The sequence below is a fragment of the Micromonospora zhanjiangensis genome (assembly GCF_042650605.1).
In the GTDB taxonomy this organism is placed as follows: Bacteria; Actinomycetota; Actinomycetes; order Mycobacteriales; family Micromonosporaceae; genus Micromonospora_J; species Micromonospora_J zhanjiangensis.
In genome coordinates this window covers 173,015-229,846 of record NZ_JBHSBN010000006.1, presented here as the reverse complement: position 1 = coordinate 229,846, position 56,832 = coordinate 173,015, and the positions used below count along the sequence as shown (strand labels likewise).

57 protein-coding genes (1 of these 57 running past the window's edge) are annotated in these 56,832 nt (G+C 72.6%); 44 read left to right on the top strand and 13 right to left on the bottom strand.

Features of this window, described 5'->3' with window-relative positions; genetic code table 11:
- Positions 1-32: 32 nt before the first annotated feature.
- From ACFOX0_RS11800 to ACFOX0_RS11705, 20 genes are all read left to right on the top strand, one after another.
- Positions 33-2,231, top strand: coding sequence for a carboxypeptidase regulatory-like domain-containing protein (locus tag ACFOX0_RS11800; RefSeq protein ID WP_377544705.1), 2,199 nt, complete (start codon positions 33-35; stop codon positions 2,229-2,231).
- Between the two features lie 139 nt (positions 2,232-2,370).
- Positions 2,371-3,069, top strand: a complete 699-nt coding sequence (locus ACFOX0_RS11795; protein WP_377544703.1) for a response regulator transcription factor — start codon at positions 2,371-2,373, stop codon at positions 3,067-3,069.
- Complete coding sequence (locus ACFOX0_RS11790) at positions 3,066-4,136, top strand: sensor histidine kinase (RefSeq protein WP_377544701.1); 1,071 nt, start codon at positions 3,066-3,068, stop codon at positions 4,134-4,136. The genes ACFOX0_RS11795 and ACFOX0_RS11790 overlap by 4 nt, the downstream gene beginning before the upstream one ends.
- A 443-nt stretch (positions 4,137-4,579) precedes the next feature.
- A complete protein-coding gene (locus ACFOX0_RS11785; protein WP_377544699.1) occupies positions 4,580-6,346 on the top strand; it encodes a DUF4153 domain-containing protein in 1,767 nt (588 codons plus the stop codon).
- Positions 6,347-6,384: 38 nt separating this feature from the next.
- Positions 6,385-6,801 (top strand): DUF485 domain-containing protein, encoded by a 417-nt coding sequence (locus ACFOX0_RS11780; RefSeq protein ID WP_377544696.1) that lies wholly within the window; start codon positions 6,385-6,387, stop codon positions 6,799-6,801.
- Positions 6,802-8,445 carry a sodium/solute symporter gene (locus tag ACFOX0_RS11775; protein WP_377544694.1) on the top strand — a complete coding sequence of 548 codons (1,644 nt, stop codon included), beginning with the start codon at positions 6,802-6,804 and terminating at the stop codon, positions 8,443-8,445.
- A 67-nt stretch (positions 8,446-8,512) separates the two neighbouring features.
- The gene (locus ACFOX0_RS11770; RefSeq protein WP_377544692.1) at positions 8,513-9,517 is read left to right on the top strand and encodes a DUF5937 family protein; all 1,005 of its coding nucleotides are present in this window, start codon (positions 8,513-8,515) and stop codon (positions 9,515-9,517) included.
- A 113-nt stretch (positions 9,518-9,630) separates the two neighbouring features.
- Entirely contained in the window at positions 9,631-10,392 is a 762-nt protein-coding gene (locus tag ACFOX0_RS11765; RefSeq protein WP_377544690.1) for an ABC transporter ATP-binding protein, read from the top strand.
- A gap of 113 nt (positions 10,393-10,505) precedes the next feature.
- Entirely contained in the window at positions 10,506-12,146 is a 1,641-nt protein-coding gene (locus ACFOX0_RS11760) for an ABC transporter permease (RefSeq protein ID WP_377544894.1), read from the top strand.
- Between the two features lie 19 nt (positions 12,147-12,165).
- Entirely contained in the window at positions 12,166-12,699 is a 534-nt protein-coding gene (locus ACFOX0_RS11755) for a flavin reductase family protein (protein ID WP_377544688.1), read from the top strand.
- Positions 12,700-12,875: 176 nt separating this feature from the next.
- Positions 12,876-13,247 (top strand): DUF485 domain-containing protein, encoded by a 372-nt coding sequence (locus tag ACFOX0_RS11750; RefSeq protein ID WP_377544687.1) that lies wholly within the window; start codon positions 12,876-12,878, stop codon positions 13,245-13,247.
- Positions 13,225-14,898, top strand: a complete 1,674-nt coding sequence (locus ACFOX0_RS11745; protein WP_377544685.1) for a solute symporter family protein — start codon at positions 13,225-13,227, stop codon at positions 14,896-14,898. Before ACFOX0_RS11750 ends, ACFOX0_RS11745 begins: the two co-directional genes overlap by 23 nt.
- 129 nt (positions 14,899-15,027) lie before the next feature.
- Positions 15,028-16,005, top strand: coding sequence for a UDP-glucuronic acid decarboxylase family protein (locus tag ACFOX0_RS11740; RefSeq protein WP_377544683.1), 978 nt, complete (start codon positions 15,028-15,030; stop codon positions 16,003-16,005).
- Between the two features lie 80 nt (positions 16,006-16,085).
- Positions 16,086-17,351, top strand: a complete 1,266-nt coding sequence (locus ACFOX0_RS11735) for an LCP family protein (protein ID WP_377544681.1) — start codon at positions 16,086-16,088, stop codon at positions 17,349-17,351.
- A 319-nt stretch (positions 17,352-17,670) separates the two neighbouring features.
- On the top strand, positions 17,671-18,723 hold the full coding sequence (locus ACFOX0_RS11730) for an LCP family protein (protein ID WP_449288853.1): 1,053 nt from the start codon (positions 17,671-17,673) through the stop codon (positions 18,721-18,723).
- 244 nt (positions 18,724-18,967) lie between these two features.
- A complete protein-coding gene (locus ACFOX0_RS11725; protein ID WP_449288852.1) occupies positions 18,968-19,843 on the top strand; it encodes an LCP family protein in 876 nt (291 codons plus the stop codon).
- 70 nt (positions 19,844-19,913) lie between these two features.
- A complete protein-coding gene (locus ACFOX0_RS11720; RefSeq protein ID WP_377544677.1) occupies positions 19,914-20,249 on the top strand; it encodes a rhodanese-like domain-containing protein in 336 nt (111 codons plus the stop codon).
- Between the two features lie 2 nt (positions 20,250-20,251).
- Positions 20,252-21,088, top strand: coding sequence for a glycerophosphodiester phosphodiesterase (locus tag ACFOX0_RS11715; RefSeq protein ID WP_377544675.1), 837 nt, complete (start codon positions 20,252-20,254; stop codon positions 21,086-21,088).
- Positions 21,089-21,137: 49 nt separating this feature from the next.
- Positions 21,138-22,598, top strand: a complete 1,461-nt coding sequence (locus tag ACFOX0_RS11710) for a sensor histidine kinase (protein ID WP_377544673.1) — start codon at positions 21,138-21,140, stop codon at positions 22,596-22,598.
- Between the two features lie 30 nt (positions 22,599-22,628).
- Complete coding sequence (locus ACFOX0_RS11705) at positions 22,629-23,099, top strand: ATP-binding protein (RefSeq protein ID WP_377544672.1); 471 nt, start codon at positions 22,629-22,631, stop codon at positions 23,097-23,099.
- A gap of 426 nt (positions 23,100-23,525) precedes the next feature.
- Here ACFOX0_RS11705 and ACFOX0_RS11700 read toward each other — a convergent pair whose 3' ends face one another.
- Positions 23,526-23,750, bottom strand: a complete 225-nt coding sequence (locus ACFOX0_RS11700; RefSeq protein WP_377544669.1) for a winged helix-turn-helix domain-containing protein — start codon at positions 23,748-23,750, stop codon at positions 23,526-23,528.
- Positions 23,751-24,097: 347 nt separating this feature from the next.
- Here ACFOX0_RS11700 and ACFOX0_RS11695 point away from each other — a divergent pair, with 347 nt between their 5' ends.
- Complete coding sequence (locus ACFOX0_RS11695; protein ID WP_377544667.1) at positions 24,098-24,343, top strand: hypothetical protein; 246 nt, start codon at positions 24,098-24,100, stop codon at positions 24,341-24,343.
- Positions 24,344-24,447: 104 nt separating this feature from the next.
- A complete protein-coding gene (locus ACFOX0_RS11690) occupies positions 24,448-25,335 on the top strand; it encodes a DUF5926 family protein (protein ID WP_377544665.1) in 888 nt (295 codons plus the stop codon).
- Between the two features lie 57 nt (positions 25,336-25,392).
- Here the strand turns inward: ACFOX0_RS11690 and ACFOX0_RS11685 are convergent, their stop codons facing one another.
- Both ACFOX0_RS11685 and ACFOX0_RS11680 read right to left on the bottom strand, forming a co-directional pair.
- Positions 25,393-27,225: a bifunctional metallophosphatase/5'-nucleotidase gene (locus ACFOX0_RS11685; protein WP_377544663.1), complete on the bottom strand. Its 1,833-nt coding sequence runs from the start codon at positions 27,223-27,225 to the stop codon at positions 25,393-25,395.
- A gap of 133 nt (positions 27,226-27,358) precedes the next feature.
- The gene (locus ACFOX0_RS11680) at positions 27,359-28,561 is read right to left on the bottom strand and encodes an arginine deiminase (protein WP_377544661.1); all 1,203 of its coding nucleotides are present in this window, start codon (positions 28,559-28,561) and stop codon (positions 27,359-27,361) included.
- 164 nt (positions 28,562-28,725) lie between these two features.
- Here ACFOX0_RS11680 and ACFOX0_RS11675 point away from each other — a divergent pair, with 164 nt between their 5' ends.
- From ACFOX0_RS11675 to pheA, 5 genes are all read left to right on the top strand, one after another.
- Positions 28,726-29,478, top strand: coding sequence for a hypothetical protein (locus ACFOX0_RS11675; protein ID WP_377544660.1), 753 nt, complete (start codon positions 28,726-28,728; stop codon positions 29,476-29,478).
- Between the two features lie 182 nt (positions 29,479-29,660).
- Complete coding sequence (locus ACFOX0_RS11670) at positions 29,661-30,113, top strand: hypothetical protein (RefSeq protein WP_377544658.1); 453 nt, start codon at positions 29,661-29,663, stop codon at positions 30,111-30,113.
- Positions 30,114-30,219: 106 nt separating this feature from the next.
- Complete coding sequence (locus tag ACFOX0_RS11665; RefSeq protein ID WP_377544656.1) at positions 30,220-30,609, top strand: ACT domain-containing protein; 390 nt, start codon at positions 30,220-30,222, stop codon at positions 30,607-30,609.
- 34 nt (positions 30,610-30,643) lie between these two features.
- Positions 30,644-31,198: a hypothetical protein gene (locus ACFOX0_RS11660; RefSeq protein ID WP_377544655.1), complete on the top strand. Its 555-nt coding sequence runs from the start codon at positions 30,644-30,646 to the stop codon at positions 31,196-31,198.
- Positions 31,199-31,207: 9 nt separating this feature from the next.
- Positions 31,208-32,164: a prephenate dehydratase gene (pheA, locus tag ACFOX0_RS11655; protein ID WP_377544652.1), complete on the top strand. Its 957-nt coding sequence runs from the start codon at positions 31,208-31,210 to the stop codon at positions 32,162-32,164.
- Positions 32,165-32,257: 93 nt separating this feature from the next.
- Here the strand turns inward: pheA and ACFOX0_RS11650 are convergent, their stop codons facing one another.
- The 3 genes from ACFOX0_RS11650 to ACFOX0_RS11640 form a co-directional block, all read right to left on the bottom strand.
- A complete protein-coding gene (locus ACFOX0_RS11650) occupies positions 32,258-32,983 on the bottom strand; it encodes an AIM24 family protein (protein WP_377544650.1) in 726 nt (241 codons plus the stop codon).
- A 103-nt stretch (positions 32,984-33,086) separates the two neighbouring features.
- On the bottom strand, positions 33,087-33,449 hold the full coding sequence (locus ACFOX0_RS11645) for a metallopeptidase family protein (protein ID WP_377544647.1): 363 nt from the start codon (positions 33,447-33,449) through the stop codon (positions 33,087-33,089).
- A 107-nt stretch (positions 33,450-33,556) separates the two neighbouring features.
- Positions 33,557-33,988: an OsmC family protein gene (locus tag ACFOX0_RS11640; RefSeq protein WP_377544644.1), complete on the bottom strand. Its 432-nt coding sequence runs from the start codon at positions 33,986-33,988 to the stop codon at positions 33,557-33,559.
- Between the two features lie 132 nt (positions 33,989-34,120).
- On the opposite strand from ACFOX0_RS11640, the gene ACFOX0_RS11635 reads away from it, so the two are divergent.
- The 4 genes from ACFOX0_RS11635 (at position 34,121) to ACFOX0_RS11620 (ending at position 38,034) form a co-directional block, all read left to right on the top strand.
- Entirely contained in the window at positions 34,121-34,855 is a 735-nt protein-coding gene (locus ACFOX0_RS11635) for a hypothetical protein (protein ID WP_377544641.1), read from the top strand.
- A gap of 112 nt (positions 34,856-34,967) precedes the next feature.
- Positions 34,968-36,257 (top strand): serine--tRNA ligase, encoded by a 1,290-nt coding sequence (gene serS, locus ACFOX0_RS11630; protein WP_377544638.1) that lies wholly within the window; start codon positions 34,968-34,970, stop codon positions 36,255-36,257.
- A 137-nt stretch (positions 36,258-36,394) separates the two neighbouring features.
- Complete coding sequence (locus ACFOX0_RS11625; protein WP_377544635.1) at positions 36,395-37,216, top strand: HAD family hydrolase; 822 nt, start codon at positions 36,395-36,397, stop codon at positions 37,214-37,216.
- Positions 37,216-38,034 carry an HAD family hydrolase gene (locus tag ACFOX0_RS11620; protein ID WP_377544632.1) on the top strand — a complete coding sequence of 273 codons (819 nt, stop codon included), beginning with the start codon at positions 37,216-37,218 and terminating at the stop codon, positions 38,032-38,034. Before ACFOX0_RS11625 ends, ACFOX0_RS11620 begins: the two co-directional genes overlap by 1 nt.
- A gap of 41 nt (positions 38,035-38,075) precedes the next feature.
- Here ACFOX0_RS11620 and ACFOX0_RS11615 read toward each other — a convergent pair whose 3' ends face one another.
- Positions 38,076-38,672 carry a bacterial proteasome activator family protein gene (locus ACFOX0_RS11615; RefSeq protein ID WP_377544629.1) on the bottom strand — a complete coding sequence of 199 codons (597 nt, stop codon included), beginning with the start codon at positions 38,670-38,672 and terminating at the stop codon, positions 38,076-38,078.
- A gap of 76 nt (positions 38,673-38,748) precedes the next feature.
- Between ACFOX0_RS11615 and ACFOX0_RS11610 the strand changes: the two genes are divergently transcribed.
- Positions 38,749-39,540 carry an alpha/beta hydrolase family protein gene (locus tag ACFOX0_RS11610; RefSeq protein WP_377544627.1) on the top strand — a complete coding sequence of 264 codons (792 nt, stop codon included), beginning with the start codon at positions 38,749-38,751 and terminating at the stop codon, positions 39,538-39,540.
- An 85-nt stretch (positions 39,541-39,625) separates the two neighbouring features.
- The gene (locus tag ACFOX0_RS11605) at positions 39,626-40,861 is read left to right on the top strand and encodes an ABC transporter substrate-binding protein (RefSeq protein ID WP_377544625.1); all 1,236 of its coding nucleotides are present in this window, start codon (positions 39,626-39,628) and stop codon (positions 40,859-40,861) included.
- Positions 40,862-40,966: 105 nt separating this feature from the next.
- On the opposite strand, the gene ddaH is transcribed toward ACFOX0_RS11605, so the two are convergent.
- A complete protein-coding gene (gene ddaH / locus ACFOX0_RS11600) occupies positions 40,967-41,800 on the bottom strand; it encodes a dimethylargininase (RefSeq protein ID WP_377544623.1) in 834 nt (277 codons plus the stop codon).
- Positions 41,801-41,859: 59 nt separating this feature from the next.
- On the opposite strand from ddaH, the gene ACFOX0_RS11595 reads away from it, so the two are divergent.
- The gene (locus ACFOX0_RS11595; protein ID WP_377544620.1) at positions 41,860-42,318 is read left to right on the top strand and encodes an Lrp/AsnC family transcriptional regulator; all 459 of its coding nucleotides are present in this window, start codon (positions 41,860-41,862) and stop codon (positions 42,316-42,318) included.
- Between the two features lie 79 nt (positions 42,319-42,397).
- The gene (locus ACFOX0_RS11590) at positions 42,398-44,470 is read left to right on the top strand and encodes a beta-propeller domain-containing protein (RefSeq protein ID WP_377544618.1); all 2,073 of its coding nucleotides are present in this window, start codon (positions 42,398-42,400) and stop codon (positions 44,468-44,470) included.
- Between the two features lie 76 nt (positions 44,471-44,546).
- Here the strand turns inward: ACFOX0_RS11590 and ACFOX0_RS11585 are convergent, their stop codons facing one another.
- Both ACFOX0_RS11585 and ACFOX0_RS11580 read right to left on the bottom strand, forming a co-directional pair.
- Positions 44,547-45,707 (bottom strand): T3SS (YopN, CesT) and YbjN peptide-binding chaperone 1, encoded by a 1,161-nt coding sequence (locus ACFOX0_RS11585; protein WP_377544617.1) that lies wholly within the window; start codon positions 45,705-45,707, stop codon positions 44,547-44,549.
- 220 nt (positions 45,708-45,927) lie between these two features.
- Positions 45,928-46,152, bottom strand: a complete 225-nt coding sequence (locus ACFOX0_RS11580) for a winged helix-turn-helix domain-containing protein (RefSeq protein ID WP_377544615.1) — start codon at positions 46,150-46,152, stop codon at positions 45,928-45,930.
- A gap of 386 nt (positions 46,153-46,538) precedes the next feature.
- Between ACFOX0_RS11580 and ACFOX0_RS11575 the strand changes: the two genes are divergently transcribed.
- The 3 genes from ACFOX0_RS11575 (at position 46,539) to ACFOX0_RS11565 (ending at position 47,674) form a co-directional block, all read left to right on the top strand.
- The gene (locus ACFOX0_RS11575) at positions 46,539-46,784 is read left to right on the top strand and encodes a hypothetical protein (RefSeq protein WP_377544613.1); all 246 of its coding nucleotides are present in this window, start codon (positions 46,539-46,541) and stop codon (positions 46,782-46,784) included.
- Positions 46,781-47,167, top strand: coding sequence for a hypothetical protein (locus ACFOX0_RS11570; RefSeq protein WP_377544611.1), 387 nt, complete (start codon positions 46,781-46,783; stop codon positions 47,165-47,167). Before ACFOX0_RS11575 ends, ACFOX0_RS11570 begins: the two co-directional genes overlap by 4 nt.
- Positions 47,168-47,266: 99 nt before the next feature.
- Positions 47,267-47,674 (top strand): hypothetical protein, encoded by a 408-nt coding sequence (locus ACFOX0_RS11565; protein ID WP_377544610.1) that lies wholly within the window; start codon positions 47,267-47,269, stop codon positions 47,672-47,674.
- A gap of 187 nt (positions 47,675-47,861) precedes the next feature.
- Here ACFOX0_RS11565 and ACFOX0_RS11560 read toward each other — a convergent pair whose 3' ends face one another.
- Entirely contained in the window at positions 47,862-48,152 is a 291-nt protein-coding gene (locus ACFOX0_RS11560; RefSeq protein ID WP_377544608.1) for a DUF6457 domain-containing protein, read from the bottom strand.
- Positions 48,149-48,748 carry a molybdenum cofactor guanylyltransferase gene (gene mobA, locus ACFOX0_RS11555; protein ID WP_377544606.1) on the bottom strand — a complete coding sequence of 200 codons (600 nt, stop codon included), beginning with the start codon at positions 48,746-48,748 and terminating at the stop codon, positions 48,149-48,151. The genes ACFOX0_RS11560 and mobA overlap by 4 nt, the downstream gene beginning before the upstream one ends.
- A 90-nt stretch (positions 48,749-48,838) precedes the next feature.
- On the opposite strand from mobA, the gene fdhD reads away from it, so the two are divergent.
- A complete protein-coding gene (fdhD, locus tag ACFOX0_RS11550) occupies positions 48,839-49,702 on the top strand; it encodes a formate dehydrogenase accessory sulfurtransferase FdhD (RefSeq protein WP_377544604.1) in 864 nt (287 codons plus the stop codon).
- A gap of 78 nt (positions 49,703-49,780) precedes the next feature.
- Here the strand turns inward: fdhD and ACFOX0_RS11545 are convergent, their stop codons facing one another.
- On the bottom strand, positions 49,781-50,842 hold the full coding sequence (locus tag ACFOX0_RS11545; protein WP_377544602.1) for a DUF4192 domain-containing protein: 1,062 nt from the start codon (positions 50,840-50,842) through the stop codon (positions 49,781-49,783).
- A gap of 180 nt (positions 50,843-51,022) precedes the next feature.
- On the opposite strand from ACFOX0_RS11545, the gene ACFOX0_RS11540 reads away from it, so the two are divergent.
- The 5 genes from ACFOX0_RS11540 to ACFOX0_RS11520 form a co-directional block, all read left to right on the top strand.
- Complete coding sequence (locus ACFOX0_RS11540) at positions 51,023-51,913, top strand: fructosamine kinase family protein (RefSeq protein ID WP_377544600.1); 891 nt, start codon at positions 51,023-51,025, stop codon at positions 51,911-51,913.
- A 17-nt stretch (positions 51,914-51,930) separates the two neighbouring features.
- Positions 51,931-52,962 carry a GTP 3',8-cyclase MoaA gene (gene moaA, locus ACFOX0_RS11535; protein ID WP_377544598.1) on the top strand — a complete coding sequence of 344 codons (1,032 nt, stop codon included), beginning with the start codon at positions 51,931-51,933 and terminating at the stop codon, positions 52,960-52,962.
- A gap of 2 nt (positions 52,963-52,964) precedes the next feature.
- Positions 52,965-53,213: a MoaD/ThiS family protein gene (locus tag ACFOX0_RS11530; RefSeq protein WP_377544596.1), complete on the top strand. Its 249-nt coding sequence runs from the start codon at positions 52,965-52,967 to the stop codon at positions 53,211-53,213.
- Positions 53,214-53,228: 15 nt separating this feature from the next.
- Positions 53,229-54,560 carry a metallophosphoesterase gene (locus ACFOX0_RS11525; protein ID WP_377544595.1) on the top strand — a complete coding sequence of 444 codons (1,332 nt, stop codon included), beginning with the start codon at positions 53,229-53,231 and terminating at the stop codon, positions 54,558-54,560.
- A gap of 61 nt (positions 54,561-54,621) precedes the next feature.
- Positions 54,622-56,832 carry the 5' portion of a UvrD-helicase domain-containing protein gene (locus tag ACFOX0_RS11520; protein WP_377544593.1) on the top strand. 1,065 nt of this gene lie beyond the right edge of the window, so the window shows 2,211 of its 3,276 coding nt (coding positions 1-2,211); it begins with the start codon at positions 54,622-54,624; its stop codon lies off the right edge, out of view.

The following is a 56,832-nucleotide window of genomic DNA, read 5'->3' as shown; positions in this document are numbered from 1 at the left end:
CCCTCCCACCCTCCCACCCTCAGAGGACCTGCATGGGCACTCCTTTTCTGCGCCGGGTGACGCTCGCCGGCGTACTCGTCGCGGTCGCCGCCGTGCCGGCGGCGCCGGCGCACGCCGCGGCCACCGGCTCGATCACCGGGCGACTGACCACCAGCACCGGGGCACCGGCCGCCGACGCCTGGGTCTCCATCGTGGACAGCGAGAGCTGGAACTACGTGGGCAACGCCACCACCGACGCGACCGGCGGCTACACGGTGGCCAACCTGGCCGCCGGCTCGTACCTGATCAGCTTCCAGGCACCGGACAATCCGGAGCAGTACTACCACCAGCGGTCACGCATCTCCGATGCCGACCCGGTGACCGTGGCGGCCGGCAAGGCCACCCGAGTCGACGAGCAACTCCGCCCGACCGGCGTCATCACCGGGCAGATCACCGACGCGGCGGGCGCTCCGGTTCCCGACCTCTCGATCACCGGTCGGGGGGTGGAGACCATGGAACTGTCCTGGGCCCTCACCGACGACCAGGGCCGCTACCGGATGCCGGTGATCCCGGGCCGGTACCACGTCGAGCTCCAGCCGATTCGCGACTCGTACCAGACCCAGTACGTCCCGGGCACGCTCGACGAGACCGCGGCGACCGCCTTCGAGGTCGGCGCGGGCCAGGAGGTCACCGCGGACGACCGGGTGCTGCCCACCGGTCACCTGGCCGGTCGCTTCACCACCGCCACCGGTCAGCCGGCCGCGAACGTCGATGTCGACGTCTTCACGCCGAGGTGGGGAACCGGCGCGTGGGCGCGGACGGACGCCGCCGGGAACTTTGACGTCACCCTCCTCGTCGGCTCGTACAAGATGAACTTCTCCGCCGGGGAGCGCCTCCAGTACTACCGGCAGAAGCTCACCTTCGAGGAGGCCGACACGGTCACCGTCGAGGCGGGCCGGACCACCTCGATCAACGAGAGCTGGCTGCCGACCGGCTCGGTGCGGGTCAAGGCGGTGGACTCCGGCACCGGCGCCGCCGTCGCCAACTTCTGCGTCTCGGACACCTGCAGCAAGGGCACCGGAGTCGCCACCGTGACCGGGCTGGCCCAGGGCCGGCACGAGATCTACGTGTACGCGCCGAACGGCGACTACTTCTCGGCCGACCAGACCGTCGACGTGGTGGGCAACCAGACCGTCGAGGTCACCGTCAAGCTCCGACCCGCCGCGCGGATCAGCACCACCGTGGTCGACCGGGCCACCGGTCGGGCGGTCGCCAACGTCTGCGTCGTGCCGTATCGCGCGGGCGCGCCCACGTACCGGGCCGACGGGTACGGCGACTGCACGGACGCCGCCGGAAAGGTGACCATCGGACTGCTGGAGGCCGGGTCGTACCAGCTGTACGCCGATCCGCGCCGGGAGAGCGGCTACGGCCTGCAGTGGGTCGGCGCGACCGGCGGCACCGGTGACCAGCGGCAGGCAGTCACCGTCACGGCCGGGCTGCGTACGCTCACCGCCGGTCCCGCGATCAAGCTGGACAAGGCCGGTGCCATCACCGGCCGGGTCACCGACGCCGGCACGAACGCGCCGCTGGTGGGTGCGAATGTGAACCTGCTGACCGTCCATCCCGGCGTCGGCGCGGGCGACGGGGCGGAAACCGACTCGACCGGTCGCTACCGGTTCGACGGGCTGGGCCCGTACGAGTGGCCGCTGGTCTTCGACGCTCACGGCTACCCCGCTATGTGGTCCGGCGGGGCGACCAACCGGTACGACGCGACCAGGGTCAAGGTGACCGCGGGCGGCACCGCCAGCCAGGACGCCGCCCTGCGGGTCGGCACCGAGGTGACGGGCGCCGTGAAGGACAAGTCGGGCACCCCGTTCGGCTCGGGCTACATTTTGGCGCACAACTCCGTCACCGGCGACATCGTGGGCTCGTGCTGGATGGACGACGGCCACTACAGCCTGCGTGCGCTGGCCGGGCAGTCCGTCTACCTGACGTACGACGTCTTCGACGCCAACGACCGGCAGTACTCCGGGCAGTGGCCGGCGGCGCCCAGCATGCGCGGCGGGGTGGCCAGCGACCCGGGCGCGACGGGCGCGGCCGGTCCGCGGGGCGCGGTGTCGCCGGCTCCGGCGAGGCCCGGCCCGAGGCCGGCGGGCGGCGGCGTGCCGAACCAGCCCTGGCAGTCGCCGGGTTCGTTCCCGGTGCCGGCGAACGGGCCACTAGTCATCGACATCACCATCCAGACCAACTGACCGGAGACCAGGGTGCGCGGGGCCGGCGGCGAAAACCGCCGGCCCCGCGCCGTAGTTATCCACAGGGGTGACGGGTTCTCCACAGGTTGTTCACAATGCCACCCACCGCCCTCCACGCCGGGTGCCTAGAGTCCTCGGCATGAGCGAGCGCAGTGCCGCCCCGAGCGAGCGTCGGGTTCTGGTCGTCGAGGACGAGCACACCATCGCCGAGTCCGTCGCGGCCCGGCTGCGGGCCGAGGGATACACCGTCGACGTGGTCGGTGACGGGCCCGCCGCGGTGCACGCGGTCCGGACGCTCCGGCCCGACCTCGTCGTCCTGGACGTGATGCTGCCCGGGTTCGACGGGCTGGAGGTGTGCCGGCGGATCCAGGCCGACCGACCGGTGCCGGTGCTGATGCTCACCGCCCGGGACGACGAGACGGACCTGCTGGTGGGGTTGGCGGTGGGCGCGGACGACTACCTGACCAAGCCGTTCTCGCTGCGCGAGTTGGCCGCGCGGGTGCACGCCCTGCTGCGCCGGGTCGACCGGGCGGCCACCGCCGCGCGGCACACGCTGCGGCTCGGCGACCTGGAGATCAACCAGGCCGAACGCCGGGTCAGCCGGCAGGGCGTCGAGGCGCATCTGACCCCGACGGAGTTCGAGCTGCTGGTCCATCTGGCCGGGCATCCGCGCACGGTGCTGCCCCGCGAGCGGCTGCTGGCCGACGTGTGGGGTTGGGCCGACGCCTCCGGCACCCGGACGGTCGACAGCCACATCAAGGCGCTGCGACGCAAGCTCGGCGCCGATCTGATCCGTACCGTGCACGGGGTCGGCTACGCCCTGGAGGTACGGGCATGACGGCGCTGCGCACGACGGCGGTCCGCGCCTTCGACCTGCTGCCGCGACCGCTCGACCCGGTCCGGTCGATCAAGGTGAAGCTCGGCATCCTGCTGGTCGCCTCCGGTGCCGCCGGGATGTCCTACTTCTGGTACGCCATCGAGTGGCTACCCCCGGCCACCTCGCTGATCTCGATCTTCGTCGCGCTGACCACCTCGCAGGTGCTGGCGCACGGGATGACCTCGCCGCTGCGGGAGATGACCGCCGCGGCCCGGTCGATGGCCCGGGGCGACTACACCCGCCGGGTCCGGGCCACCTCCCGGGACGAGGTCGGCGAACTGGCCCGGGCGTTCAACCAGATGGCCGCCGACCTCGCCGTCGCCGACCAACGCCGGCGGGAGCTGATCGCGAACGTGTCGCACGAGTTGCGTACGCCGATCACCGCGCTGCAGGGCGTGCTGGAGAACATCGTGGACGGGGTGGCCGAGCCGGAGCCCGGCACGCTGCGGGTCGCGCTCGCCCAGACCGAACGGCTCGGGCACCTCGTCGCCGACCTGCTCGACCTGTCCCGGCTGGACGCCGGCGTGGTGCCGCTGCGCCGGCTCGACCTGGACGTGGCCGACTTCCTCGACCAGGTGGTGGAGCAGGCCGCGGTGACCGCGTCCGGCGCCGGACGCGAGGTCCACTTCCAGGTACGCCACCCGGTGGCTGCGCTGCGCATCGAGGCCGACCCCGGCCGGCTGCACCAGGTCTTCGCGAACCTGCTGGACAACGCGGCCCGGCACAGCCCGCCCGGCGGCACCGTACGGCTGCGCGCCGAGCGGCACGGCGACCGGGTCTGGTTCGAGGTGAGCGACGAGGGCGAGGGCATCCCGGTCGAGGCCCGGTCCCGGGTCTTCGAGCGCTTCACCCGGGGCGACCGGGCCATCGGCGGCGGCACCGGCCTCGGCCTCGCCATCGCGCACTGGGTGGTCGAACTGCACGGCGGGCGGATCGCGGTCTGCGACCGGCCCACGGTCGGCTGCCTGATCCGCGTCGAGCTGCCGCTGCGCCGGCCCGCCCCGGCGCCGGTCACGTCCTCCTCCTGATCCGCCTTCGCTGATCCGTCTTCTCCGATCTGCTCCCTGACCAGCCTGCCCTGATCCCCCGCGCCCGAGCGGCGGCGCACCGATCCACCTACCGATCCGCGTCGGTCCGGCCGTACCGGGCCGGATCCGTCGTGCCCCGATCCGCCCGCCGACCCGTCCCCGCCAACCGTCCGGCAGCGCCGCCGGTCGACCGGCCCTCACCTTCCGGAGTCACCATGAGCGAGCACGAGCATCCCCCCACCGGATCCACCGCCGACCGACCCGGCACCCCGACATGGACCGGCGGCCCGACAGCCGGGCCGGGTGCCGCGCCGCCCGGACCGGCGGGACCTCCCGGACCAACGGCACCGACCGGACCGGCGCCCGCGCCCAGACCGACGCCCGCGCCCAGACCGGCGCCCGCGCCCGGACCGGCGCCCGCGTCCAGACCGCTGCCGGGTGCGGTGCCGCCGACGGCACGATCGCTGCCACCGGCGGGTGCGGGCGGCTACCCGGTCCTCGCGGGGCCCGCGCCGTCGCTGTTCGCCCAGCGGTGGCCCGGCCCGGCCGTCGGTGCCCGGCCCGCCGTGGTCGGCGGTCTGGTCGCCGCAGCGGTGGTGGGTGCCGTGAGCATCCCGATCGACCGGCCGGGACTCGGCTGGCTGGTGGCCGCCGTCGCCGCCGTGGCGGCGCTGGCGGCGGTCGCCGTCGCGCACCGGACGCCGGGTCCGAACACGTCGCCGCGGTCCGGCAACACGGGGGAGCCGGACCGCGGCGACGCGGGCGACGACACCCGACCGCCTAGCACCCAGCCACGGGACGTCGAGCCACCCGACACCCGGGCACCCGCCACCCAGCCTCGGGACACCCGGGCACGCGACACCCGGGCACGCCACACCCGGGCACGCGAGGCCGGACCAGGTGACGCCCGGCCGCGCGACGGCCGCCCGGCCGGACGTACCGTCGAGCGGCTGGCCTGGGCGGTGGCCACGGTGACCCTGGTCGGCGTCGGCGTCGTCCGCGCGGCCGACTGGCTGTACGTGTTCTGCCTGCTCACCGCGGTCATGACCGGCTGGCTGGCGGTGACCGACGGGCGTACCGTGCGGGGCCTGCTGCTCGCCGCCCTGACCCCGCCCGTGGCGGTGATCCGCGGCGTGCCCTGGCTGGCCAGGGGCACCCGCCGGGCCGCCGGCTCGGCACCGGTACGGACCCTGGCCACCGGGGTGGTCTCGATCGTCCTGCTGGTGGTCTTCGGCGCGCTGTTCGCCTCGGCCGACGCGGCCTTCGCCGGCCTGGTCGACGACCTGCTGCCGGACCTGTCGATCGACACGGTGGCCGAGTGGGTCTTCCTGTTCGCGGTGCTCTCCGTCGTGCTGACCGGCGCGGCGTACCTGCTGGCGGCGCCGGTGGACCTGCGCGGCATCGCCGGTGGCGGGCGGCGGCGGGTACGCCGGCTGGAGTGGGCGGTGCCGGTCGGCCTGCTCGACCTGCTGTTCGCGGCCTTCGTCCTGGTGCAGGTCACGGTGTTGTTCGGCGGCTCGGAGCATGTGCTGCGGACCGCGGACCTGACCTTCGCCGAGTACGCCCGCGGTGGCTTCTGGCAGCTGCTGGTGGTGACCACCGGCAGCCTGCTGGTGATCGCCGGGGCGGGCCGCTGGGCGCCCCGGCGGACCCGGCCGGACCGGCTGCTGGTCCGGCTGCTGCTCGGCACCCTGGCCGGGCTGAGCCTGGTCGTGGTGGCCTCGGCGGTGCACCGGATGAACCTCTACACCACCGCGTTCGGCGCCACCCGGCTGCGGTTGCTGGTCACCGCCTGCGAGCTGTGGCTCGGGCTGATCTTCGTGCTGGTGCTGGCCGCCGGGATCCGGCTGCGGGCCGGCTGGCTGCCCCGGGTGGTGCTCGGCGCGGCGGTGGCGGCGCTGCTCGGGCTGGTCGTGGTGAACCCGGACCGGCTGATCGCCGACCGGAACATCGACCGGTACGCCCGGACCGGGCGGCTGGACGTGGCGTACCTGGCCACGCTCTCCGCCGACGCGGTGCCGGCGATCAACCGGCTGACCGACCGGCAGCGGGACTGCGCGCTGTACCCGATCGCCACGGACCTGACCGAACACCCGGACGACTGGCGGGGAACCAATCTGGCCCGGGCCCGGGCCCGCGATCTGCTCGGTCCGGACGCGCGCCGGGCGCCGAGGCCGGACTGCCCGGTGTACGTCTGGCCTTCCCCGTGACCTCTTGACAATCCGCGCTGGGCGGTGAGACTGCCGGGGTGGCCGACCCCGTTGCCGAACCACCGCCCAGCGCGGCGACCCCGGGCGTACCCCGGCGGTCGCGGATCGTGCTGGCCGACCTGTCCCGGCACGGTCCGGTCCGGGACCGCACCCGGACCGAGCTGACCCAGCAGACCCGGGTCGGCGAGGCCCTGGTCCGCGGCCTGGTCCGGGCCCAGCTCGCGTTGGCGTTCCGGCTGTCCCTGGTGGTGGTCGTCGGGCTGGGTGGGCTGCCGCTGCTGTTCGCCATCGCTCCCTCGGTCGGCGGCGTGACCGTGTTCGGGGTGAACCTGCCCTGGCTGCTGCTCGGCGTCGCCGCGTTCCCGTTCCTGGTCGCCGTGGGTTGGCTGTACGTGCACTGGTCGGAACGGAACGAGCAGGAGTTCACCGAGCTGGTCCAGCGGCCGGAGCGGTAGATGCACAACCCGTACGTGGTACCGGCCATCGTGGCGGTCACCCTGGTCACCGTCATGATCGGCTTCTACGGGCTGAAACTGGCCCGGACCACCTCGGACTTCCTGGTCGCCTCCCGGATGGTGAGCCCGACCTGGAACGCCGCCGCGATCGGCGGCGAGTATCTGTCCGCCGCGTCGTTCCTCGGCACCGCCGGACTGATCCTCAAGTACGGCGTGGACGTGCTCTGGTACCCGGTCGGGTTCGCCGCCGGCTACCTCGCCCTGCTGCTCTTCGTGGCCGCGCCGCTGCGCCGCTCGGGCGCCTTCACCCTGCCCGACTTCTGCGAGCTGCGGTTGGGTTCCCGGGGGCTGCGCAAGCTGGCCACCCTCTTCGTCATCTTCATCGGCTGGTTGTACCTGGTGCCGCAGTTGCAGGGTGCCGGGCTGACCCTGACCACGGTGACCGGCGCGCCGTACGCGGTCGGCGCGCTGTTGGTCGGGGTGGTGGTGACCGCCAACGTGGCGCTCGGCGGGATGCGGGCGATCACCTTCGTGCAGGCCTTCCAGTACTGGCTCAAGCTCACCGCGCTGGCCGTACCGGCGATCTTCCTGGTGCTGCACTGGCAGGCCGACGGGCGGCCGGCGGTCACGCCACCGGCCGGCACCGCCTTCCCCGCCGCGACCACCGTCGTGGTCGAGCGGGACGCCACCGTCACCCTCGCCGACGGATCCGTCCTGCGGGTACGCCCCGGCGACCGGCTCGACTTCGCGGCCGGCGAACCGGTGCCCGAGGTGTCGACGGTGGACGCGAACAACGGACTGGACTGGTTGCTGCCGGACGCCGCCGGCAAGGACGACCGGGGGTTGTTCGCCACCTACTCGCTCATCCTGGCCACGTTCCTCGGCACGATGGGGCTGCCGCACGTACTGGTGCGCTTCTACACCAACTCCGACGGCGCCGCCGCCCGCCGGACGACGCTGGTGGTGCTGGCCCTGGTCGGCGCCTTCTACCTGTTGCCCACCCTGTACGGCGTGCTGGGCCGGATCTACACGCCGCAACTGCTGGTGACCGGCCGGACCGACGCGGTGGTGGTGCTGCTGCCCGGCGCGGCGCTGGGTGACGGCCTGACCGGGCAACTGCTCGCCGCGCTGGTCTCGGCCGGCGCGTTCGCGGCCTTCTTGTCCACCTCGTCCGGCCTGCTGACCAGCGTCGCCGGGGTGATCTCGGCGGACGTGCTGGGCCGGGGCTCGGTCCGCGACTTCCGGCTGGCCGCCGTGGTGGCCGGTACCGTGCCGGTGGTCCTCGCGCTCAACCTGGCCGGCCTGGACGTGTCCCAGGTGGTCGGGCTGGCCTTCGCGGTGGCCGCCTCCAGCTTCTGCCCGCTGCTGGTGCTGGGGATCTGGTGGCGCGGCCTGACCGACGTGGGCGCCGCCGCCGGCATCCTGGTCGGTGGCGGCGCGGCGGTGCTGTCCGTGCTGATCACCGTGCTGGCCCCGCCGGCCGGCGGCTGGCCGGCCGAGGTGATCGCCCAGCCCGCGGCCTGGACCGTGCCGCTGGCCTTCGCGGTGATGGTGATCGGGTCGATGGTCACCCGGCGACGCGCGCCGCGGGACGTCGGCAACCTGATGCTGCGGCTGCACGCCCCGGAGTCGCTGCGGCTCTGAACCCGCCGCGGGACGGTCACACCCGCCGGGCATACTGCGACCCGACGACCGGACGTGGAGGCAAGGGATGCTGTCGATCGGGTTCTCGGTGCACGACATGGCCCGCATCCGGTTCGCCCTGTCCTGCCTCTGGGAGGTGGTGGCGAGCCTGCGGGTGCTGGCCGATCCGGCCGGGCACGCCGTACATCTGCCGTGGGTCGCCCGGGTCCGACCGGCGCTGGCCGCCGCGGGGTTCCGCCCCGGCTCGCCGGACCGGTGGCTGACCCGTCTGGTGCCGCCCGTCGGGCGCATTCCCGACTTCCTCAACCCGCCGCCGGCCACCCTGACCGCCGATCTGGCGGCCGAGCTGGCCGCGCTGCGGGCCACCCCCGCCGAGGTCGTCCGCGGTGATCTCGCGGTGCTCGACGCCGCCGACCGCCGGGCACTGCGCGACCTGTACGACGACCCGGCGACCGGGCTCGACCGGCTGGCCGACGAGGTCGAGGAGTACTGGCGGCTGGCCGTCGCACCGTACTGGCCCCGGATCCGCACCCTGCTGGAGGCGGAGGTGTTCCAGCGGGCCCGGCGACTGACCGAGGACGGCGCCGAGGGCCTGCTCAACGACCTGCACCAGCGGGTCCGCTGGGAGGACGACACCCTCTCCATCACCCACCGGTTCTGCTCGGCCGACACCACCGGGCACGGCACGGGTCTCCTGTTGATCCCGTCGGTCTTCGTCTGGCCCTCGGTGCTGAGCGTCACCTGCGGCGGCTCGGGGGACCGGGCGGTGGCACAGCCCCAGCTGGCGTACCCGGCGCGGGGCATCGCCACCCTCTGGGAGAGCGGCGGCGGCGGGTCGGCCGCCCTCACGGCGGTGCTCGGGCGGACCCGGGCCGCCCTGCTGGCCGCGCTGGAGTCGCCGCTGTCCACCACCGAGCTGGCCCGGCACGCCGGGCTGTCCCCCGGTGGCATCTCCCAGCAACTGGGGATGCTCCGGGCGGCGGGGCTGGTGACCACCCACCGGGCCGGGCACGCGGTCCTGAACACCCGTACCCCGGTCGCCGAGGCGCTGCTGTCCGCGGCCGGGAGCTGACGGTTCCGCGGCCGGTCGGCGGACCGGCGGCGGCGGGAATCCGGCGCGGGGCGGACCTTCGGATCAACCTGCGGTCGGACTCCGTCCTGGCCACCGATGGTTACGGTGGAGGCATGATCGGTGAGGGGCACGCCGCGCTCGCGTTGCGCGGTCTGGTCAAGCGGTTCGACGCCAAGGTGGCCGTGGGCGGGGTGGACCTGGACGTCCCGGCCGGCTCGTTCTACGGGTTGCTCGGCCCGAACGGCGCAGGCAAGACGACCACCCTGTCGATGGCGGTGGGGCTGCTCCGACCGGATGCCGGCGGCGCCTGGGTGCTGGGCCACGACGTGTGGGCCGACCCGGTACGCGCCAAGCAACTGCTCGGCGTCATGCCCGACGGGGTACGGCTGTTCGACCGGCTGTCCGGGGCCGAGCTGCTGGCGTACCACGGGTTGCTGCGCGGGATGGACCCGACGGTGGTCGACCAGCGGGCCGGCGAGCTGCTCGACGTGCTGGCGTTGGCCGACGCCGGCCGGACCCTGGTGGTCGACTATTCGGCCGGGATGAAGAAGAAGATCGGCCTGGCCTGCGCGTTGCTGCACGCGCCCCGGCTGCTGGTGCTCGACGAGCCGTTCGAGGCGGTCGACCCGGTCTCGGCCGCGCTGATCCGGGACATCCTGCTCCGGTACGTCTCCGGCGGCGGCACGGTGATCTTCTCCAGTCACGTGATGGAGGTCGTGGAGCGGCTCTGCAGCCACGTGGCGATCCTCGCCGACGGCGTGATCAAGCGGGTCGGCACGCTCGCCGAGGTCCGCGGGGAGCGTTCGCTGGAGGACGTCTTCGTCGAGGTGGTCGGCGGACGCACCGCCACCGGCGAGGAGCTGGCGTGGCTCTGAACGCGGGACGCCCCGGCGGGCCGGACACGGCCGACCGACCCGACCCCACGGCGGCCCCCGGCACCGGCCGGACCGGGTCCCGGCCGGAACGGGTCGAGGCCGGGGTCCGGCCGGTGCGGGCGTGGCACTTCGTGCGGCTCAAGCTGCGGGTGCTCGGCAACAACTTCCGGGGTCAGGCCTGGCGGGTGGTGCTGTTCGTCCTCGGGTTGGTCTTCGGGCTCGGCTTCGGCATCGCCGGTTTCCTGCTCTCGGCCGCACCCGGCATGACCGGCAGCCAACGGTTCGCCGTGCTGGTGGCGGCGTTCGGCGGTGGTCTGCTGGCGCTCGGCTGGCTGTTCCTGCCGCTGGTCTTCTTCGGCGTGGACGAGACGATCGACCCGGCCCGGTTCGCGCTGCTGCCGCTGCGGCGGCGCACCCTGGTCGGCGGGATGTTCGCCGCCGCGCTGGTCGGCACGCCGGCGCTGGCCACCCTGCTGGCCACCGGCGGGGTGGTGCTGTCGGCGGGCGCCCTGGGCGGGTGGCCGGCCGCGGTGACCGCGTTCGTCGGCGTGCTCGCCGGGATGTCCCTCTGCGTGGCCGCCAGCCGGGCGGTGACCAGCGCGTTCGCCAACATGCTGCGGTCGCGCCGGGTACGCGACCTGGCGATCGTCCTGCTCGCCCTGTTCGCCGCGCTGCTCGGTCCGCTGCAACTCGCTGCGGTCAACGCGGCCACGCACACCGACTGGGGCCGGTTGACCGGGGTGGCCGAGGTCGTCGGCTGGACCCCGCTCGGCGCGCCGTACACGATGGGGCTCGACGTGGCCGCGGGACGGGCCTGGGCGGCGCCGGCCAAGCTGCTGATCACGCTGGCCGCCGTGGCGTTGCTGCTGTGGTGGTGGTCCCGGTCGATCGAGGCGGCGATGGTCGGCGCGACGAGCGGCGGCGCGGCCCCGGCCAGGGGCCGGTCGGCGGCGCCCGGCGGCGCGGTCGGGCAACTCTTCCCGTCCGCCGTGCGCTGGCTGCACCGGGACCGGTTCGGCGCGCTGGTGGCCCGGGACGCCCGGTACTGGTGGCGGGACATGCGTCGGCGGGCCGGCCTGATCACGTTCGCCGTGGTCGGGCTCTTCCTCCCGGTCATGGTCAACCTCGGCAGCGGCGACCTGATCGAGGGCCGGGCGATCACCGCCGCGGCGCCGGTGCCGCTGAGCCTGTCGATGCTCTTCGTCGGGGTGCTCGGCGCGACCACGGTGGCGAACCAGTTCGGCTACGACGGCAGCGCGTACGCCGCGAACGTGGTCGCCGGGGTGCCCGGCCGGCTCGAACTGCGGGCCCGGGCGCTGGCCTTCTCGCTGTACATCGTGCCGGTGCTGACGGTCATCGCGATCGGCGTGCCGCTGTTCCTGGGCCGACCGGCCTGGATCGGGCTGGTGGCCGGCGTGATCTTCGCCGCCTACGGCAGCGGCCTGGCGGTCAACCAGTACGTGTCGGTGCTCGGCGGGTACGCGTTGCCCGAGACGACCAACCCGTTCGCCATGAACACCGGTGGCGGCGCGGCGAAGAGCCTGTTCGGCCTCCTCGGGATGATCGCCGCGGCCGCCGTCGCGACGCCGGTGACGGTGGCCGGCATCCTGCTCGGCGGGGCCTGGCTGTGGGTCGGGTTCCCGGTCGGGCTGGCGTACGGGCTGGCCGCGGCGGCGCTGGGCACGTACCTCGCCGGCGACGTGCTGGACCGCCGACAGCCCGAACTGCTTCAGGCGGTCACTCCCCGGCGGTGAGCGGGCCGGGGGCGGCACAATGTTTCACGTGAATCCAGAACCCGGCGGACAGATCCACCACACCGATCCGTTCGCCACCCCGGCCGGGCAGCGGTCCCCCGTACGCCGGTTCCGGGGTCGCCTGCCGGCGGCGGTGACGCTCTGGACGGCGCCCGGCCCGGCCGGTCTGACGGTCTCCTCGACGCTGGTCGCCGACGGCGACCCGGCCCGGCTGCTCGGGTTGATCGACGAGGATTCCGACCTGTGGGCGGCGGCGTCGGCGGCCGGGCGGTTCGCCGTCACGCCGCTCGGACCCGGGCACCGCCAGTTGGCCGACCGGTTCGCCGGCCTGTTCCCCGCGCCCGGCGGCCTGTTCGCCGCCGGCGCCTGGACCGAGACCGGGTACGGCCCGGTGCCGGCCGACGGCGCCGGCTGGGCGGGCTGCCGGCTGGACGACAGCCGGGAGTACGGCTGGGGCCGGTTGGTCGAGGCGACCGTCGAGACCGTCGAGTTCACCGGCGACGCCGGCCCGCTGGTGCACTACCGCGGTCGATACCGCGAACTCACCGACTGACCGCCCGCCCGGCACCGGCCACCGCGCCGCTCGTCGGCGTGAGCGAGGTCACTCGGCGCAGCCAACGGCCCGTTCGGCGCAGTGCGCGACCGCGACCCGACCGATGCCTTTCCCGGCACGGCGCGGCTACCTACCGTGCGCGTAATCCCGCACACCTGTGAAGGGTGGTGAGTCGCATGTCTACAGATACCCCCGCCGACACCCCGGCCCCGGCGTCCGCATCGGAGCGGTACGTCACGGTCCAGAACTCGGCGGAGTTCGCCGGGCTGCGCAAGGCGTTGCGCGGCTTCGTCTTCCCGATGACCGTGGCGTTCTTCCTCTGGTACGCGCTCTACGTGATCCTCTCGGCCTACGCCCGCGATTTCATGGGCACCAAGCTCGTGGGCAACATCAACGTGGCGTTGCTGTTCGGGCTGTTGCAGTTCGTCTCGACGTTCGTGATCGCCTGGCTCTACTCCCGGTACGCCGACCGCCGGATCGACCCGGTGGCCGACTCGATCCGGGCCGACCTGGGGGAGGTGAAGCATGAGGACGTTCCTCGCGGCTGAGGCGACCAACAGCACCGCCCGCACGATCACCATCGTGCTGTTCCTGTTGCTGGTGGCGGTGACCCTCGGCATCACGGTCTGGGCGAGCCGGCAGACCAAGACGGCCACCGACTTCTACGCCGGCGGTCGGTCGTTCTCCGGCTTCCAGAACGGCATGGCCATCGGCGGTGACTACATGTCGGCCGCCTCGTTCCTCGGCATCGCCGGCCTGATCGCCCTCTACGGCTACGACGGGTTCCTCTACTCGATCGGCTTCCTGGTCGCCTGGCTGGTGGCGTTGCTGCTGGTGGCGGAGCTGCTGCGCAACTCGGGCCGGTACACGATGGCCGACGTGCTGGCGTTCCGGATGCGGCAGCGGCCGGTCCGGACCGCGGCGGCGGTCTCCACCATCACCGTGTCGATCTTCTACCTGCTGGCCCAGATGGTCGGCGCGGGCGCACTGGTGGCGCTGCTGCTCGGGATCAAGCCGGGCACCACGTTCCTGGGCATGGACGCCGACGCCGCCAAGGTCGCCACCATCATCCTGGTCGGCGCACTGATGATCATTTACGTCACGGTGGGCGGCATGAAGGGCACCACCTACGTGCAGATCGTCAAGGCGGTGCTGCTGATGGGCGGCACCCTGGTGATGACCCTGCTGGTGCTGGTGCACTACAAGTTCAACATCTCCTCGCTGCTCGGCGACGCGGCCCGGGTCTCCGGCAAGGGGGAGGCGTTCCTGGAACCCGGGCTGAGATACGGCGTGGAGACCGCCGGTGACGCGACGAAGACCTTCTACAGCAAGATGGACCTGCTGTCGCTGGGGATGGCGCTGGTGCTCGGCACCGCCGGCCTGCCGCACATCCTGATCCGGTTCTACACCGTGCCCACCGCGCGGGCGGCCCGCAAGAGCGTGCTCTGGGCGATCGGCATCATCGGCACCTTCTACCTGTTCACCCTGGCGCTGGGCTTCGGCGCGGCGGCCCTGGTGGGCGGTAAGGAGATCACCGCGCAGGACAAGGCGGGCAACACGGCCGCCCCGCAGTTGGCCCAGAAGCTCGGCCTCGACTACCTGGGCGGCGAGATCGGCGGGGCGACCCTGCTCGCCATCATCGCGGCGGTCGCCTTCGCCACCATCCTGGCCGTGGTCGCCGGACTCACCCTGGCCTCCTCGTCCAGCCTGGCGCACGACTTCTACGCCAACGTGGTCAAGCGGGGCGAGGCGTCCGAGCGGCAGGAGGTGAACGTCGCCCGGATCTCGGCCTTCGTGATCGGGGCGATCGCCATCGCGCTGTCGATCTTCGCGCAGAGCCTGAACGTGGCCTTCCTGGTGGCGCTGGCCTTCGCCGTCGCCGCGTCCGGCAATCTGCCGGCCATTCTCTACAGCCTGTTCTGGAAGCGGTTCAACACCTCCGGCGCGGTGTGGGCGATCTACGGCGGCCTGATCGCCGCGGTCGTCCTGGTGTTCTTCTCGCCGGTCGTCTCCGGTGCGCCCACCGCGATGTTCCCGGACTCCGACTGGCACTGGTTCCCGCTGTCCAACCCGGGCATCATCTCCATCCCGGTGGGCTTCCTGTGCGGCTGGATCGGCACCCTGCTGTCCAAGGAACGCGACGACGCGAAGTACGCCGAACTGGAGGTCCGCTCGCTCACCGGAGCCGGCGCCCACTGACCCTCCACCCCCCGAAAGCGGCGCCCCGTCCGGTCATCGACCGGGCGGGGCGCCGCGCGTATCCGGGTCGGACCCGACGGGTCCGACGGCCGGCGAGTCGGTGATCGGCGATCTGGGTAGGCTGACCGCATGGTGGTAGCCCAGCGTTTCGGACCCGGCAGCCGGGTTCTCGTCTCCGGCGGGGCCGGTTTCGTCCCGTCCCATCTGGTCGACGCCCTGATCGGGCGGGGCTGCACGGTCGTGGTCGTGGACAACTTCGTGACCGGGTCCAAGGACAACCTCGCGCAGCTGGCCGACCACCCGCGGTTCACCCTCGTCGAGGCGGACGTCTCCGACGGACTGCCGGCGCACCACCCGGCCGTCGCCGAGCGGTTCGACGCGATCCTGCACATGGCCTCGCCGGCCAGCCCCAAGGACTTCCCCACGCTGCCGGTGGAGATTCTCCGGGTCGGTTCGGTCGCCACCCTGCACCTGCTGGACCGGGCGGTCGCGGACCGGGCCCGCTTCCTGATGGCCTCCACCTCCGAGGCGTACGGCGACCCGAGCGTGCACCCGCAGCCGGAGACGTACTGGGGCAACGTGAACCCGATCGGCGTACGCAGCGTCTACGACGAGGCGAAGCGGTTCGCCGAGGCGGCCACCATGGCGTACCACCGCTACCACGGGTTGGACGTCGGCATCGTCCGGATCTTCAACACGTACGGGCCGCGGATGCGGCCGGACGACGGGCGGGCCATCCCGGCGTTCATCACCCAGGCGCTGCGCGGCGAACCGCTGACCGTGCACGGCACCGGCGCGCAGACCCGGTCGATCTGCTACGTCGACGATCTGGTCCGGGGCATCCTGCTGTTGCTCGACTCCACCGAGACCGGCCCGATCAACTGCGGCACCGAGCACGAGGTGTCCATGCGGGAGTTGGCCGAGCTGATCGTCGCCATGACGGGCAGTTCGTCGGAGGTGACCTACGTCACCCGACCCGGCGACGACCCCGAAAAGCGCAGGCCGGACCTCACCCTGGCTCGTGAACGGCTCGGATACGAACCGGTGGTGGCCCCTGACGAAGGGTTACGGCGCACCATCGAACACTTCAGCCAGCGACTGGGATAATCCGGACACGGGCAACATTCCGCCCGAATCCCCGCTTCGCCTGAAGACTCCTCTTGGCCGGGCTACGTACCCTGAGTGGCATGTCAGCGACCTATCCCCCCGGCCCTCACCCCGGCTCCGGCTTCGCCCGGGCCACCGGCGGCGCGTCCGGACGCGCCTCGGTGCCCGCCGCGGGATCGGCCGGCGCCACCCGGGCCGCGGGTCGGGCCCGGTTCCTCGGCACCCCCGAGCAGAGCCGCGGACTGCACGACGGTGGACCGGCCGGCCCCGGTGGACCGGGCGGACCGGGCGGCCCACCGGACGGACCCGGCCGGTACGGCGGTGCGCCCCGCCGCGGTCGTCGTCCCCGCTGGGGCCGCATCGCCATGGTCGTCGGCGCCGTGGTGGTCGTGCTCGCCCTGCTGGGCGGCGTGGGCGCCTGGATCTACGCCAACAACCTCAACGACGAGCTGAAGCGCACCGACGCGTTCAACGGGATCGGCAGCCAGCGGCCGGCCAAGACCGTCGAGGGCGCGTTCAACATCCTGCTGGTCGGCAGCGACTCGCGGGACCCGTCGGCGGCGCTCGACAAGGCCGGTGCCTGGCGGTCCGACACGATCATCCTGATGCACGTCCCGGCCAGTCACGACCGGGCCTACCTGGTCTCCATCCCGCGCGACCTGTACGTACCGGTGCCGCAGAGCGCCGGCGCGGCCTGTGACAGCGGTCAGCGTGAGAAGATCAACGCCGCCTTCGCCGAGGGTGGCCTGCCGCTCGCCGTGCGTACCGTCGAGTGCTTCAGCGACGTGCGGATCGACAACGTCGCCGCGATCGACTTCGGCGGCTTCAAGGAGGTCACCGACGCGCTCGGCGGGGTCGACCTGAAGGTGGACCGGGACATCACCTCGATCCACAAGCCGTTCCGCAAGTTCAAGAAGGGCGTCCAGCACATGGACGGCGCGACCGCGCTCGACTGGGTCCGGCAGCGCAAGCAGTTCCCCGACGGTGACTTCGCCCGGATGCGGCACCAGCAGGAGTTCCTCCGCGCGATCATGGACAAGGCGGCCAGCACCGGTACGCTGAGCAACCCGGCGAAGCTGAACGCCTTCCTCAGCTCCGTCACCAAGGCGGTCACGGTGGACAAGGACTTCTCGCTTCTCGACACGGCGACCCAGTTCCGCCACCTGCGGGGCGAGAACCTGCACTTCATGACCAGCCCGAACCTGGGCGGTCAGACGATCGACGGTCAGTCGGTCGTGCTCTCCGACCGACCCAAGGCGCTGAGCCTCTATCAGGCGATAGCCGCCGACAAGGTGGCCGACTGGGTGGCATCGAACGGGAAGTCCGGCACCACGAACGGCAGTTGAATTCCGGCGGTCGAGCGCCGTCCGCGCTGGTGACGCTCCGTGTCGGCGGCCGTGGACGGTGCCTCGACCCGTTCGGGATGTGAAGTTCCGGTGAACGGGGACCTCGCGGGAAGGCGCCGCACTCCGTACAGTGGTCTGGCCCCTCGACACGCGACCTGGAGCACACATGTCGGTTCAGACCCGCGGACGAGCCGCCGCAACGGTGCCGCCCGCGGCATCGGTGTACTCATCGGGATCAGCCGCCCGTCCACCGTCGAACACGGACGGTAAGAAAACCAAGCGTAAGCGGCGCAAGGACCCGGGCTGGGCCAAGGCGCTGGTGATAGCGGGCGCCGTGCTGATGATGCTGAGCGGGGTCGCCATCGTCGGCGGCAACGCCCTGATCAGCAGCGCGACCAACAACATCAGCCAGGACAACCTGCTCGGCACGGCGGGCAAGAGCGAGGCCGAGGGCGGCAAGAACCTCGAAGGCCCGATCGACATGCTGCTGCTCGGGGTGGACGTGCGCGCCGACTGGGACAAGAACGACACCCGGCCGGACACGATCATCATCCTGCACATCCCGGCCTCGCACGACCAGGCGTTCCTGATCTCCGTCCCGCGGGACACCGAGGCGCGGATCCCGGCCTTCAGCAAGAGCAAGTTCGCCGGCACCACCGACAAGATCAACAGCGCCTTCTTCTTCGGCGCGCAGAACGGTGGCGGTTGGGGCGGCGGCACCCAACTGCTGGCACAGACGATCAAGAACATGACCGGCATCAGCTTCGACGGTGCGGCGATCATCGACTTCAGCGGTTTCAAGAGCGTGATCGACGCCCTCGGTACGGTCCGGATCTGCGTCGACCAGCGGGTCGAGTCGCACCACATGTCGATGGTCGACGGCAAGCCGATGTGGAACGCCGACGCCAAGAAGACCGGCAAGAAGATGACCCCGGTGGTGCACAAGCCCGGTTGCCAGGAGATGCCGGGCTGGGCCGCGCTGGACTACTCCCGGCAGCGCTACGGTCTGCGCAACGGCGACTACGACCGGCAGCAGCACCAGCAGCAACTGATCAAGGCGATGGCCAAGAAGGCGATCGACGGCGGCGCGATGACCAACCCGACCAAGCTCAACGCCCTGATGAAGGCGGCCGGCAAGGCGTTCACGCTGGACACCGGCGGGGCGCCGATCGCCGACTTCATCTTCACGATGAAGGGCGTCACCGGCAACGACCTGACCATGCTGCGCACCAACGGCGGCACGTTCAGCACCGACGGGGCCGGGCGTGAGGTGTTCAACCCGCTGACCAAGCAGATGTTCGCGGCGGTCAAGAACGACACCCTGGCCCAGTTCGTCACCGCCAACCCGGCCGTGCTGTCGACCAAGAAGTGAAATCCTGACCGCCGGCGCGGCACCGCCCACCAAAAACCTCGAAAGCCGCTAGCCGACCAAACCGGACCCTTAGTCTGACGCGAGAGCCATTCGCGCCAGACCGGGTCCGGGAGGGGTCACGTTCACGTCGAAGCGGAGCCCGTGGTGGGCCCGGATCGCACTCGTCGCCGGGGCGGCACTGCTGATCTTCGCCGTCGTCGCCGGGGTGGGACTGCGGGCCCTCACCGAACGGTACGACCGGAGCGTGGCCAGGCAGAGCCTGCTCGACCCGGCCGCGCGTCGGGCGAACGGCACCGCCTCCGGGCCGCTCAACTTCCTGCTGGTCGGCTCCGACCAACGGCCCAACGCCTCGGACTCGGACGCGCGCTCCGACACGATCGTGATCGTGCACGTGCCGGACGGGCTGCGGCAGGCGTATCTGATCTCCGTTCCGCGTGACCTGTACGTCGCGATCCCGCCCACGGCCACGTACCCGGGCGGTGACGACAAGATCAATTCCGCGTTCGAGCACGGCGGCGGGGGCCAGGGCGGCACCCGACTGCTCTCGGCCACGCTGAGCCAGCTCACCGGGATCCGCTTCGACGGGGCCGCACTGATCGACTTCTCCGGTTTCGAGAAGGTGATCGACCTGGTCGACGGCGTACGGATGTGCGTGGACGAGCCGGTGCGCTCGATCCACACCGGCACGGTCTTCCCGGTCGGGTGCCAGCAGATGGACGGCGCCCGCGCGCTCGACTACGCCCGGCAGCGGTACGGCCTGCCGGGCGGGGACTTCGACCGGCAACGGCATCAGCAGCAACTGCTGCGGGCGATCATGGACCGGGTCGCCGGTGCCGACCTGCTGACCAGTCCGCTGAAGTTCGACCGGCTGATCCGGGCGATCGGTTCGGCCTTCACCGTGGACAGCAACGGCGCCCCGATCGAGGACCTGGTCTTCGGCCTGCGTCACCTGACCGCCGGCTCCCTGGTGGGCGTGCAGCTGCCCTCGCACGCCAAGGACATCGACGGGATCTCGTACGTGCTGCTCGATCCCACGGCGGACGTACTGTTCCGGGCGGTCCGGGAGGCCGGCATGGCCCACTGGGTCCGGGACAACCCGAGCTGGATCAACCGGCTCTGAGGCCGGCCGGCCGCGGATGTCCGGACCGTCGGCGGACGGCCGGTGCGACACTGGCCTAGGCTTGGTAGCCGTGTTCGGACCTGACGTACCTTCCGTAGCCCCTGCCGACGTCGCCGAGGGCGCCCACATCGTCGACGTCCGCGAGTCGGACGAGTGGGCCGCCGGTCACGCGCCCGACGCCCGGCACCTGCCGATGAACGACGTACCGGCCCGGCTGGCCGAGATTCCCACCGAGGGGGACGTGGTGGTGGTCTGTCGCTCGGGCGGCCGGTCCGGTCAGGTCGTGGCCTATCTGATGGGCAACGGCTGGGACAACGTCCGCAACCTCACCGGCGGGATGCGCCAGTGGGCGGCGACCGGCCGGCCCATGGTCAGCGAGGACGGACAACCGGCCCGAGTGATCTGATCATGGACGATCGAGGCAGCCGCGCCGGCGAGGCCGGGCTCGGGAAGGATCCGCTGGTCTTCGCGCACCGGGGCTCGTCGGCGGTGCTGCCCGAGCACACCCTGGCCGCCTACCTGCGGGCCCTCGACGAGGGCGCCGACGGGCTGGAGTGCGACGTCCGGCTGACCCGGGACGGCCACCTGGTCTGCGTGCACGACCGGCGGTTGGACCGCACCAGCAACGGCCGGGGACGGGTCAGCGCCCGGACCCTGGCCGAGCTGAACGAACTCGACTTCGGCTCCTGGCACCCGGGCGCCTCGTCCGAGGACGCGCCGACCGACGTACCCGCCGATCCGTCCCGGACCCGGCTGCTCACCCTGGACCGGTTGCTGCGCGCGGTGCGCGAGGCCGGCCGGCCGGTCGAGCTGTTGATCGAGACCAAACACCCCACCCGGTACGGCGGGGACGTGGAGCGCCGGCTGACCACGCTGCTGCGCGAGCACGGCCTGCTCGAACCGCGGCCGAGCGATCCGGTACGGGTCACCGTGATGTCCTTCTCGGCGCTCGCGGTCCGCCGGATGCGGGTGCTGGCGCCGCGGCTGTCGACCGTGCTGTTGCTGGAGGTGATCCCGCCCGGGCTGCGGGTGGGCCGGTTGCCGTTCGGCGCGAAGATCGCCGGGCCGGGAATCGGTCTGGTCCGGGCCCGACCGCAGTTGATCCCCGCCCTGCGGGCGGCCGGGCACCAGGTCTACGTCTGGACCGTCAACGAGACGAACGATCTCGACCTGCTGCTCGACCACGGCGTGGACGGCATCATCACCGACCGGCCGGCGCTGATCCTGGAGCGCCTCGGTCGCTGACAGTGAGGGCCCCTTCCTTCCGTCCGCCCGGTCGGGGCAGACTCGGGGCATGCCGGATCACCCTGACTATCCCTCGCTCATCGCCGGCCGGACCGTCGTACTCGAAATGATCAACTCCGGGGACTCCGGGCTGCCGGTGCTGGGGCAGTTGTTGCGGGTGGCCCAGCGAAGTGTCCACGCGGACGGGATGATCTTCGTCGAGTACGCCGCCGGTCAGGGCCGGATCGTCGCCGCCACCGGGATCGCCGAGTGGGCCGTCGGCCGGCCGGTGCCCGGGTCGGACCCGTTGGTCGACCGGCTGCTGACCGGTCCGCGTACCCAGGAACTGCGGCGGGAGTCGCTGACCGGTGAACTGGCCGGCCACCTGGGCGGACGCGGGGTGGGCCGGATCCTCGCGGCCCGGTCGGAGCTCAGCGGGGTGGCCGTCGGCAGCCTGCACGCGCTGTTCGACGCGGCGGACGACCGGGCCGGCCCGGAGCACCAGGCGGTGGTCACCTACCTCGCGTCCTGCATCGCCCACATGTACGGCGACCAGGTCGGGCTGCCGGTGCACGGGGACGGGCCGGTACTGGCCGCGCTCGCCGACGGACTGGCGATCGTCGACCGGGACGGTCAGGTCCGGCTCTGGAACCCGGCGGCCGAGCAGGTCATCGGACGGTCGGCGGCCGAGGCGCTAAACCGCCCGCTGCCGTTCCCGGTGCCGCCGTCCGGGCAGGTCGTCGACCACCGGCTGCCGGACGGACGATGGGTGCAGATCACCTCGGGCGAGTTGTCCGGCCCGGTCAGCTCCCGGGTGGTCACCTTCCGGGACGTCACCGACCAGCACCGGCGAGACCACGACCGGGACCTGTTCGTCGCCGTCACCAGCCACGAGCTGCGCACCCCGGTCACCGTGATCAAGGGGTACGCCGAGACGCTCAGCAACCACTGGGACTCGCTGCCCGAGCCGGACCGGCGCAAGGCGGCCGAGGTGATCGGTCAGCGGGCCGCCGAACTGGCCCGCCTGGTGGACCGGTTGCTGTCCAGTGCCACCGACAGCGGGCCGGTGGGCGACCCGACGCCCGTACCGTTCGAGCTGGTCGATGCGCTGCGCTCGGCGGCGGCCGACCTGCCGGCGGACCTGCGCCGCCGGCTCGCCATGGAGCTGCCGGACGGGCTGCCCAAGGCGCTCGGCGACCGGGCCAGCATGTCGACGGTGCTGACCGAGCTGACCACGAACGCCGGAAAGTACGCCCCCGAGGGGACGACCATCCTGGTGACCGCGGACGCCGATCCGCAGACCGTGGCGTTTCGGGTGATCGACCAGGGTGTCGGCATCCGGCCGGAGCACGTCGAGCGGGCGTTCGAACGATTCTGGCAGGGCGAGTCGGGCGACCGGCGGCGGTACCCCGGCGCCGGACTCGGGCTATACCTCGTCAGACGCATCATAGAGCGACAAAAAGGGTGGGTATCCCTCCGTCCGCACGAGGGGGGCGGTACGGTCGCAGAGGTACGCCTGCCCCGTGGCTGAGTCGTGCCCCGCCGCCGGAGGAGGCCCTACGTGACGACCGAGCTGGCAGAGCGCGCCTGGTGCGTGGTGGTCCCGCACCAACCCCGTGGTGCCCGGACGGCCCGCCGCCGGCTGTCCACCGAACTCGCCCTGGTGGTCTCCCCGGCGCTGCTCGCCGACGTGGTGGCGACCGTCGCCGAACTCGTCGGCAACTCGGTCCGGCACGCCGACCCGCTGCCCGGCGCGGTGATCCGGGTGGCCTGGCGGCTGCGCCCCGGCCCGGACACGGACACCGTCGAGGTACGGGTGACCGACGGCGGCGCGGCCACCGGCGTACCCCGCCTGCGCGAGGCCGGACCGGACTCCCTGGACGGCCGGGGGTTGCACATCGTGGCCGCCCTGGCGGTCGAGTGGGGGGTTGACCGCGACGGCCTCGGCCAGAGCGTCTGGGCCCGCCTCCGCGCCGCCAAGCGCGTCCCCCCGGCCACCGCCGCCGCTCCCGTGCTCGCCACGGTCCCCTGAGCGCGGCCTGCTGTCGGGTGGTCTTCGGACGCGGCCTCCCTGGGGCGCGTGATGCCGCCGCGGCGCGTGGGCGGTTCCCCGCCGCACCTGGCGATCCAGGGCGACGGCGGCCTCGGGAGCCGACGTCACTTTCGGGCTCACATCGAAAATCGTGTAGCTACACGATTTTCGATGTAGCCCCACACGTCGGTTACTCGGGCAAGCCGGTCGGATCGAGAACGTAGGTCGCCACCCAACTCCGAGCGGCCCTCACCGCCGCCGGCTGGCGCCCCGCCGAGTGAGTCTTGGACAGTTTGCGTCCCGTCGGAACAGAACTTGTCCAAGACTCACTGGCTTTCCCCGCCAATGGCGGGGGCATGCGAGTACACGCCTCGACCCTGCTGGCCCTCGATCAGCCCTTCGGCTTGCAGTATCGCCAGATCGGCGTCAGGCATCGGGCTTGCGCACGTACACGCCCTTGCCTTGGTGACCTTCGACCAGGCCGGCCGAACGCAGCACCAGCATCGCGTTGCGGACCGCGGTGTTGCTCGCGTTGTACTGAGCGCGCAACTCGGACACGGACGGCAACTTGTCGCCGTTCTTGAGTTCACCCGAGGCGATCTTCGCTCGGATGTCGGCGACGATCCTCGTGTAGATGGGTTCGATCGGCATGGGTGGGACCTTCTGCTTGGCGGCCCACCAATTCGATCACGTCCCGGCCTCCTACATCAAGCACATGGTGCTTTCAGTGTTGACCGAGCGTACATTGTCCTCTAAGTTTTCCTCCGGGATGCCTGCTTGGCGGTGGGTGACCCGTCCTCGGGATAACTGCCCGAACGCCGGGGCGAGCGCCTTGTTCGTCCCGGCCAGCACCGATTGCTGCCCTGTTCGTCCGTACTCGCCGGGAAAGGCTGCGGGTGGGTGGGGCGGGGTGGTCCTGCCGGACCCGAAGCGGCAGGACCACCCCATCCAGCACAGCCGAGAAGTGAGGTCGAGCAAAGAAGGGACCACCCCGCCCGATGCGCTACGTCATCCATCTGCCCGTTAACGCGGCCACCCTGGCCCACGCCCGGATCCTGGCCCGCACCGCCGTGCGGGCACTGACCTTCCTCACCCCGCTCGACCCCGGCGAGACCACCGTCTCCGAGGAGGACGCCCAAGGCGTACGGCATCGGGTCTACTGCGACCGGCCGCTCGACGGCGGCCGGCGGTGCGTGCTGCGGGCGGAGCACGAGTCGGTCTGCACCGCGCGGGTACGGCGATGACCGAGCCTGCCGTCGTGGCGGTCTCACCCGGGACGATCGCCGGGGTCGCCGGGATGCTGCGTCCGTACCCGGCCCGGCCGGCCACCTGACTAGGCTGTCTCGCCGTGAGCAAGCGTCGAAGGAACAACCGGGCCGCGAGCGACGCGGCGCCCAAGCGGCAGAAGCTGCGCGACATCTTCGTCCCCCGCCCGTTCGAGGGGCTGACCGACGAGGCGGAGTGGATCGCGCTGCGCGAGTTCGTGCCGGCCGCGTCCGCCCCGCTGACGCTGGCGCCCAGCCTGGTCGAGGAGTTCGGGGAGCGGCCGGTGACCCTGGCCACCGTGCTGCCCATGGCGGCGCCCGCGATCGCCAAGGAGGACGGCCGGATCATGGTCGGGCTGCAGCGGCACGTGCAGTCCGGCGACGTCTCCCGCGACCTGGCCGAGTCGCTGCTCTGCGCGTTGCGCACCGAGCCGGGGCGGACGGTCACCGTACCGCCGTTGCCGGGCGAGGGGCCGCGGTTGCAGGACATCCTGGTCGACGGCCCGCTGGAGGTCAGCGTGCACAGCGGCTTCGACTTCTGGCTGGAGCCGGGGGCCACCGAGGACCCGAACGTGCGGGCCTCGCTGGAGCGCGCCAACGCCTCGATCTACCCGACCACCCGGCTGACCGCCGCCCGCGGCGTCTACTGGTGCCGGGTGCCGGAGAAGGCGCACGTGCGCTGGGTGCTGCCGGACGACGAGGACGCCGCGCTGGACGCGCTGTCCCGGCTGGCCGCGGCCGGCGACCTGCCGCTGGGCGACGGGACCAGGTTCGCCGGCATGTTCCGGGCGCACGGGCGGCTGGTGCCGGTCTGGGACCTGCCGGAGGAACCGGAGGCCGACCGCTGGGAGGCGCCGGCCGCCGACTTCGCCAAGCGGTACGCCGCCGCGCTGACCGACACCGCCCCGCTGGACGCCGCCGGCCGCCGGGCCCGGCAGGGCCTGGTGGGCCGCCAACTCACCCTCCGCTGACCCGGTCGGGACGTCGGACCGGCCGTCCACCGGCCGATCCGACGTCCGATCCGGTCGTCAGTCGACGGTGAGGCGGATCCGCCGACGGCAGGTCACCAGGAAGACCACCACACCGGCGATCAGCAGCACGAGGCCGACCACGACGAGCGCGGTGACCGGGGTGCCGGTGATCGGCAGACCGCCGTCGCTGCCGCCGGTCCCGCCGTTGTCACCCGTCCCGCCGTCGCCGCCGGTGCCCGGCTCCGGGGCGCCCGGCTGCCCGACGGTGTACGCCCGCTCGACGGTGTCGGCGGTGACCGGGGAGTTGGCCTTGAAGTAGTCGACCAGCACGGTCAGGTCGTTGTCGCCGGTGGCGAACCGGTCGGTGCCCCCGCCCAGCGCGGTGAAGTTGTCCCCGCCGGAGGCCAGGAACGAGTTGACCGTCACCCGGTAGCTGGCGTTCGGGTCGAGCACCTTGCCGTTGAGGAAGATCCGGTCCGCGAGGACCCGGTTGCCGGCCGTCCCGTTCGGGTCGTAGACGTAGCTGAAGCCCTTGGAGACGCCCAGGTGCAGGAACGGCCGCGAGGCGCCCGCCGGCTGCCACTGCTGTTCCAGGACCTCCTTGATCTCCTTGCCCGTGTACGTCTTGGTGATCACGTCGTTGGCGAACGGCTGGACGCTGGCGGCGTCCGCGTACGAGACCACGCCGTCGGCGCCCTTGAGCAGGTCGGCCCGCAGGCCGCCGGGGTTCATGAAGGCGATCTGCGCCCCGCCCCGGTTGGTCGCCTTGGTCCCGGCCAGTTGCACGTCGGCGATGAAGTTGCCGAGCACCGACTCGGCACCCCGGTCCTCGTCGCCGGTCGACGTCCGGGCCCGCTTGATGTCCGCGGTGATCTCGCCGACCTTGACCTTGCCCTTCTCGTCGGCCAGTTTGGTCGCGTCGGCGACCAGCTTGGCGACGTCCGGGTCCTCCGGGTAGCCCTTGATCGGCAGTACGGCGCTCGTCGCGTCCGTCACCTTGCCACCGGAGACGGTCAGCTTGATCTGGTCCAGGGCGTCGCCGTACTGGCCGGTCTGCACCACCGGTCGCTTGTGTCCGAGGCCCGGCACGTCGTACGAGCAGTTGTAGGGCGTGTGGGTGTGGCCCGAGATGATGGCGTCGATGCCGGCGCCGGCGCCCGTCACGATCTTGCCGAACGCCGTGCCGGGGTTCGCCACCGCCGCGCAGGACGCGGCGTCCGTACCGGCGGTCGCGGCACCCTCGTGCACGAGCAGGACGACGGCCGCGACGTTCTGCTCGGACCTGAGCTTCGCGGCGACCCGGTTGGCCTCGGTGGTCGGGTCCTTGAAGGTCAGGCCCTGGATGCCGGAGGGCGAGACCAGGGACGGCGTCTCCTGGGTCACCACGCCGACCACACCGATCTTCACGCCGCCCACGGTGAAGACCGCCGACTCGTCGAGCCGGTCCGGTGCCGGCGTACCGCCGCGGTAGACGTTCGCGGCCAGGTACGGGAAACCGCCGCGCGGGATGACCCGGTCGTTGAGGTCGGCGAAGCCTCGGTCGAACTCGTGGTTGCCGACCGCGCTGGCGTCCAGCCGGATCTTCTTGAGGAAGTCGATCGTCGGCTCGTCGTTCTGGACCGCCGAGACGAACGGCGAGGCACCGATGTTGTCGCCCGCCGAGAGGACCAGCGTGTTCCCGTTCTCCGCCTTCAGTTTGTTGATCATGCCGGCCATCTGGGCCGCGCCGCCGGTGCCGGCGACCGGCGCCACGAGGCGGCCGTGGAAGTCGTTGAAGCCCAGCAGCTGCACCTCGGTGCCGGCCGCCTGGGCGGGCGCCGGTACGGCACCCAGCAGCGTCAGCGTCGCGGCACCGGCCGCGGCGACGGCGCGCATTGGCGATAAACGCACGAAAATACCCCGATCCCTGCTCATCCGTTGTGCCAGTTCAGGGGCACACCTGGACGAGGGTGCTGATCTTCCGGGCTTCCGTCAACCGCCGCGGTCCAACAATCGGGTAAACGATTCGCCCAGCTCGCGACCGCTAGAGCGGTTCGCGGACCAGCGGGCAGGACATGCACCGGGGACCACCCCGGCCGGAACCCAGCTCCGAGCCGGCGATCGGGATCACCTCGATCCCGGCCCGCTCCAGCTGCGCGTTGGTCTCCACGTTGCGCTCGTAGCCGATGCAGAGCCGGGGCGCGATGGCGAGGGTGTTGTTGCCGTCGTCCCACTGCTCGCGCTCGGCGGTGACCGGGTCCAGGCCGGTGTCGATCACCCGCAGCTCGGCCAGCTCCATCGCGTCGGCCGCCGCCCGCAGGAACGGGGCCGGCCCGGCCACCGCCGGCTCGCCGTCCGGTCCGACCACCACCGTGTACGCCGACAGCGTGTCGGCGATGTTCGGGTACATCAGGACGGCGTCGGCGTCGACCATGGTGCAGACCGTGTCGAGGTGCATGGTGGCCCGCTCCTGGGCGACCGGCACCACCAGCACGGTGTGCGCGAGCCCGTCGGCGAAGGCCTGCCGGGCCAGCCGTTCGGCGCCGGCGGGAGTGGTCCGCTCACCCACCCCGACGGCGAGCACCCCGGGAGCCAGCAGCAGCACGTCGCCGCCCTCGACGTGCTCCAGCTCCGGTCGGTAGACGAACTTCGTACCGCCGAACCGCGGGTGGTGCCGGTAGATCGCGTCGGTCAGGGTGGTCTCCCGCAGCCGGGCCGGCATGGCCAGGCTGGTGACCGCGACCCGGTCCCGGATCCAGACCGACGAGTCGCGGGTGAACAGCAGGTTGGGCAGCGGGTCGATGACGAAGTCGTGCCGGTCCATCAGGGTGTAGACGAGGCCGCCCGGTCGGTCCCCGCTGGTCCGCAGTTCCTCGTGTGCGAGGCCGGCGATCAGCACGTCGGCCAGCCCGGTCGGGTCGAGCTGGGCGAGGTGGTCGGAGACCCGTCGGCGCAGGGTGTCGCCGAGTCGCCGGTCCCGCAGCACCTGCTCGGTCAACTCGGCCCGGGCGTCCGGGACGGCGAGGGTCTCGGCCAGCAGCGTTCCGATGTAGAGCACCTCGACCCCCCGTTCGGTGAGCGCGGCGGCGAAGGCGTCGTGCTCCTCCTGCGCCCGACCGACCCAGGGGATCGCGTCGAAGAGCAACGAGTCGTTGTTGCGCGGGGTGAGTCGGGTCAGTTCCCGGCCGGGCCGGTGCAGCACGACCGTTCCGAGCCGGCCGACCTCGCTGTCCACGTATGGGGTCATCCGAGCAGCGTAGGCCAGGAGTTGGCGCCATCCGGGAAAAAGGGCTAGGGGTGAATATGGCATTCATCCGCACTCACTCCGGCGCTTCGCCTTGCGGGTTTGCACCCTGAGGCACGTAGGGTAGTGGAGACATAACTTCAAGAGACCTTTTGCCGGAGGTCGCGATGACTGTCTTCCCCGCGCGTCGAGCGATGCCCATCGCCCGGGCCGTGAATCCCACCTCGCCGCGTCCAGCCGCAGCACCACCCGGCACCGCCCTCGAACCGGTACGCCCGACCCCGGCGCAGTGGGCCCGCCGGCGCCGTGCCGAACGCGACGCCCGTCGGGTCGAGGCCGCCGGCGCCCGCGCCCTCACCCAGCTCGACCACCTGGGACCGTCCTGGCACGTGGCCGAGCTGCCGCGCACCGACCTGCCCGACAGCCAGTTCCTGGACCTGACCGGCGACACCCGGGACGAGCGTGCCGCGTTCCTCGCCATCGGGCCGAGCGGCCTGTTCGCGGTGACCGTCGCCGACCACGGCCGGTCCCGGGTGATGGTGGCCGGCGACGTCGTCCAGATCAACGGCAAGCGCCCGGCGTACGTGGCCGAGGCCCGCCGGGAGGCGCGTCGGGCGAGCAAGGCGATCTCGACGGCGATCGGCCAGAACGTGCCGGTCGCGCCGGTGCTGACCTTCGTCGGTTCGGGCGACATCAGCGTCTACGGGCTGCCCAAGGAGTGTCTGGTGGCGACCCACCGGGAGCTCGACCGGCTGCTGGTCGCCGGCGGGAGCCGGATCAGTCCCGCCACGGCGGAGAAGCTCTTCATGGTGGCGCAGCAGCCCAGCACCTGGTACACGGCCGGTCAACTGGCCGCCGCCAACTACCGGTGGTACCAGGACGGCCAAACGGCGGCTGACAAGCGGGCAGGGCGCCGGTAACGTCAGCAGCCAGCGCCACCGGCCGCGAGGGGGCCCGGACCGCCGCCGTCACCGGGTGACCGCGTGCTCCACGTCCAGGGCCGCGGACGGCGCTCCGCCCGACCCGACACCCCGCCGCGGGTCGGCGATCCGCTCGGGACCGGCTAGCTTGGATCAAGCCGGTCGGTTGCATAGGAGGCGCAGTGGCCCACCTCGAACTCTCCCTGTCGGATGCGTTCGTGCCAGCGGCCACCCCGCCACCCGGGCCGGACAGCCTCGCGAGGTGGATCGCCACCGTCACCGGGGCACCCGAGCCGTGTCTGGTGATCGACCAACGGACCCGGATCGTCGCCATCTCCCAGGCTTGCTGCGACCTGATCTGCCTCGGTTCGCCCGAGGACACGGTTGGCCGACCGTTGCTGGACGCCGGGGTACGCCTGATCGACTTCACCGCAGCCCGGGGCGAACTCGCCGAGCAGGACATCGACAAGATCCCGCCGCTGCTGGCGCTCAGTTCCGGCCGCCTCGCCCGCGGCCTGTTGCGGGTCTCCGGCAAGCCGGCCGGGGCGACCACGGCCACCGTCGACGCCATCGCCACCCCTCTGTTCTCGGACGGCTCGGTGGCCGGCTCCCTCACCTTCCTGTCCGAGGTGTGAGACGCGGGCGGCCCAGCCCTGGATACCCGACGTCCTGAGCAAAGAGTGTCGTTCGCCGCACCTGTCGAATGTTGGGCCATGCCCCAGCGCATCGTAAGGTTCCCCCATGTTGGATATCGCTCTGCTGCCGGAGGAATACGCCGTGTGCCGGCTCGCCGCCGGTTCGGCGCTGCCCGACGGCCTGCTGAGCGCGCCGGCCGAGTCCGGCGTGGTCTCGGTCACCTCGACCGTCGACGAGTTGTCGGTCATCTGCCGCTCCGACCGGGTGCCCACCGACGCCACCGTCGAGACCGGCTGGCGTTGCCTGCGGGTGGTCGAGCCGTTCCACCTCGCCGCGACCGGCATCCTCGCCTCGCTGGCCGTACCGCTCGCCGAGGCCCGGGTGAACATCGTGGCCTTCTCCACCTTCGACACCGACTACCTGCTGGTCCCGTCGGTCCGGCTGCCCGAGGCGCTCGCCACGCTCACCAAGGCCGGGCACCGGATCACCACCTGAGCCCATGACGTACGCCTATCCAAGGGGTCGGCTCGTGGTCCGCGCAACGCCAGCGAAACCCGTACCGGTGGCCGGCACCGGCGTCGTGGTCGTCCTGCTCTGCCTGTCCGCCCTGGCTGGCTGCGGCACGCCGCCGGAGCTGACCGAGCCGACCGGCGATCCGCCCAGGCCGACCGTCTCCTCGCCGGTGCCGAGCGCGTCCGTGCCGACCGACGCGGGATCGGCCACCCGCCCGACCCTGCCGCCCGCGGTGCCGACCCCGACTACCGGTGGTCTGGTCGCCACCGCCTGCGCCGGCGGCCCGTCCGGTCAGCAGGTGGTCAGCCTGTTGCGCGACCGCGGCCTGTTGCCCGGCGGCGCGAGGCCCACGGTCAGCCGCGGGCCACTCTGCGCCGACGACTGGCAGTACAGCGTCGTCCAGGTCCCGGACCGGGAACCGCTGCAGGTGGTCTCGACCGGCCGGCCCGGCGCGTTGACCCTGGTCACCGCCGGCACCGACGTCTGCGACGCCCGGGTACGGGCGACCGCTCCGGCGGGCATCCGGCAACTGGCGTGTGAGGGTGGACCGGCCCTGCCCCCACCTGCGTAGGCTGCAACCATGCCCGGAACTCCGCCGACCCGCTTCGTCTACCTGGGCCCCGAGGGGACCTTCGCCGAGCAGGCCCTGCGCCTCGTGCCGGCCGCCGAACGCGGCTCCCGTTCGCCGGCCCGCAGCGTGCCCGAGGCGCTCGACGCGGTACGGATCGGCGAGGCCGACGCCGCCCTGGTGCCGTTGGAGAACTCGATCGGTGGCGCGGTCGGGGTCACCTTCGACGAACTGGCCGACGGCGAGCCGTTGGTGATCACCCGCGAGGTGGTGCTCCCGGTCGAGTTCGTCCTGGCCGCGCGGGCCGGCACCGAGTTGGACGCGATCGGTACGGTCGCCGCGCATCCGCAGGCGTCCACCCAGTGCCGCGGCTGGCTCCGGGACCGGTTGCCGGACGCGGTGGTGGTCGACAAGCTGTCCAACAGCGCGGCGGCCCAGGCGGCCGCCGACGGTGAGCAGGACGCGGCGATCTGTGCCCGGGTGGCCGCGGCCCGGCACCGGCTGCCGGTGCTGGCCGACAAGATCGCCGATCACGGTGACGCGGTCACCCGGTTCGTCCTGGTGTCCCGGCCCGGACCGCCGCCGCCGCCCACCGGCGACGACCTGACCTCGCTGGCCGTCTTCATCGCCCACGACCGGGTCGGCGCGCTGCTCGCGGTGCTGACGGAACTGGCCGTACGCGGGGTGAACCTGACCCGGATCGGGTCCCGACCCACCGGCGAGGCGCTCGGCCGGTACGCGTTCTTCCTGGACTGCACCGGTCATGTCGCCGACATCCGGCTGGGTGAGGCGCTGCAGGGCCTCCGGCGGATCTGCGCGGACGTGCGGTTCCTCGGGTCGTACCCCCGGCACCGGGGGGCGGCCGGCGTCAACGAGCGTCCGGTGCCGGCGCCCGCGGGCCTGGCCGACGCCGACTACGCCGACGCGGCGGCGTGGCTGGCCCGCGTCCGTACCGGCGAACAGACCTGACCCGGCGCGGCCGGCCGGACCGGGCGGTCCGGCCGGCCGGGCACGGATCCGGGACGTCGCCGCCCGGTCGGCGTCCCGGTCCCCACGGTCAGCTCAATCCAGCAGGCCGCCGAGCAGTCCGCCGGACTGCTGCTGCTGCTGGCCGCTGCCGAGCACCGGCGGCTCCTCGGACGGCTGGACGATCACGAAACCCTGCCCGGCGAAGCTCAGCGTGAACGCCTCGCCGGTGCGCCGGCCGAGCAGCGTCCCCAGGCCGAGCTGCTCCGCCCGGTGGTAGCCGGTCTGCAGGTTCGCCGACCAGCCGACGGCCGCCTGCGGGTCGACGTAGGTCGGCTGGTCGACGTTGAGCACCACCGGCATGCCCCTGGTGGTAATGGCGATCCGGCCATGCCCGGAGAAGACGCAGTTGAACAGGCCGGACGACGAGGCCATCCCGGCGCCGCCGACCATCCGGATGTCGTACTGCAGGGTCGAGTCGAAGGCGAGCACGCTGGAACCGTTGATCGACAGCGCGTCACCCGGCTCCAGGTCGATGATGTGTACGTCCGCCGCCAGGTTGGCCAGGAACACGTCACCACGGCCGGTCAGCTTCATCAGCGGGACACCCTCGCCGGTGAGCTTCTGCTTCAGGAACTTGCCGATCCCACCGGAGCCGAGCGCCTGGAACTGCACCTGCCCCTGGTACGCGACCATCGAGCCGACCCGGGCCATCGCCTCGCCGTTGAGTTCGATCTTGAGCAACTTGGAGTTCTGCAGCCGCAGGCCGGGCTGGGCGGACTCCTTCTCCAGATTCTCCGCGGAGAACAACGAGCTGCGCATCTCTACCTTGTTCCTCCTGCCGGGCCGTAGCCCCGGGCCATCGTGGTCGCCCGAGGGTAGGCGGGCCTGTCAAGGCCGGACAATCCGCGATCCGGCCGGGAACTCAGCCCCACCCGAGTTCGTGCAGCCGTTCGTCCGAGATGCCGAAATGGTGGGCGATCTCGTGCACCACCGTGACGGCGACCTCGTCGACCACGTCGTCCTCGGTGTCGCAGATGCGCAGGATCGGATGACGGTAGATCAGGATCCGGTCGGGCAGCACGCCCGCGTAGTCCCAGCCGCGGCTGGTCAGCGCGTGACCCTCGTAGAGGCCGAGCAACTCCGGCCCGTCGGCCGGCGAGTCGTCCTCGACCAGGATGACGACGTTGCTCATCAGGCCGAGCAACTCCTCCGGCACCTCGTCGAGCGCCTCGCCGACCAGTTCCTCGAAACGCTCACGGCTCATCTCGACCGGCACGCAGCCCATTGTGCCCGACCGGACCTACCGGCCAGGGGCCGGACGACGCCGGACCCGACCGGCCCGGGGCCCGACGACGCCGGACCCGGGTCGGACGGGGCGAGGCGGGGGACCGGTCAGGAGGTCAGGCGGGCGGAGAGGGTGATCTCGGCGCCCGGGGAGAGCAGCCGCGAGATCGGGCAGTTCTCCTTGGCCGCCTCGGCCACCTTGCCGAACTCGGCCTCGTCCAGGCCCGCCACGTCGACGTAGGTGTCCAGGTCGATCCGGGTGACGGTCATGCCCGCGTCGGTCTTGTCCAGGTGCACCCGGGCGGTGGTCTCGACGGAGGTCGGCGGGTGGCCGGCGTCGCCCAGGGCCTTGGACAACGCCATCGAGTAGCAGCCCGCGTGCGCCGCGGCGATCAGCTCCTCCGGGTTCGTCCCCTCACCCTCCTCGAACCGGGACTTGAAGGAGTAGTCGCCGGACAGCCCTCCCTTGCCGGTACGGATCTTGCCGTACCCCTCGGTCAGGTTGCCGTGCCAGTGGGCGGATGCGCTTCGGATAGGCATACCTGGACGCTAGTCCACCGCTGGCGGCGGCGCGACGGATCCGCCGACGAACGCGGGCCGCGCCGCGCCCGTACGTCCAGGTGCCCGTGCCATGATGCAGCCAGGACCGCGCGACCGCGGAAGGGCGTACCCATGTCCCAGGATCTCCCCATCCCCCGGCAGGACTCGCATGCCGCGGCACCGGTCACCGTCGAGTGGGGACCGGACCGCGACCCGGCGCCACCGTCCCGGCTGTCCCGGGCGGTGACCGGGTTGTTCCGGGACCGCCGGCTGGTGCCGGTCCTCGGCGCGCTCGGCGGGGTGGCCGCCCTGGCGTCCCTGATCGGCGAGTGGACCATCGTCACCATCCCGATGACCGCCGTCGAGGGCGACACCAAGCTGCTGGTGCCGGCCGGGGTCTCGGCGATCGGCAGCTTCGGCACGGCGTACCTGGTCGGGCTGTTCGGCATGGTCGGCTGCCTGGCGCTGGTGCTGGCCGGTGCCGCGTCGGTCCGGCACAACGCCCGGGTCCTCGGTCTCGCGCTCGCGGGCGCCGTGCTCGTCACGCTGGTCGCCGCCACGGACGTGCTGCCGGAGGCGACCGGCCGGATGTACTCGCTGCGGCCGGACAGCGAGCTGCAGGTCGCGTACGGGCGGGGTCTGGTGATGGCGTTCGTCGCCACCGCCGTGCTCGGCGCGGCGCTGCTGCTGGCCGGACGGCTGCTCGCCGCCGGGGCGGACGATCCGACCGACGGCGACGACCCCGGCCCGCTCCGGCGCCGACGCCGACCCGCGACCGGGGGCGATGACGGGCAGCCCGACGGGCCCAGTGACCTGACCGTCACGGCCGCCCCACCGTTCGTCCGTCCCGACCAGCCCGGCGACTGACTTCGCGGGTCCGGCCGCGCGTGGCCCGGACCCGGCCGCCCGCCCGGGTGGGCGTCCGGCCGAGGTATATCGAGGTGAGCCGAACGCCGGCCGCCCGGTAGGCTGACTCCCCGTGATTGACCTGCGTCTGCTCCGCACCGATCCGGAAGCCGTCCGAGCCAGCCAGCGCCTGCGCGGCGAGTCCGAGTCGGCCGTCGACGAGGCGGTCCGCGCCGACGAGGCACGCCGGGCCGCGGTCGGCCGGTTCGAGGCGCTGCGGGCCGAGCAGAAGCAGCTCGGCAAGCAGATGCCCAAGGCCGGCGGCGAGGAGAAGGCCGCGCTGCTGCGCCGTACCAAGGAGTTGTCGGCCGAGGTGAAGACGGCCGAGGCGGCCGTGAACGACGCCGAGCAGGCGCTGCGCCGGGCGCAGTTCGCCATCCCGAACGTGGTCGCCGAGGGCGTCCCGCCGGGCGGCGAGGACGACTACGTGGTGCTCCGCGAGGTGCTGCCGACCGGTTGCGACCGGCTGCTCGGCGCGCCGGACCAGGCCGCCGGGTTCCGGCTGCGCGACCACCTGGAGCTGGGCGAGCTGCTCGGCGCGATCGACATGGAACGCGGCGCCAAGGTCTCCGGCAGCCGGTTCTACTTCCTCACCGGGGTCGGCGCGCTGCTGCAGTTCGGCCTGTTCCAACTCGCGCTGGCCCAGGCGGTGGAGAACGGGATCACCCCGATCATCACCCCGTCGCTGGTCAAGCCGGAGGCGATGGAGGGCACCGGCTTCCTCGGCGCGCACGCCGGCGAGGTCTACCGGTTGGAGGCCGACGACCTCTACCTGGTCGGCACCAGCGAGGTGCCGCTGGCCGGCTACCACGCCGGCGAGATCCTCCAGCTCGACACCCCGGCCCGGTACGCCGGATCGTCGTCCTGCTACCGCCGGGAGGCCGGCTCGTACGGCAAGGACACCCGGGGGATCATCCGGGTGCACCAGTTCGACAAGATCGAGATGTTCTCCTTCTGCCGGCCGGAGGACGCGGCCGACGAGCACCAGCGGCTGCTGGCCTGGGAGGAGGAGATGCTGGCCAAGGTCGAGCTGCCGTACCGGGTGATCGACACCGCCGCCGGTGATCTCGGTTCGAGCGCGGCCCGCAAGTACGACTGCGAGGCGTGGCTGCCGTCCCAGGGCCGCTGGCTCGAACTCACCTCGACCTCGAACTGCACCACCTTCCAGGCCCGGCGGTTGAACATCCGCTACCGGGACGCCGACGGCAAGCCGCAGACGGCCGCCACCCTCAACGGGACCCTGGCGACCACCCGCTGGCTGGTGCCGTTCCTGGAGAACCACCAGCAACCGGACGGTTCGGTACGGGTGCCCAAGGCGCTCCAGCCGTACCTCGGCGGGCGGGACGTCCTCGAACCGAAGTGACCGGGTACGGCCATCGCCTCTTCCCGTAAAAGTCATGGATCGACCGCACAGAGCGAGGTACGGTTGCTGCCCCGCCGCCGCCGACCAGTCGATTCACCCGGTTCGGTAGCCGGCGGTGCGGGGCTCGAGGAGGAACGATGCCGCGACCCGGACTGCCCAAACTGATCGCCACGGACCTCGACGGCACCCTGGTCCGCAGCGACGACACGGTCTCCGCCTTCACCCATCACACCCTGGACCGAGTCCGGGCCGCCGGCATCCCGGTGGTGGGCGCCACCGGTCGGGGACCCCGGCTGGCCGAGCTGACCCGCAACGACATCCGGGCCGCCGACTTCCTGGTGCTGGCCGGCGGGGGCCGGGTGGTGGACCAGACCGACCCGGACGGGCCGGTGGTGCTGCGCGACGAGCGGCTCCCCGGTGAGGTGCTGGCCGAGTTGCTCACCGCCGTGGAGGAGGTGGCCGGCCCGCTGACCGTGATGGTCGAGGCCCTGGACACGCACAACGCCCCACTCTGGGGCGACTACCACTCCTCCTGGCCCTACCAGGACGCCTTCGAGGTGCGCAGCCGGGCCGAGTGCGTCGCCTGCGACGTGATCAAGGCCTTCATCCGGACCGCCGACCACGACGTCGACACCCTGCTCCGGGTGGCCCGGGAGGTCGTCCCGGCCAGCCGCGCCACGCTGACCCAGGCCGGACTGAACTTCGTCGAGATCTGCCCGCCGCGGGTGGACAAGGCGACCGGCCTGGCCGTGGTGGCCGAGCGGCTCGGGGTCGACCCGGCCGAGGTGCTGGTCTTCGGCGACATGCCCAACGACCTGCCGATGTTCGAGTGGGCGGGCTGGTCCCGGGTGGCGGTCTCCAACGCCCACCCGACGGTCCGGACGGCGGCCGACGAGATCACCCTGCGCAACGACGACGACGGGGTAGCGGTGTATCTCGATCGGCTACTGTCGCACTGATGCAGAGCCGTTCCCGGCTGATCGCCACCGACCTGGACGGCACGCTGCTGCGCTCGGACCGCAGCCTCAGCCCGCGTACCGCCGGGGCGCTGGACCGGATGCTCGCCGAGGGCCGGCTGGTCGTGCTGGTCACCGGCCGCCCGATCCGCTGGTTGCACCACGTGTACGACCAGATCGAGGCGCGCCCGATGGCCATCTGCGCCAACGGGGCGGTGGTCTACGACCCGGTCGCCGACACCGTGCTGCGGGCCGATCCGCTCGCCCCGGACCTGCTCGCCGAGGTGGTCCGGCGACTGCGCGCCGAGGTGCCCGGGGTCAGCTTCGCGGTGGAGATCACCGACGGTCGGCAGATGCGGCACGAGTCGACCTACCCGATCCGGTGGGATCAGAACCCGGACGCGGTCCGGACCTTCTCCTCGCCGGACGAGTTGCACTCCGTACCGGCGGTCAAGTTGCTGGCGCGGGCCGGTGAGCAGGACCCGGACGCGTTCGTGACGCTGGTCGCGGCGGCGCTGGGCGGGCTGGCCGAGGCGACGCACTCGTCGTACTCGGGGTTGGTGGAGATCTCCGCCGCCGGGGTGACCAAGGCCGCCGGGCTGGCCTGGCTGGCCGACCGGCACGGCATCGGCGCCGACCAGGTGGTGGCGTTCGGCGACATGCCCAACGACGTACCGATGCTGACCTGGGCCGGTCGGGCGGTGGCGGTCGGCAACGCGCACCCCGCCGTCCGGGCGATCGCCGACGAGGTGACGCTCTCCAACGACGAGGACGGCGTGGCCGCGTACCTGGAGACGTTGTCCCGCCGCGAGGCGGGCTGACCCCCGGCCACCCGCCGCGGCCGGAGGTCGCGGCGGGTGGGTTACAGGTACTGGCCGGTGTTGTGGCCCTCGCCCGACGGCGGCTGACCCCCGGGTACGCCCGGCATCATGCCCACCCCGCCGGGACCCATCGGCAGGGCGGCGCGGCCGCCGGCCCGCATCTGCTCCAGTTGCACCCGGGCCGCCATCTGCTGGGCGACGAGCGCCGCCTGGATGCCGTGGAACAGTCCCTCCAGCCAGCCGACCAGCTGGGCCTGGGCGATCCGCAGTTCCCCCTCGCTCGGCGGCGCGTCCTCGGTGAACGGCAGCGAGAGCCGTTCCAACTCGTCGCGCAGTTCGGGGGCCAGGCCGTCCTCCAGCTCGACGATCGACCGCTGGTGGATCTCGCGCAGCCGCTGCCGGCTCGCCTCGTCCAGCGGCGCGGCCTTCACCTCCTCCAGCAACTGCTTGATCATGCTGCCGATCCGCATCACCTTGGCCGGCTGCTCGATCAGGCGGGCCGGGTCCTCGGTCTGCGGGTCACCGTCGGCCTGCACGGTGCCGATCGGACGTCCGTCCGGCCCCATCACCACCACCGTGGCGGGCCGACCGTCCGCCTCCTCCTGCGGGGAAGTCTCACGCTCGCTCATGGCTGTCATCTTCCCGCAGCGGGCGTACGGCACGCGCGCCGGGACCGTGGGGCGGCTCACCGTGCGACCGGTTACCGTCTCGGCCATGACCACCGACCCGCGCGCGGTGCTGAGTCGGCCCGCGCCCGCCCCGGACGCGACCCTGCGCTACGGCGATCATCCCGACCAGGTGGTCGACCTGCGACTGCCGGCCGGGCCGGCCGGCGGCGCACCGCTGCCGCCGGTCGTGGTGATCCACGGCGGGTTCTGGCGCTCGGAGTACGACCGCGGGCACACCGGGCCGCTCGCCGCGGACCTCGCCGGACGCGGTTACCCGGTCGCCCAGCTCGAGTACCGGCGCACCGGCGCACCGGGGGGTGGCTGGCCCGGCACCCTGGACGACGTGGCGGCCGGCCTGACGGCGCTGCCCGGTCTGCTGGCCGACGCCGGCGTCCGGGTGGCTGCCGGACCACCGATCCTGCTCGGTCACTCCGCCGGTGGGCAGTTGGCGCTCTGGTGGGCCGCCGAGCCGGGCCGGGCCCGGGGCGTACTCGCGCTGGCGCCGGTGTCGGACCTGGTCGCGGCGTACCGCCTCGACCTGGACGGTGGCGCGGTCGCGGCGCTGCTCGGCGGCGCACCGGAGGAGTTCCCGGACCGGTACGCCGCCGTCGATCCGCACCAAATGTCACCGACGACGGCACGGACCGTGGTCGTCCACGGCGGCCTCGATCAGCAGGTACCGCCGGAGATGAACCGTCGTTATGTCACCGAGAGCCGCCGACTGGGCGGTAATATCCGACTAATCGAACTTCCCGATTGCGAACATTTCGGTCTTATAGACCCGAAATCTCCGGCCTGGCCCCGGGTGCTCGACGCGCTGCGTGAACTCAACCCATGATCAGTGGCATTGACGGCGCGTCGTCGAGCGGGTAGAACGCCGGAGGGGCTGGACAAGGCCCCGCAAACCCTGGGGAGGACCATCCGTGTCGCCGCTAGACCGTAGGCAAGCCCTCAAACTCATGGCCGCCCTCGGCGCCACCGGTCTCGCCTCGGCGTGCGGTACTGCCGGCGGTACCGCCGCCGACGTCGACGACGCGACCAGCGACTACCCGATCAAAATCGGAATGATCGCCCCCAAGTCCGGCGGCTACAAGCCCATCGGCGACGAGTTGATCCGGGGCTTCCAACTCTTCCTCGACCTCAACGACAAGCGGCTCGGCGGTCACCCGGCCGAGTTGGTCGTCGCCGACGAGGGCGAGAGCGCGCAGTCCGGCAAGGCCGCCGCGGACAGCCTGCTGAGCCAGAACGTGCACGCCCTCACCGGCGTGGTCAGTTCGCCGGTCATGCTCGGCGTCCGGGACACCATCGAGCAGGCGAGGGTGCCGCTGATCGGCTCCAACGCCTCGCCGACCAACCTGCAGAGCGTCGTCTACATCTGGCGCACGTCGTTCGTCAACGACGAGCCGGGCAAGGCGCTGGGCCCGTACGTCGCCGAGTACCTGAGCAAGTTGCCGCCCAGCCAGCGGCGCGGAGCCGGCGGCCGGGTCAGCATCATCTCCCCGCAGTACACGGGCGGCACCGACGCCGTCCGCGGTTTCCAGCAGTCCTTCGGCGATGGCGCGACCGACCCGCGGTTGGCCGAGCCGGTCTGGACCGAATACATCACCAACCCGGGCAAGAACACCTTCAAGGCCGACATCAGCAGGCTGCTCCAACAGGACCCGGACGCGGTCTACTGCTTCTTCGCCGGCACGGCGGCCGTCGAGTTCCTCCGCCAACTGCACGCCGCCGGGTACCGCAAGCAGATCTTCGGCTCCGGCTTCCTCACCGAGGGCAATGTGCTGACCGAGCTGAGGCCGGCCGAGGCCGAGGGAATCATCACCGCGCTGAACTACTCGGCGGACATCAACAACGCGGCCAACCGGGTCTTCGCCTCGGCCTTCCGCAAGGCGCACAGCGCCGAGCCGACCACGTACGCGATGGCGTCCTACGACGCGGCCCAGGTGCTCAACAAGGCGATCCGGATCGCCGGGGACCGGCCGACGCCGCAGGACATCAACCTCGCCATCGGCCAGATCGGTCAGATCGACAGCCCGCGCGGCAGCTGGCAGTTCAACCAGCCACGGACCCCTCAGCAGAAGTGGTACCTGCGCCGGGTGCAGCGGGACGGCGAGACGCTGTCGAACGTACTGATCAACGAACTGACCGCGCTGGGCTGAGCCGGCCCGCGGACCGGACCGCCGTCCGGTCCGCGGCCCGGGTCGGCCCAGCCGGCACGGGCCGCGGCCGGCGGTGTCGGCCGCCCGGGTGGGCGCCGGGCGGCGTCAGGGGCGCAGCTCGGCGACACAGCACTTGACGCTGCCGCCGCCCTTCTTCAGCTCGCCCAACTCGACAAGCACCGGCGTGTAGCCGGCCGCCTCCAGCTTGCCGGCCAGGCCGGTGGACTCGCTGTTCAGGACCACGTTCCGGCCGTCGCTGACCAGGTTGAGCCCGAAGGCGAACGCGTCCACCTCGTCGGCCAGCACCGCGTCCGGGAACAGCTGCGCCAGCACCTTCTGCGAGGCCACCGAGAAGGCCCCCGGGAAGTACGTGATCCGCTGGTCGTCGAGCGCGGCCAGGGCGGTGTCCAGGTGGTAGAACCGGGGATCCACCAGGCGCAGCGACACGGCCGGCCGGTTCAGCACCTCCTGCGCCTCGGCGTGCGCGGCCGGTTCGGTCCGGAACCCGTACCCGGCGAGGATCAACCCGCCGTACGCCCGGGGCAGGTAGGCGAAGTCGCCCTCGCCCTCGTTGGTCTCGCTCGGCGCGACGAAGCCCCAGTCCCCCGACTCGTAGAAGGCGCGGTGGGCGGTCGCCTCGGCGGCCCGCTGCTCGTGCCTGAACCGGGCGCCGTAGGCCACCCCGTCGACCACGAACGCGCCGTTCGCCGCGTACACCATGTCCGGCAGGCCCGGCTCGGCCGGCAGCACGTGCACGGTGTGCCCCAACCCGGCCAGCGTCTCCCGCAGGCCCTCCCACTGCTTCAGGGCCAGGCCGGCGTCCACCGGCGTCTCCGTGTCCATCCACGGGTTGATGGCGTACTCCACCGCGAAATGTTCCGGCGGGGACATGAGATATGTCCGCTTTCGCGGCGTGCGTTCCTGGTTCACGGACACCAAGGGTAGATACCGTAGATGCTCGGTAACAGCCAGAAGCATTGCTCGCGAGAGGCGAAACGTTGCAGATAGACGGCGTGGACCAGCGGATCATTGCGTTGCTCGTCGCCGACGCGCGGGCGTCGTACGCGGACATCGGGAGCCGGGTGGCGCTGTCCGCCCCGGCGGTCAAGCGACGGGTCGACCGGTTGCGGGCGGCGGGCGTCATCCGCGGGTTCACCGCCGTGGTCGAGCCGGCCGCGGTGGGCTGGACCACCGAGTCGTTCGTGGAACTCTTCTGCACCGGGCGGACCACCCCCGCCCAGATCGCCGTCGCGACCCGGCGACACCCCGAGGTGATCGCCGCGTACACCGTCTCCGGCGAGGCGGACGCCCTGGTCCACCTGCGCGCCGCCGACATCGCGCATCTGGAGCAGGCGCTGGAGCGGTTGCGCGCCGAGCCGTTCGTCACCTCGACCCGGAGCATGATCGTGCTGTCCCGGCTGGTCGACTCGCCGACGGTGGTGCCGGCCCCGAGCTGAGCAGCGACTCGACCCGTCGTACACATGTTCCATCCACAGGCTGTGGAACGTCGCCGGGACTGTCGTCGTCCAACCCGGCATGACTTCGGCATGGGGGAACCGGCGGGCGCGGGCCGTCGGTGTCACACTCGTCGGCACGCTGACCGTGCTGGCCGGCTGCACCGCGGACCGACCGACCACGGTCGGCTCACCCGCGCCCGCGCTACGCCTGGTCGCCTTCGACTCGTGCGCCGACGCGCTGGCCGGGCTGCGGGCCGCCGCGAAGGCGGCGGTGACGCCGTGGGGACTGCCGGGCGCGGACGGCGCAGATGTGATCGCCGGCGGGGCCCGGACCGGCATCGCGAAGGACGCCGCCGAGGCGGCGCCCGCCGGTGCCGCCCGACCGGCGCCCGCCGAAGCCGGGCACTCGACCACCACGGTGCACGAGGCCGGGGTGGACGAGCCGGACCTGGTAAAGACTGACGGTCGGCGGATCGTCACGGTCCAGCGGGGCGTACTGCGGGTGGTGGATCCGGTGGCCCGGCGGGTGACCGGGCGGCTGGACCTCACCACCGGGCCGGCCGACCCGATCCGCTACCAGGCGGTCGACCTGCTGCTGCACGGCGACCGGGCGCTGGTGCTCGTGTCGAGCGCCGGCCGACCGGCCGGCGTCGCCCGGCCGGCGGGCGGAGCGGCCGGCCCGGCGATCAGGCCCGCTCCCGCCGGGCCCGGCAGTGGTGTGAGCAAGCCCGTGCCGCCGGTCGACCCACCGGGCCCGGACCAGATCACCGGTCCCCGGCTGGTCCTGGTGGAGCTGACCGGCGCGCCGAAGGTGCTCGGCGAGTACCGCACCGACGGCACCGTGCTGGACGCCCGCCAGGTCGACGGCACCGCGCGGGTCGTCGTCCGGTCCGCGCCACGGCTGATCTTCCCGGCCCGACCGGACGGCGACGACGCCGGCCGGATCGCCGCCAACCGGGCCGTCATCGACCGTTCCACGGTGGCGGACTGGCTGCCCCGGTACCAGGTGACCGCGGGCGGGCGGACCAGCACCGGCCGGGTGCCGTGCGAGCGGCTCAGCCGGCCGGACGAGTACTCGGGCGCCACTCTGGTCACCGTACTCAGCTTCGATCTGGCGGCGACGGCGCTCACCGACGGCGACCCGGCGACGGTGCTCGCCGACGGCAACACCGTCTACGGCACGGCCGGCGAACTCTACGTCGCCAGCGACGACCGGTGGCGGTCCTTTCCGCCGGCCGTTCCGGAAGCGGGACCTGGCTCCCGTGGTGACGCTCCGAAGGTCGCACCCGCCAACTGGTCTGCGGAACAGCGGACCCTGATCCACCGCTTCGACGTGTCGAGACCCGGGCCGCCGCGCTACGTCACCTCCGCCAAGGTGCCCGGCTGGTTGATCAACCAGTACGCCCTCTCGGCCTGGAACGGCCACCTCCGGGTCGCCACCACCACCGGCGTCACCTGGGGCCCGAGCCCGACCTCCAGCTCCACCGTGTACGTGCTGAGCACCGACGGCGGCACGCTGCGGGAGACGGGCCGGGTCACCGGACTCGGCAAGGGCGAACGGATCCAGTCGGTACGGTTCGACGGCCCGGTCGGATACGTGGTGACCTTCCGGCAGACCGATCCGCTCTACACCCTCGACCTGCGCGATCCGGCCGCGCCCCGGGTGACCGGCGAGCTGAAGATCAGCGGCTACTCCAGCTACCTGCACCCGCTGGACGGTGACCGCCTGCTCGGCATCGGGCAGGAGGCGTCCGCCACGGGCCAGGTACGGGGCACCCAGGTCTCCCTGTTCGACGTGCGGGACCCGACCCGGCCCGTCCAACTCGCCCGCCACCAACTCGACAGCCCGTGGTCGGAAGCGGAGCGGGAACCGCACGCCTTCCTCTACTGGCCGGCCACCGGCTTGCTGGTGGTGCCTACCGGCGGCCCGTCGGGACGCCCCGGTGGCGTCACGGCGCTGCGGGTGACCGACACCGGCATCACCGAGGTGGGCACGGTGAACCACCCGGCGGCCGAGGCCAGCGGATGGGACGGGGGCAGCATCCGTCGCTCGTTGGTGATCGGCGGCACCCTGTGGACCCTCTCCGGTCAGGCCCTGCAGGCCAACGACCTGACCACCCTCCGCCCCCTCACCTGGCTCCCCCTGACCTGACCCCACCCATCCGGCCGGTGGCGGCAATATCCTGGCGCGGAGCGGCCCACGGAAGGGCCGTTTCGCGCCAACATCCCTAGAGGTACATGCCGGTGCGGTGTTCACCGGGGTCGCGGTGTGCCGGCTTGTCGCCCTCGCCGAAGAACCGCTTGCCGCCGAACTCACCGAGCAACCGGTCGTCCAGCTCGTCGGCCAGGCCGGTCATCACCTGGACGGCGAGCATCAGGTGGGTCGCCTGGAAGTTCCGGCCGAAGACCGGGATCGAGGCCCAGACGGTGTCCTGGGTGCAGTAGAGCCGACCGATCGGCATCCGGTTGGTCAGCTCGGACAGCTTCACGTAGAGCTGCTCGGTCGGCTCGATCTCGGTCAGCACCGGCGAGAAGACGTCCACCAGCGGCGGGTTGTCCCGTACCCGGACGAAGACCATCGCCGAGCCGGCCCGGATGTTGATGTCGCCGTCCGAATCCACCTGGAGCCTCTCCGGCTCCGACTTGAGCATCGCCGAGACCACGGTGCGTACCCGCTCGTCCAGGCTCAGCACCTCGTCGTCGTCGCCGTCGGTGGCGAGGGCCGCGGCCGCCAACGCCTCGTCCAGGTCCGCCTCGAAGTTCTCGTCCGGCGCGACCTCGGCCCGGGCGGTGCCGAGCGGCGCGACCGGGAGCGTCTCGTCCCGCGCGTCGTGCGCCAGGTACACCAGGAAGGCGGGATGCGGCGCCCCGTACACGTCCCGCAGGGTGCGGGAAATGGTGGTGGCCAGCTTTCCGGCGTCGCCGGTGCTGCCGCGCAGGCCGAAGTGCTCGCCGCTGCCGGCGATCACCCCGGGCGGCGACCACCCCAGAGCCACCATGTCGGCCACCGCCGCCCGGTCCAACCGGAACCCGGCCGGCAGTACGGCGTTGCCGACGGCCCGAGCGCCGATCTGCCCGTCCGCGCCGACCTCCACGCTGACCGAGTAGACGGCGTCCCCGGTGCCGGAGGCGGTCGGGTCCAGGGTGAGCTCGATGTTCGCGCCGGTCGGCAGGGTACGCAGGCAACCGGCCAGCGCCCGGGCGAACTCCTGCCACGCCTCGATCACCTTGCCGCGCAGGTCGGCGTTGCTGGGCTCGTCGAGCAGGATCAGCTCGTGCGCCTCGGACGGCTCGACCTGTTTCGGCTGGGACGATTCGGCCTGCTTCGGCTCGGACGATTCGACCGGGCCGCGCCCGGCGCCGGGCGCCGTGGTGTTCTCTGCCGTCATGATCGCCTCCGTCCGTCGAGCCCACACCCTACCCAGCGACCCGCCGGAACGGGACGGCCCGGACCCCCATCGACAGCTACCCGACACCCGCTCCGGTCATACCCGAACTCCGGCACCGACTCCTCTAACGGCGGCGAAGCGGCAATGTCGGGGAACTTGCTGTAACCCACCGATGAGGAGGCAGCATTGTCGGGGAAACTGCTGGAACCACAGCGTCGAGCTATCGCCTGGACTCGGCAACGAAGACGCCCCGACCTGGACGACCGACCAAGAGTCCACGTTTCCGCAGGGTGGCCACTGCGCGTTGAACGGTCGAAGGCGAAACATCATAGTGATCGGCAAGTTGCTGACCCGATGGCAGCTGCGAGCCGGGCTCGAACTCGCCGCTGTCAATACGACTGATGAGGTCGGCGATCAACTCATCCATGGTCGGCGGAATAGGCACGACGGATCCCCTGCGGTCGGTTGGCCCGACCAGTATCGATCATCGCACCGACGTAGGCAACGCATGTACCGCATTTGACATAGGTGATGCTTTTGAGGGTTTTGATGTAGGTACTGCAGGTCGCTAGCTTCACTGAAGGTGATGGAGCGCCTGCGGCTGGTTGGCACCTCGTGCTGGCGACACTCACCACGTTGGTCGGGACGGTCGGCGTTCTCCCAGTTGCCCGTCCCGACCCATCAGCAAGCGGCCCTGTTCGTCCGTACTCGCCGGGAATGGCTGCGGGTGGGTGGGGCGGGGTGGCCCCGCCGGGCCCGAGACGGCGGGGCCGCCCCATCCAGCACAACCGAGAAGCGAGGTCGTCGAGCGGAAAGGAACCGCCCCCGCACATGCGCTACGTCATCCATCTGCCGGCGAGTGTGACCAGCCTGGCCCACGCCCGGATCCTGGCCCGCACCGCGGTGCGGGCGCTGACCTTCCTGGCCCCACTCGATCCCGGCGAGACCACCGTGTCGCAGGAGGATGAGCAGGACGTACGGCATCGGGTCTACTGCGATCGACTGCTCGACGGCGGCCGGCGGTGCGCGCTGCGGGCGGAGCACGAGTCGGTCTGCGCGGCACGGGTACGGCGATGACCGGGCCGACCGTGGTGACCTGTGCGCACTGCCAGGGCCTGACCTTCACGCTCGGTACGTGCGGGTGTGTTTCCCGCGGTGATCGGTTCCTGGTCGAGGCCGATCAGCGTGCCGAGCGGAAGCCGTACCGCGACTGCGAACTCTGCCGGGGTGACGGCACCGTGGCCAATGCGTGTCACCACTGCGGCCAGCGGGGCGTACGCCGGGCGCAGCTCGTCCTCACCGTGGTCAACGCCGACACCGGCGCCGTTGCCTCGGCCAGCCTCACGCCCGGTGGGGTCGAGCCGCGGCCGGCGTCCCGAGGTGGCTGGGAAATCGCCCTCGCACCGGTCGTCCGGCAGCTGGCCGACGCGGTCGGCGCCACGGCGCTCACCGTTTCATGACGGGGTCCTGTCGCTGCCCCGGGAGTGGCGGCCCGACCTGCCCCCGGACCGCCGGGACGCGTTGGTCGCGGCGTCGTTGGGGCGCTGGGGTCTCGACGGTTGGCAGGTCTTCCTCGGCCGGAACAGCCCGCCAACGGCGTGTGCTGGCGGGTCGAGGTCGCCGCCCCGGACCTGCCGGCATACCGGGTCAATTCGCCGCACCAACCGAGCCTGGCCGCGGCGGTCGCCTATTGCCTGGAATTCCTCGAACTCGCGCTCGCTGCGAGCGTGCCGGCCAACCCGCACCAGCCGATCCCGGTCCCACAGACGCCGTTCCCCCGGCCGGTCGCCGCGCCGGGCGAGCTCATCGCGCGGCTCGCGCACCACTTTCCCGGCGAACTCCTCACCGTACGCGTCGACCGGTCGGGCTGCGCCCTCCACCGGCATGACGACGACGGTGCTCACCTGCTCGCCAGCGCTCCCGACCTACCAGCGGCGATCGCCCTCCTGGACCTGACACCCGCCTGACCGCTGCCCACGGTTTGTGCGCATCTGGTGTCACCGGGACCGCACTGGATGCGCACAAACTCTGAGCATTGACGCGACACCGTTGGTCGGCGGGCCATGCCGTGCACAGTTCTTGTCGCTCCAGCAGCACGAACTGCACTCAACCAACCTGCCCATCATCCATGCTCGGGCCGGCGTCCCGGTCGGGTCAGGCCGTGGGGCCCGGCGGGCGGGTGTGGTGTGCCGGGTCCAGGTCTCCGGCGGCCGAGTCGGCCGTCCAGTCCCGGGCCAGGGCGGTCAGCTTCGCCGCCGCCTCCGCCGGGTCGGCGCCGCGACCGACGGCCAGCCCGAGCAGGTACGCCGTGACCGGCGCGCCCGGACGCAGCACCTGGTGGGCCACGTCCCGGGCCACGTCGAGCACCAGCGTTGTCGGGATCTCGTCGGCGTCGAGGCCGAGTTCGGCCCGGGCCGCGGCCAACCAGCGGTCCAGCTCGTTCAACGGCTCCAGCCTTCCGCGCGGCGTACGTCGTCATCCGTGTCGCAATCGAACCACGGCGGTGGTCCGGATGCGGTCCAGGGCACGTCGGCCACCCGCAGGTCGGCCAGCAGGCCGCGCATCGCTGCACCGGTGAGGGTGCCGCCCCGACCGGCCCGGCACCGGTCCAGCGCCGAGCGCAACGCCGCCTGTCGCCACACTCCGCAGAGGAACTGCCGGCGCCCCCGGTCGTCGACCAAACACGCCCCGTCCAGGACCGGGCCGGCCAGGACCTGCCGCAGGGTGCCGACCGCCTCGGTGGTGAGCAGTGGAAGGTCGGCGGCGAGCACGGCGACCACGGGCGTACCCGGGTCGACCAGTGCGAGTCCGGCGGCGACGGCGGCGACCGGCCCACCGCCGGCCGGTTCCTCCCGGGTCGACAGCACGCCGGGCGGGAGGGTCGTCGGCGGGCCCACCACGACCCGAGGGGTGGCGTCGGCGACGGCGGCCAGGACCCGGTCGCGCATCGGCCGGCCGCCGACCGGTACGGCGGGCTTGTCCGCCCCGCCCATCCGGCGGGCCGCACCACCGGCCAACACCACGACCGCGTATCGCTCCACCCGCCCACGGTAGCCAGGGACGAGCCCAGTGCCGGACGGGTGTTCCGCCCGATCGGGCGGGACCGGTGCGGGCGGGGCAGGATGGGGAGCATGGGACGGGCCAGTGATCGGCGGCGGGTGCTCCGGATCGACCTGGACGCCGCCGTGAACGGCGACGGCGGGGCGGCGGCGGTGCGCCGGCCGGACACCCTGGCCACCGAGGAGCCGCTGGAGATCCGGGTCGGTCCGCCCGGACCGGGCCGGCGGCGACCGCTCGCGGTGACCATGCGTACCCCCGGCGACGATCTGGACCTGGCCATCGGGTTCCTGCTCACCGAGGGGCTGATCCGGTCGGCGCAGGACGTGTCGACCGCCCAGCTCTGCGCCGGCGACAACGCGCCGAACACCTACAACGTGGTCGACGTGGTGCTGGCGCCGGGCGTGCCGGAGCCGGCCACCGATCCGGCCCGGAACTTCTACACCACCAGTTCGTGCGGGATCTGCGGCAAGGCGAGCATCGACGCCGTCCGCACCCGCTCGCAGTACGACGTGGCCACCGACCCGGTACGCCTGCCGGCCGCGACCCTGGCGGACCTGCCGGACCGGCTGCGTGCCGCGCAGCGGGGGTTCGACCGCACCGGCGGGCTGCACGCCGCGGGGTTGTTCACCACCGGGGGCGAGCTGGTGGTGCTGCGGGAGGACGTGGGCCGGCACAACGCGGTGGACAAGGTGGTGGGCTGGGCCGTCCGGGATGCCCGGCTGCCGTTGCGGGAACACGTCCTGCTGGTCTCCGGGCGGGCCAGTTTCGAGCTGACCCAGAAGGCGTGGATGGCCGGCATTCCGGTGCTGGCGGCGGTCTCCGCCCCGAGCACGCTCGCCGCCGACCTGGCCGCCGAGGCGGGGATGACGCTCGTCGGTTTCCTCCGGGGCCGCACCATGAACGTCTACGCGGGCCCCGAACGCATCACGACCTGACACCTCGCCGGGCCGACCGCCGACCGGCACCGGTCGACCAGCCGGTTGGCACCGGTCGGCAGCCGGGCCGCTACCGGGTCAACCGCTGCCTCGGCGCTGACGGCGGCGCCGGGACCTGCGGCGGCGCGGGCCCGGCGCGGGCGGTTTGGGCCAGGCGCCCAGGGCCGAGGGTTGCACGCCGCGCCGGAGAACGTCGTCCAACAGCAGCGCCATCGAGTAGTCGGGCTGGGCCGCCAGGGCCCGTTCCAGGGCCACCACCGCCAACGCGCCCTGCCCACACCGCCAGGCGGCGAAGGCGAGCAGACAGCCCGGCGCGGCGGCCAGCTCGGGGTCGGCCCGGCGCAGGACGTCCGTCCAGAGCGCCAGGTGCCGCTCCTCACCGTCGGTGTGTTCCCAGGCGTGGTCGCGGACCGGAATGTGCCGTAGCAGCAGGCTCAACCAGGCCACCTCGTCGTCGCTGAGCCCGGCCGGATCACGGGTCGGGTCGAGCGCCGCGCGCACCGCGGCCGCGCCGGCGTCCCGTACCGCCCGGCCGCCGAGCAGATCGCCGGCCGGTGCGGTGTCCAGCAGGGTGACGAGGCGGTCCTCGGCCCGCTCGGTGGCCTGCCGCATCGCGTCCCGGGCCGCCGCCTCGACCGGCGCGACCAGCGCGGCCAGTGCGGTCCGGTCGGGCAGGGCCACCTGACCGGCGAAGACGGCCGTCGCGGTCACCTCGCTGGCGGACGGGTCGAACGGCACCCCGTCCGGCGGGCAGCAGCCCGGATCCGTGCAGCAGTAGGACCAGTACCGGCCGTCGGTGATCCGGAGCAGGTCGAGGACGCACAGCCCGGCCAGGTCCACCGCCGTGCCGACCGTGTCGATGACCGGCGTCACCCGCTCGGCCGGTCCGTACCCGAGAACCAGCGCCGCGTCGGCCCGTTGCAGGCCGATCACGTCCGCGAGGTAGCCGGCCGCGGTGTCGGCGCCGGCCCGGTCACCCGGTTCGGGCAGGTCGGCCCGGGCGGCGAAGACCACCCGCTTGCCGCGCAGCGCCACCACCACGACGCTGTCGGCCGGGTGGAAGCCGAGCAGGAAGGGCACGGCGGCGATCAGGTCGGCGGGGGAACGGACGGCCAGCGTGGTCCGGTCGGTCGAGGTCATGCCGGCAGCCTGGTCGGACGGTGACCCGTCCGCCACCCACCCGTCACCGCCTGTGGACGACACGCGGGGTTATCCACAGGACGCTGAGTAATCGGCCAGCTCATCGGGGCACCGCCGTCCGTCCGGAACTCGGGCGCGGGACACGCACGCGTCCGGTCCGGTGGGAGATACCGTGCCCGGATGGACCTGGCGTACCTCCGGACCCACCCGCGGCACCTGCCCACCTTCCTGACCCACCAACGGATCCGGGAGACGCCGGTCGCGGGCGGTGACAGCTGCGTCGCCTCCCGACTCACCCTCGACGACGGCAACTCGGTCTTCACCAAGTCGCTGCCCGAGGGGAAGGCCGTACCCGAGGGATTCTTCACCACCGAGGCCGCCGGGCTGCGCTGGCTCCGGGCGGCCGGGGCGGTCCCGGTGCCCGAGGTGCTCGCGGACCTGCCGGAGCTGCTGGCCCTGGAGTGGATCGAGCCGGGCGCGGCCGACCCGGCGGCGGCCGAGCGGTTCGGCCGGGACCTGGCCGCGCTGCACCGGGCCGGCGCGCCGGCGTTCGGCGCGCAGTGGCCGGGCTTCATCGGCACGCTGCCGCAGGACAACACGCCCTCGACCGGGCCGTGGCCGGCCTGGTTCGCCGAGCGCCGGCTCACGCCGTACCTGCGGTTGTCGGTCGACAACGGCGCGCTCTCCGCCGCGGACGTCGAGCTGGTCGAGCAGGTGATCGCCGGGCTCAACCAGAACCGGTACGGCGGTGCCGAGCCGCCGGCCCGGATCCATGGCGACCTGTGGCCCGGCAACCTGCTCTGGGCCGCCGACGGGCGGGTCTGGCTGGTCGACCCGGCGGCCCACGGCGGGCACCGGGAGACCGACTTGGCCCAGCTCGCGCTCTTCGGCGGGGCGCCGCACGCTGACCGGATCCTCGCCGCCTACCGGGAGGCCTGGCCGCCGGCCGACGGCTGGCAGGCCCGGCTGCCGGTGCACCAGTTGCACCTGATGCTGGTGCACACGGCGATCTTCGGCGCCGGCTACCGCGACTCGGTACGCGCCACGGCGGACGCCGCGTTGCGCGCCTGACGCGCTACCGTCGAGCGGTGACCATCGAGCGACCACATGAAGGCGCCCTGGCGGACCGGTACGGCCGGGTCGCCACCGACCTGCGGGTGTCGCTCACCGACCGGTGCAACCTGCGCTGCACGTACTGCATGCCGGCCGAAGGGCTGTCCTGGCTGCCCAAGCCGGAGCTGCTCACCGACGACGAGGTGAGCCGGCTGATCCGGGTGGCCGTGCAACGGCTCGGCGTGACCGAGGTGCGGTTCACCGGCGGCGAACCGCTGATCCGGCCCGGCCTGCCGGACATCGTCGCGGCGGCAGCCGCCCTCACCCCGCGCCCGACGTTGTCGGTCACCACCAACGGCATCGGCCTGGACCGGGTCGCCGGGTCGCTGCGGGCGGCCGGCCTGGACCGGGTCAACGTCTCGCTGGACACCGTCGACGCGGAGCGGTTCACCCGGCTGACCCGCCGCTCCCGGTTCGCCGACGTGCTGGCCGGGCTGGCCGGTGCCGTCGCGGCCGGACTGACCCCCGTCAAGATCAACGCGGTGCTGATCCGCGGGGTGAACGACGACGAGGCGCCCGAACTGCTCCGGTTCGCCCTGCGGCACGGTTACCAACTGCGGTTCATCGAGCAGATGCCGCTGGACGCCCAGCACGGCTGGGACCGTGACCGGATGGTCACCGCCGAGGAGATCCTCGCCGCGCTGCGCGCCGAACACACCCTGCTGCCCGACCCGGCCGTACGCGGCGCCGCGCCGGCCGAGACCTGGCTGGTGGCCGGGCACACCGACGCGGCCGGACAACCGGCCCGGGTGGGCGTGATCGCCAGCGTCACCCGCCCGTTCTGCGGTGACTGCGACCGCACCCGGCTCACCGCCGACGGCCAGGTACGCGACTGCCTTTTCGCCACCACCGAGTCGGACCTGCGCGGTGCGCTGCGCGGCGGGGCCGACGACGCGGAGCTGGCCGACCGGTGGCGGGCCGCGATGTGGGGCAAGCGGGCCGGTCACGGCATCGACGATCCGGGCTTCCTGCAACCGGCCCGCCCGATGTCGGCGATCGGCGGCTGAGCGTGTCCACGGTGACGGTGCGTTACTTCGCCGCCGCGCGGGCCGCCGCCGGCCGGAGCGAGGAGACCGTCCCGGGCGCCGGCTGCCTGGACGACCTCGTTGAGGGATTGGCGGGCCGGCACGGCGACCGGCTGGCCAGCGTGCTCGCGGTCGCCAGCTTCCTGGTCGACGGGACGGCTTGGCATGATCGCCGGGCACCCCTGCCGGCGGGTGTCACCATCGACGTTCTGCCCCCGTTCGCGGGCGGCTGAGAGGGCTGGGCTGTCGTGTTCGCCGTCCTGGGTTTCGTGGGAATGCTCGCCCTCGTCACCGGCCTGATCCATCTCTACCTGTGGAAACGGCTGGTCCGGGACACCCTCCGACCCGGCCGGGGACGTCGGATCGGTGGTTTCCTGGTGCTCGCGCTGGCCCTGCTGGTCCCGGCCACCATGATCGGCACCCAGTCCGGCGCGTACTGGCTGGCCTGGCCGGGCTACGTCTGGCTGGCGCTGATGTTCTACCTGCTGCTTCTGCTGCTCGTCCTGGAACTGCCGATGCTGCTGGTCCGTCGGCTCTCGGCCGCCCGGCGCGGACCGGCCGAACCGGCACCGGCCCGGGTGGACGGGTCCGCGGCGGAGCCGGCGCTGGTCGGGTCGGGCGGTCCGGCCGAACCGGTCGCCGAGGCGGGCGACGGTCGGGGACGCGACGGCGACGTACCGGTCGGGCCGGCCGGCGGACCGGTCGGGACGCCCGCCGCCGGCCTGGCGACCCCCGGCCACGACCCCGGCCGCCGGCTGCTGCTGGCCCGCGGGGCGGCCATCTTCGCGGGCCTCACCGCCGCCGGGATCACCGGGTACGGGATCCGCACCGCGTTCGCACCGCCCCGGCTGGACCGGGTCCGGATCCCGTTGGCGAAGCTGCCCCGGTCGATGGACGGCCTGCGGATCGCCACCGTCTCCGACATCCACCTCGGCCCGCTCGCCGGTCGGGCGCACACCGAGCGGATCGTGTCGCTGATCAACAGCCTGGACGCGGACCTGGTGGCCGTCGTCGGTGACCTGGTCGACGGCTCGGTGGCCGAGCTGGGCCCGGCGGCGGAACCGCTGCGCGGTCTGCGCTCGCGGTACGGCAGCTTCTTCGTCACCGGCAACCACGAGTACTACTCCGGGGTCGAGGAATGGGTCGCCGAGGTCGACCGGCTGGGCCTGCGGGTGCTGCAGAACGCCCGGCAGGAGATCCGGGCCCGTGGTGGGGTGCTCGACCTGGCCGGCGTCAACGACGTGTCCGGCACCGGCACCGGGGTGGCCGCCGGTCCGGACTTCGAGGCGACCCTGGGCGGCCGGGACCCGAGCCGGCCGGTGGTGCTGCTGGCGCACCAGCCGATCCAGGTGCACGAGGCGGCCCGGTACGGGGTCGACCTGCAACTGTCCGGGCACACCCACGGCGGGCAGGTGGTGCCGTTCAACTACGTGGTGGCGTTGCAGCAACCCGCGGTGGCCGGCCGGGCCCGGTTCGGCGACACGGAGTTGTACGTCACCACCGGCGCCGGCTTCTGGGGACCACCGGTCCGGGTCGGCGTACCGCCGCAGGTGTCCCTGGTGGAACTCAAGTCCGCATAGCGCATCTCACGTCGCCGCGTGGCGGCAGGCGGCCACCGCGCGGCTCGTGACAGGATGCGGCGTGCTTCCGTTCAGCGCCATTCCCTCCGACGGCTCCGCCGTGGGCGCCGAACCCCTCGTCGCGGACCTGCACATCCACTCGAAGTACTCGCGCGCGTGCAGCCGTGACCTGAACCTGCCCAACCTGGCGTGGTGGGCGGCCCGCAAGGGGATCCGGCTGCTCGGCACCGGCGACTTCACCCATCCGGCCTGGTTGGCGCATCTGCGGGAGACGCTGCGTCCGGCCGAGCCCGGGTTGTTCCGGCTCGACCCGGAGAGCGAGCGGAAGATGGCCCGCCGGTTGCCGCCCCGGTTGGCCAGCCCCACCGAGGCCGATCCGCCCCGGTTCATGCTCAGCGTGGAGATCTCCACGATCTACAAGCGGGACGACCGCACCCGCAAGGTGCACCACCTGGTCTACCTGCCCGACCTGGACGCGGTGGGCCGGTTCAACACGGCGCTGGCCCGGATCGGCAACCTCGCCTCCGACGGTCGGCCGATCCTCGGGCTGGACTCCCGCGACCTGCTGGAGATCACCCTGACCGCCAGCCCGGACGGCTACCTGGTGCCGGCGCACATCTGGACCCCGTGGTTCTCCGCGCTCGGGTCGAAGTCCGGCTTCGACGCCATCGCCGACTGCTACGCCGACCTGGCCGACCACATCTTCGCCGTGGAGACGGGCCTCTCCTCCGACCCGGCGATGAACTGGCGGGTGTCCAGCCTGGACCGGTACCGCCTGGTCTCCAACTCGGACGCGCACTCGCCGCCCGCCCTGGCCCGGGAGGCCACGGTGTTCGGCACCGACCTGGACTACTTCGCCGTCCGGGAGGCGCTGCGCACCGGCGACGGGCTGCGCGGCACCATCGAGTTCTTCCCGGAAGAGGGGAAGTACCACGCCGACGGGCACCGGGCGTGCGGGATCAACTGGTCACCGGAGCGGACCCGGCGGGCCGGCGGGATCTGCCCGGAGTGCGGTAAGCCGCTCACCGTGGGAGTGCTCAGCCGGGTGGCCGAGTTGGCCGACCGCGCGCCCGGGCACCGCCCGGAGCGGGCCCCGGCGGTGGCCCACCTGATCCAACTGGCCGAGATCCTCGGCGAGGTCAACGGCGTCGGCCCCCGGTCGAAGACGGTCGAGGGCCAGCTCAACGCGCTGGTCGCCGCGCTCGGACCGGAGCTGTCCATCCTCACCACCGTTCCGCTCGACGAGATCCGGCGCGCGGGCGGCGAACCGCTGGCCGAGGGGATCGACCGGCTCCGCCGCGGCCGGGTCCGCCGGATCCCGGGGTACGACGGCGAGTACGGCGTGATCACGCTCTTCGAGCCGGACGAGCTGCGCCGGTCGGCCGCCGCGCCGCAGGCCGACGCGCTGTTCGACGTACCGGACGCGCTGTTCGACGTACCGCGGTCGAAGCCGGCCCGGGCCGAGCGGCCGGACGACCGGCGTGACGGCGCCAAGGGGCGGGCCGCGACCGGCCGGAAGTCGACCGGGGAGGCCGCGACCGGGCCGGCGGGTGAGCCGGCCCGGCGGCGGACCCGGCCGACGCCCGCGCCGCCGCCCCCGATCGCCCCGCCGCCGTCGCCGCACGAACCGTTCGAACCGATGCTGGTCGGGATGGAGGAGGTCGGCACCGGGCTGCTGGACCGGCTCGACGCGATGCAGCGGGTCGCGGCCTCCGCCCCGGGCGGTCCGATGCTGATCGTCGCCGGGCCCGGCACCGGCAAGACCCGCACGCTGACCCACCGGATCGCCTACCTGTGCGCGGAACTCAACGTCTTCCCGGAGCGCTGCCTGGCGATCACCTTCACCCGGCGGGCCGCCGAGGAGTTGCGGGCCCGACTGGACGGCCTGCTCGGGCCGGTGGCCGAGGACGTCACGGTGGCCACCTTCCACTCGCTGGGGCTGACCATCCTGCGGGAGAACGCGAAGGCCGCCGGCCTGCCGGCCGCCTTCCGGATCGCCGACGACACCGAACGGGCCGAGATCCGCGCCGAGGCCGGCACCGACGACCTGGCGTACGCGAAACTGCTGCGGGCCCGGGACCTGGTCGACCTGGACGAGCTGGTCAGCCTGCCGGTACGGGTGCTGCGGGACGACCCGGCGCTGGTCCGGCGGTACCGGGACCGGTGGTCGTGGATCTTCGTGGACGAGTACCAGGACGTCGACGCGACCCAGTACGAACTGCTTCGGCTGCTCAGCCCGCCGGACGGCAACCTGTGCGCGATCGGCGACCCG

Coding starts and splice junctions, on each gene's coding strand:
- ACFOX0_RS11750 (WP_377544687.1), top strand. CDS start 12,876: ATGTCTACAGATACCCCCGCCGACACCCCGGCCCCGGCGTCCGCATCG.
- ACFOX0_RS11620 (WP_377544632.1), top strand. CDS start 37,216: ATGCAGAGCCGTTCCCGGCTGATCGCCACCGACCTGGACGGCACGCTG.
- pheA (WP_377544652.1), top strand. CDS start 31,208: ATGCCCGGAACTCCGCCGACCCGCTTCGTCTACCTGGGCCCCGAGGGG.
- ACFOX0_RS11765 (WP_377544690.1), top strand. CDS start 9,631: ATGATCGGTGAGGGGCACGCCGCGCTCGCGTTGCGCGGTCTGGTCAAG.
- ACFOX0_RS11735 (WP_377544681.1), top strand. CDS start 16,086: ATGTCAGCGACCTATCCCCCCGGCCCTCACCCCGGCTCCGGCTTCGCC.
- ACFOX0_RS11700 (WP_377544669.1), bottom strand. CDS start 23,750: ATGCCGATCGAACCCATCTACACGAGGATCGTCGCCGACATCCGAGCG.
- ACFOX0_RS11645 (WP_377544647.1), bottom strand. CDS start 33,449: ATGGGCTGCGTGCCGGTCGAGATGAGCCGTGAGCGTTTCGAGGAACTG.
- ACFOX0_RS11615 (WP_377544629.1), bottom strand. CDS start 38,672: ATGACAGCCATGAGCGAGCGTGAGACTTCCCCGCAGGAGGAGGCGGAC.
- ACFOX0_RS11590 (WP_377544618.1), top strand. CDS start 42,398: ATGACTTCGGCATGGGGGAACCGGCGGGCGCGGGCCGTCGGTGTCACA.
- ACFOX0_RS11675 (WP_377544660.1), top strand. CDS start 28,726: ATGACTGTCTTCCCCGCGCGTCGAGCGATGCCCATCGCCCGGGCCGTG.
- ACFOX0_RS11695 (WP_377544667.1), top strand. CDS start 24,098: ATGCGCTACGTCATCCATCTGCCCGTTAACGCGGCCACCCTGGCCCAC.
- ACFOX0_RS11665 (WP_377544656.1), top strand. CDS start 30,220: ATGTTGGATATCGCTCTGCTGCCGGAGGAATACGCCGTGTGCCGGCTC.
- ACFOX0_RS11755 (WP_377544688.1), top strand. CDS start 12,166: ATGTTTCACGTGAATCCAGAACCCGGCGGACAGATCCACCACACCGAT.
- ACFOX0_RS11610 (WP_377544627.1), top strand. CDS start 38,749: ATGACCACCGACCCGCGCGCGGTGCTGAGTCGGCCCGCGCCCGCCCCG.
- ACFOX0_RS11540 (WP_377544600.1), top strand. CDS start 51,023: ATGGACCTGGCGTACCTCCGGACCCACCCGCGGCACCTGCCCACCTTC.
- ACFOX0_RS11710 (WP_377544673.1), top strand. CDS start 21,138: ATGCCGGATCACCCTGACTATCCCTCGCTCATCGCCGGCCGGACCGTC.
- ACFOX0_RS11575 (WP_377544613.1), top strand. CDS start 46,539: ATGCGCTACGTCATCCATCTGCCGGCGAGTGTGACCAGCCTGGCCCAC.
- fdhD (WP_377544604.1), top strand. CDS start 48,839: ATGGGACGGGCCAGTGATCGGCGGCGGGTGCTCCGGATCGACCTGGAC.
- ACFOX0_RS11650 (WP_377544650.1), bottom strand. CDS start 32,983: ATGCGCAGCTCGTTGTTCTCCGCGGAGAATCTGGAGAAGGAGTCCGCC.
- ACFOX0_RS11585 (WP_377544617.1), bottom strand. CDS start 45,707: ATGACGGCAGAGAACACCACGGCGCCCGGCGCCGGGCGCGGCCCGGTC.
- ACFOX0_RS11745 (WP_377544685.1), top strand. CDS start 13,225: ATGAGGACGTTCCTCGCGGCTGAGGCGACCAACAGCACCGCCCGCACG.
- ACFOX0_RS11790 (WP_377544701.1), top strand. CDS start 3,066: ATGACGGCGCTGCGCACGACGGCGGTCCGCGCCTTCGACCTGCTGCCG.
- ACFOX0_RS11640 (WP_377544644.1), bottom strand. CDS start 33,988: ATGCCTATCCGAAGCGCATCCGCCCACTGGCACGGCAACCTGACCGAG.
- ACFOX0_RS11800 (WP_377544705.1), top strand. CDS start 33: ATGGGCACTCCTTTTCTGCGCCGGGTGACGCTCGCCGGCGTACTCGTC.
- ACFOX0_RS11715 (WP_377544675.1), top strand. CDS start 20,252: ATGGACGATCGAGGCAGCCGCGCCGGCGAGGCCGGGCTCGGGAAGGAT.
- ACFOX0_RS11740 (WP_377544683.1), top strand. CDS start 15,028: ATGGTGGTAGCCCAGCGTTTCGGACCCGGCAGCCGGGTTCTCGTCTCC.
- ACFOX0_RS11570 (WP_377544611.1), top strand. CDS start 46,781: ATGACCGGGCCGACCGTGGTGACCTGTGCGCACTGCCAGGGCCTGACC.
- ACFOX0_RS11635 (WP_377544641.1), top strand. CDS start 34,121: ATGTCCCAGGATCTCCCCATCCCCCGGCAGGACTCGCATGCCGCGGCA.
- ACFOX0_RS11545 (WP_377544602.1), bottom strand. CDS start 50,842: ATGACCTCGACCGACCGGACCACGCTGGCCGTCCGTTCCCCCGCCGAC.
- ACFOX0_RS11770 (WP_377544692.1), top strand. CDS start 8,513: ATGCTGTCGATCGGGTTCTCGGTGCACGACATGGCCCGCATCCGGTTC.
- ACFOX0_RS11775 (WP_377544694.1), top strand. CDS start 6,802: ATGCACAACCCGTACGTGGTACCGGCCATCGTGGCGGTCACCCTGGTC.
- ACFOX0_RS11680 (WP_377544661.1), bottom strand. CDS start 28,561: ATGACCCCATACGTGGACAGCGAGGTCGGCCGGCTCGGAACGGTCGTG.
- ACFOX0_RS11625 (WP_377544635.1), top strand. CDS start 36,395: ATGCCGCGACCCGGACTGCCCAAACTGATCGCCACGGACCTCGACGGC.
- ACFOX0_RS11795 (WP_377544703.1), top strand. CDS start 2,371: ATGAGCGAGCGCAGTGCCGCCCCGAGCGAGCGTCGGGTTCTGGTCGTC.